The sequence below is a fragment of the Pseudomonas sp. NPDC087690 genome, assembly GCF_044743175.1.
In the GTDB taxonomy this organism is placed as follows: Bacteria; Pseudomonadota; Gammaproteobacteria; order Pseudomonadales; family Pseudomonadaceae; genus Aquipseudomonas.
The window spans coordinates 22,817-80,487 of sequence record NZ_JBIUVX010000023.1 but is presented as its reverse complement, the minus strand read 5'-3'; the positions used below and the strand labels follow the sequence as shown (position 1 = coordinate 80,487).

The window sequence follows — 57,671 nt, the reverse complement described above, 5'->3', positions numbered from 1 at the left end:
TCACTCCTGCATCCCCCATTCAGTCCCCTCTCCCTCACAGAAAGAGGCCGACCGCTGACATCGACCTGAAAGATTCCGTCGATTATGGATTCGGTACAGCACGCTCAGGTCGGCGTATCACTCCTGCATCCCCATTCAGTCCCCTCTCCCTCCGGGAGAGGGCTAGGGTGAGGGGCTTTTGCTCTTCAGTTGACGGTACCGCCCTTAGAGTCGGCCATGATCTGCCGAATCGCCCCGACAAACGTCTCCACTGGCTGCCCGCCCGTCACCGCGTACTGACCGTTGAACACCACTGTCGGCACCGAACTCACCCCGCGCTGCAGCCACAGCTGCTCTTCCTCGCGCACCTCATCGGCGAACTCGTCCGACGCCAGAACTGCCTCGGCCCGCTGGCGATCCAGCCCGACACTTTCAGCGATCTGCACCAGTTGCCGATGTTCCGACGGATTGCCGCCATCACTGAAATAGGCTTTGAACAACGCCTCTTTCAGCGGCAATTGCAGACCTTCAAGCCCCGCCCAATGCAGCAAGCGGTGTGCATCGAAGGTGTTGTAGATGCGGCTGTTGCCATCGGTGCGGAAGGCAAACCCAAGCTCGGCACCCCGGGCGCGGATCGCTTCGCGGTTCTTCTGCGACTGCTCAGGTGTCGAGCCGTATTTCTCTTGAATATGTTCGGCAATGTTCTGCCCGTCGACGCCCATTTTCGGATTCAGCTCGAACGGCTGGAAACGGATCTCGGCCTGCACTTCGTTGCGCAGGATTTCCAGTGCCTGTAACAGGCCATACAAACCAACGACGCACCACGGGCAAGAGACGTCGCTGACAAAATCGATTTTCAAGGCAGAACTCATCACTCACCTCGCGGGGGAAAATCGTGCGGGAAAGTTTGCACGATACACCTGCCCCGGACTTTGTGGCGCACCCTTCGCGAGCAAGCTCGCTCCCACAGGGGGACGCATTCCAAATGTGGGAGCGAGCCTGCTCGCGAAGGGGCAACTACCAACGCCAAAAACCCCTCGGTTACAGCAAATTCCCGCCCACCACCGGCTCAATCTGCGCCCAGTGCGATGTGTCTTCCCGATGCGCCTGCAAGTACGGCAGCACCGCCGCCAGCAACGGCTCCTTGAACGCCTCCTGAAAACGATGGGCCAATCCCGGAATCAGCTTCAACTGACTGCCGCGAATGTGCGCCGCCAGATGCACGCCATGCATCACCGGCAGCAATGGATCCGCCGTGCCATGCACCACCAGCGTCGGCAGCCGCAACTGATTGAGCAGCGCCACCCGGCTCGGTTCGGCGAGGATCGCCATGATCTGCCGCTTCACGCCCTCAGGATTGAACGCGCGGTCGTAGGACGCCGCCGCCTGTTGCAGCAATGCTTGCCGATCGTCACTGACCGCCGGGCTACCCAGTGCTGCCAACAAATCAGCCTGCTGCTCCAGCGCTGCCTGCCGATTCGGTGCGCCGCGTCGCGACAGCAATTGCACCAGCGCCGCGCTCGGTGCCGGCAACCCTTCGGCGCCGGAAGTGGTCATGATCAGCGTCAGACTCTCGACTCGCTGCGGCGCCATCGCGGCCATGTGCTGGGCGATCATCCCGCCCATGCTGGCACCCAGCACATGAAATTGCTCGACGTGCAGCGCATCCATCAAACCCAACGCATCGTCGGCCATGTCGGTCAGGCTGTAGGGCGCCGCCACCGGCAAACCGAGTTTGTAGCGCAGCACTTCAAACGTCAGGTTGGCCTCGGCCGGTGCCTGGCGCCAGGTCGACAGACCGACATCACGGTTGTCGTAGCGGATCACCCGAAAGCCTTGCTGACACAGAGCCGCCACGACTTCATCCGGCCAGTGGATCAACTGCCCGCCCAGCCCCATCACCAACAGCAACGCCGGATCCGATGCACGGCCGATGCTCTGGTAGGCCAGGCTCACTTGCGCCAGGTCGACCCGTTCGGTCGGTACATTGACATCGCAACGCGAAGCCGCCATCGACGGTAGGCCGAACATCAGCGCGGCCAACAGGAAAAATAAACGCATGAAAAACACCGAAACGCAGAACCCCAGTAGAGCGCGAGTCTGATGAAGTTTGTTCAAGCGCGCTGCCACAGTTGCGTGACAGTTTGATGAAGTTTGCCGAATGGTCATGCACGCATGCTCACGACAGCCCCGCGTGACCTCGACACCTCCTGAAACGAACGCGGCAAAAAGCGATAACTATGTACCGCAGATGCCAGTGACGGCTCGCCTCTAATGGCATGAAGACCGGGATTAGCCGGCCTTCATGTTTTCTGGAGCCTGTCGCATGTCCGATACCCATTCTACGGCCGACTTCGGCCTGGACCAGCCTCTACGGTCGAACCTCGATCAAAACCTTTACCTGAGCGCTGGCGCACGTCTGCGCGACTGTCACCGCCAGTGGCTGGACCTCATGGCCCGGTTTCCGACCGGCAGCGACCGCGACTGGAGCCTGCGTGCAACCGGCACACCACTGTCGCGCCGGGATCAGGCCCTGCGCATCTACCGTCAGCACTTCGAGGCGGCCAGCCAGATCGCCTGTGCAGAAGGGATGATCAGCATCGGACAGTTGCAGACATTGTCGGCGGCCGTAGATCCTTCAACAGCGGTCACACCCGAGGTGCATATCGCGCAGCTTCAGCTCAAACGTGCCGATGACAGCCACGTCTCGTTGCCGGGTGCATTGCTATTGCGCATTGGCAACGATTCGCCCGGCTGTCATCTGTTGTATCTGCCTTCATACTCGCCAGCCTTGAGTCTCTTCAGGCAACACGCCGATCTGCACCGCTGGCTGATCGGACATTGCCAGAAACACAGCCGGCCGCCGCAGCTGAAAGCACCGACAGTGGTGGAAGTCGCGCTCGATCACGACCCACTCGGGAGTAACCTTGAAGCACTTTTCAACCTGCCAGCCGATGCGCGCCTTTCACCCGCATCGCCCGACTTGTCGAGCCTGATCGCCGAACCACCCTTGCCAACTCCCGATGAAGCAGTGCCTGTCGACGACCCGGCCCTGTTCGGTCTGCTGAACCCCGACATTCCTTTCAGCCAGCGCAGCCAAGCTTTGGCTCTTGAGCAGAAAGCCCTCGAACAGTTGCTGGGCGATGCCGTGGCAGCCAGCCTGAACACCCCGTTACGGCAGAAACTGACGCAACAGTTCGACGCCTTGAGCGAGGCGCAAAACGCCAGCCATAACGCGGCTTCAGCGTTGCTCGACCACCGCGCGCCACTGAAAATGCTTGAGCTGCGCCACGCCACCAATGCCCATTACCACGTCCTGCATCAGGCCCGGTTACGCGGGTTGCGTGCAGAAGTCGAACTGCAACTGACGCTCAATCAGCTCTCCGTCGATGAACACCGGCGGATCATTGCCTTGCTCGAGGCACCCGAGCGTCCGCTGCTCCATCAGGAAACAGTATTTGCCCGTGTGACTTTGGCGGCAGCGGCAGATGACCAACCGATGGGAGAGGATCTGAACGGTGTGCTGGTCATCGCTGCGCCTTTTGCGCTGGAGCCCGGTGCCACTGAAAGCCTGCTGCTGTATTGGCCCGGGCAGTCCGGCGGATTGCAGCGCTTCAGCTCACGTCAGGCGCTGGAACAAAAGGTGTTCAAGCACTCGGCCAATGATCGGGAGTTGCTGTTGCAACTGACGCCAATCAGCGGCGATCCGCTCGTGTGGGTACTTGAACGGCAGCTGTTCCAATGCGAGCAGCAGGCAGCAACCGTCATCCGTGAAAATCCACTGCCCTCCCGTGCCAGCGAACGTGCGGCAGCAATGGAGCAACTACGCGAACAACATCTCACACGCTTGACCGTGCCCCTGTCACAGGCACGCGAACTGGCGTATGCCTATCGCCTCGAACAGGAACGCACCGCCGCACTCGCCGGCAACCTGCCGTCCTGGCTGGACAACCTCGACAACGCACAGCGCGCGCGTATCAAAACGTTGATCCGTGACTACCTCAACGCCATGCAGCGTTGTCATGCCTTGCTCGAGCGTGATCTGCCCGCTCGCCCCGCCTTCAGCAAAAAGCGCCTTGACGCTCGACTGCGCAAGGATTTCGCGCTCAAGCGAAGCGTGTCCGTGATGCTGGATCTGCCCGATAGCACCGAATGGCGGAAAACCTTGATCGACGGCGCAGCCCCTGGCACACCGCAACGCAACACGCTGATGGCGAGTACCCGGCGCAGCGAACTGGCCCTCGAGGAACTGGCGCAGGACAACATAGACCAGGCGATGTGGTGGCGACTGTCATTCCTGCGGGTCAAGGTCAGCGCCGAAGATGAGCAGGATCGAAAAGCGGTGGAAAGCGGATTGACTCCGGCCTATTTGCGCAGCTCATTAACCGATCTGGACCTGGCCGGAGGTTATGAAACACTTATTCGCCAGACCTTTCTTGGGATGCCCGACGAATCAGCGTTCGACCTGGCGTATCGGCGCGAATGCCTGAGCGAGCCATGGCGGTTGATGCTCATGCTGCAAGGCGAATTCGCCGTACTGCAACGGCATATCGACAGCGCCGGATACGCGCTGCTGAAGATTGCCATCGATGCCTCGACGCGGGAAGCATATAGCGTCAAGGGCCAACGTATCGTGCTGTTGCCTGCACATCTGACCGTCGGCGGCGCGGACACCGCCCACCAGGGGCCGAGCACCCTGGCCGGGGTGACGTTCATCGTCGAACAGGTCAGTGGCCTGACCCTGCTGTATTTACCGGACAGCACCGACGGGATTTTCTTGCGCCAGTACGCCACGCTGGAAGAGGCAAGTCTGGATCTGTTCAAACGCTGCGTAGACGCGCGCATGGTCAACTATCTGGCCGGGCGCACCTTGAGCGGCGATTTTGCCAGCCATGTCAGCCGGATCAATGAGGCGCAACTGCGCAATTTCCACGCGCTGATCGGCACCGGGCTGGCCTGGCCAACCTCGACGTCACTGGCCACGCACTTGCTCAATGTGCACATGGGCCGAATGCTGCAAGCTCATCGCAGCAGTTCTCGCTCCAATGACGCCTTGTATCTGGAAACATGCGCTCTGAAGTCCGGCACGCTGTTCAACTACCTGAAAATGGCCGTGGGCATGCTGCCATTCATTGGTGCCTCGGTCGCCCTGTATGACGCGTGGAACAGCGCCAACCTCGCGGTTGCGGCGTTTCTACGCGGAGACATCGGGCATGGTCTGGCGGAAGTCGAATCGGTGTTGCTGTCCCTGATCGATGCCGCCATGGATATTCTCCCAGCGACGATCTCGGTACCCGCCGCCGCCCGCCTGATACCACGCCAGCGCCGCGGTACAGCATTGACAACAAAGTCCGGTGCCACGCCGACCTCATGGCAATGGGCGCGCCAGTCACTTGATCGCTTCAAGGGCTACGAGTATGAATTCGAGATTTCCCTGACGGGTCTGCGAACCGATAGCCACGGCATTTATCGCAATGTCTATCGCCATCCCGATGGGGATTTCATGGTGCGTCAGGGGCGCATCTACCGCATTGAGTTGCACGACGCCCCACGCGGCTGGAGGCTCTATGGCACGTGGGCGCGCACCTATAAACAGCCGATCGCCCTTGATGAGGCCGGTCAATGGAACACCCATTACGCCGTGCATGGCACGTTGATGGACGGCGGCGGTGCCGGCGGTGGCGCGGCCATCGGGCATTTGGCCAATGGCCTCGACCCGCTCTGGCCCGAATCCATCCGTCAGTGGCTGCCACGTTGGTGGACCGATCGCCAACTGCGCAGGCAACTGACTCTGACCAACACCGTCGATGCCTACACCCGGCGCCTTGATACCCAGACGCGCAGCTCCAACCAACTTCTGGAACGTTACCGGCAACTGCCCATTGCCGAGCGTCAATCTCTGGAAGCGACGGTTGACGCAGCCTGTCTCAACGATATCGAACTGGCCCAGGTGCTATACCAGAATGTTGCCGAACTACTGCCGCTGAGTCACGGTAGAAAACGCCTGTTGCTCGAAGACATTCAGAGTCGCTGCGCATGGGCGCAGGTTGATCGGTCATTACAGCGCGCCGCCATTTCCCGCCAACGCCTGCTGGAACATCTGAACAGTGTCGACGCACTCGTTGCGCAGTCTGACGCGACACCCGTCGATAACACTACAGCCCATATAAGTCTCATGGCCCAACGCAAAGTCGTGCGCAAAAACTTCCTCAAGGAGTTCGATCACCAGCACGGATTTATCGAACAGGCCAATCTCTGGCAAAGCCGCATCACTAACCGGGCGCATAAAGCCAGAATGGCAGCGGAGCTCGCGCCACTCAACCAACGGTTTGGCGAAACCACGCACTATTACCTGAGAACCGCGCACATTCTGGAGATCATTACCCACTACGAGGCGGTCGACGACCTGTCCTGGGTCTACTTTCACGTGCAACTCAAAGACGCCCGGGTCAAGGTCGGACGTGCTCTGCTGACGCAGCATCATTTACCTGAAGTACATGCCAGCCTTGCCCAACGCAACCGTGTGATCGAGGACTGCCTGGAAATCTACGCAAGCTTTCGACGTCAGTTGAACGCGTGGTCACTGGGTTATCCGCAGCACCTGGATCTCGAGCAGGTCAAGGCGTTTCTCGACGGTCTGACCCAGGTTGAACAGCATGCCCGTCAAGCGATCAAGCAACGTCCGCCGATCAAGCCCAAAGAAGCGGGCGGCAAGCAATTGTTTGAAACCGAGGACAACCAATTGCTGATCGGTATCGAAAGTATTGATGCCGGGACCCGGCAAAAGCGTTTCACCATCGCAGGACTCGACGGTTACCGGGAAACCTGGCTGCCGCGTTCGAGCGGCAAGTACCATCTGGACGCGCAACCTGCGGCCTCTGCTCAATCCTTGCCAACCAACGTACAACCCCTGCTGAGCGAAGCCCGCAAGCGTCTCGCCGCCGTACCCGCCTATAACAGCAAAGTCACCGGTTACGCGCGCCAGGACATGCTGCCAATCGATCTGGAACACATGTTCGGCAGTGAATCGACAGAATTGAGTACCCGTGCGAATGCCATCGCGCGGCTCTCGCCAGACGAGCCGCTGGTCGTGCAATTGCAGGACAAGGCTCAGGAGTTGTTAAGCCTCGGCCGTACGTTGCGCATCGACCAGTCACTGCGCAGCAGAACACCTACCGAGGGATATCTGGACTATCTGCTGCAACAGAAAAAGGTCGATATCCGCAAGGAGGGCACACTGCGCGCACTGGGCAAACGACCCGACGGGCGCAAAGACTTTCTCCAGGAGTACGAGGTGCGCGATCTGAGCACCAATCCGCCACGCGCGCTTTGGTATGCGCACTTTCACTACACCTCGGACAAGGTCCCTTTCGAAGACTTCGTCAAAGCTCATTTGAAACTGCCCGAGCAGCGCAACCTTGGTCTGCAATGGCAGCAGGCGCAGGCCGCGAGTGGCGCGCAGGTCGAAGCGATCTGGCGTGGCGATGTCGGTAGAGCGCTGGGCATTCGGCACTTTTCAAAGCTGTAGGTAAAAGCAGCGGAGCATTACCAGTGCTCCGCTGCCATAAACCCCGGACATGCAGAAAGTCATGCTGGTCGACAGCTCCACCAACATGAGACAAACTCACCGCAATCACTATGATCACAAATTTGTTTCATGGAGCCTGCAGTGCTTGAAATCCGTCATCTGAAAACCCTGCACGCCCTGCGCGAAGCCGACAGCCTGGTCGACGCCGCTGACCGCTTGCACCTGACCCAATCGGCGCTGTCTCACCAGTTCAAGGAACTGGAGGAACGTCTGGGCATGCCATTGTTCGTCCGCAAGACCAAACCGGTGCGTTTCACCAGCGCCGGTTTGCGCTTGCTGCAACTGGCTGACGCGACACTGCCGCTGCTGCGCGCCGCCGAACGTGACATCAGCCGTCTGGCGGGTGGCACTGCCGGGCGCCTGCACATGGCCATCGAATGCCACAGCTGCTTTCAGTGGCTGATGCCGACCATCGACCAGTTCCGCGACGCGTGGCCGGAAGTCGAACTCGATCTGGCCTCGGGTTTTTCCTTCGCCCCGCTACCGGCACTGGCCCGTGGCGATCTGGATCTGGTGGTAACCTCCGATCCACTGGAAATCGCCGGCATCACCTACGTGCCGCTGTTCACCTACGAAGCCATGCTCGCGGTAGCCAATCAACACGCATTGGCGAGCAAACCGTACATCGTCCCCGAAGACTTGCTCAGCGAAACCCTGATCACCTACCCGGTGGAGCGCGATCGCCTGGACATCTTCACCCGTTTCCTTGAACCGGCCGACATCGAGCCTGCACAGGTACGCACTTCCGAGCTGACGGTGATGATGATGCAACTGGTTGCCAGCGGTCGTGGCGTCTGCGGCATGCCGCACTGGGCGCTGCATGAGTACAGCTCGCGTGGTTACGTAAAGGCCAAGCGCCTGGGCGAGAAAGGCCTGTTTGCCACGCTGTACGCGGCGATTCGTGCGGACATGCTCGATGCGCCGTACATGCGCGATTTCCTGCTGACAGCCAAGGACACTTCGTTTTCGACCCTGGACGGTGTCAGCGCAGTTCGCTGAAGCCTTTACTGCAGGAGTCAGAGTTGGCGCCACATGTGGATCTTATCGAAGTAATCTTCACCGACCCGCACCGCCAGCGGTTCCAGGCCGAACTGGATGAAGCCGCAGCGCTGATAGAGTTTGCAGGCGGCGCCGTTGCCGGCGGTTACGGTCAGTTGGACAACTTTCAATGCCGGGTGGTTTTGCGCTTCGGCCAGTGCCGCCTGGACCAGTTCGAATCCCAGGCCATGCTCGCGGAAGTCGGCCGAGACGTACATGCCGAACAAAGTGGCTTTATGTCGGGCTTTCTCGCGCGGCTCGAAGGCGAGACCGACAATGCCAGCCAGCCGGCCCCCCTCGAAAGCGCCCAGCACAACGTCAAGCTTGCTGGTCAGGCGCCCTTCCCACCAGCTCAACGGCATCACTGCGCGCTCACGCACACTGGAAGTGAAAGCCTGCGGATGCCGGTCATAAGCCTCAAGCATCAGCTCGCGATAAGCTAGGGCGTGACTGGCGTCCAGCCGTTCTATCCACATGTTCAAGCCGTCCTGCGTTGCTCAAGCATCAGCCGCACAGCGAGGCCGCCGAGGACAAAACCCATGAAGTAACGCTGCATCGCCAGCCACGTCGGATTACGCACGAACCACGACGCAATGCCTGCCGCGAACAACGCAATCAGCAGGTTGACGCTGAAACTGACACTGATCTGGGTCAGGCCGAGGATGATGCTTTGAGTGAACACTGAACCGTGCTCAGGCGTGATGAACTGCGGAAACACCGAGAGGTAGAACACGGCGATTTTCGGGTTCAGCGCGCTGGTGAGGAAACCCATGGTGATCAGTTTGCGCGACGAGTCCGGCGGTAACTGCTGTGCCTCGAACGGGGAACGCGCGCCGGGTTTCACCGCTTGCCAGGCCAGCCACAGCAGGTACAGCGCACCGGCCCACTTCAACACTTCATAAGCCATCGGCACCGCGAGGAACACTGCAGTCAACCCGGCCGCCGCGGCAAACAGATGCACAAAGAAACCCGCCACCACACCCAACAACGACGTGATCCCGGCCCTGCGTCCCTGACAGATCGAACGCGAGATCAGGTAGATCATGTTCGGCCCCGGTGTCAGCACCATCAACAAGGCTGCAGCGGCGAAGATCAGCACGTCTTGAAGCGGGATCATGGCAAAGTCCTTTGCGAGGATGATCAGGCGATGGCCGTCAATGATTGGCGATAAAACGGCAGGATCAGGTCGCGTGTCAATGGCGCCAGCTCGACGGCTGGATCAGTGGCAGGATCGACCCAGATCACCTCTTCGATTTCTGCTGCCGGTGTGACCTCAGCATCGATGGTCAGTTGGAAGATCTCTGCTTGTACAACGAATCCCGGCTCGTTGGCGGCGGGGGCGGAAAACTGGCCGAGAAACGTCGCTTGCGCCGGATCGATCTGCAGACCCAATTCCTCTTCCAGTTCACGTGCCAGCGCATGCACCGGCAACTCGTGCGCTTCGATCTTGCCACCCGGCTGCATGAATGCCGTAGTGCCGCGCTTGCGCACCAACAGTGTCTGGCCGTCAGTGTTAAGCAACAGCGCGGCGGCAATGCGGATCAGGGCAGGCGTTTGTGCGGAAAAAGTCGACATGACAGAGAAAGCCTTGGCGTAAAAACGGCAAGCATCACATGCCTGCCGTTTGTGCGCAAAGCGGTTGCCGACGATCTCAGGTCGCTTCCTGGAAATCCATTTCCGGAGGCTGGCGACGGAAGCCGCCGGTGAGTATCGCCAGATACACCACGCCAATGGCCAGCCAGCTCAGCCCCAGATAGAGCGCCAGATGATCGAGGCTGACCATCAGCCACAAGTCCGCGACCAGACCGATGAACGGGAAGATCAGAAACAGCACCAGCTCACGCGGGCCTTTGTTCTCGCCAGCGATCCAGTAATGGAAGATCACCGACAGGTTGACCAGGCTGAACGCGAGGAACGCGCCGAAATTGATGAATGAGGTAGACGTGGTCACGTCGAGTTTCAGCGCCAGTAGCGCCACCACCGCACAGAGCAGGATGCTGTTGACCGGCGTACCGAAGCGCGCATGCAGGGTGCCGAAAAACGACTTCGGTAACACCCCGTCGCGGCCCATGGCGAACAACAGTCGTGAACCGCTGGCCTGGGCGGAAAGACCGGAGGCGAATTGGCCGACGATCAGACCGATTAGGAAAATCGACACGAACAGATCGCCGCCAATATTACGGGCAATCTCGTAAGCTGCCGAGTCGACACTGTCGAACTGCAACGACGGATGCGCGATCTGCACAAAGTACGACACGCTCACAAAGATCAATCCGCCGATCAAGGTGATCAACATGATCGCCCGGGGAATGGTGCGTCGCGGATCGCGGGTTTCTTCCGTCAGCGTGCTGACCGCGTCAAAACCCAGGAACGAATAACAGGCAATCGCCGCGCCGCTCATGATCAGTGGCATCTGCATGTCGCCGTTGAAGAACGGCTTGCTCGACCACAGCGGCGTGCTCGCATCGCCGCCGATGTAGTGCACGCAGAGCGCGACGAACGCGATCAGTACGAGGAACTGCACCAGCATCAACAAGGCGTTGATGCCGTTGGCCAGTTTCAGGCCGACGATGTTGATCGTACTGGTGATGCCGATGAACGCCAGCACCCAGATCCACTGCGGAATCGAGGGGAACGCCGACGCCAGATAGGCTGCGCCGATCAGCCAGATCGCCATCGGCAGGAACAGGTAGTCGAGCAGCACCGCCCAACCAGCGATGAAGCCGAGTTTCGGGCTGATCGCCTTGCGCACGTAGCTGTAAGCGGAACCGGCGACCGGGAATGCGGCAGCCATGCGCCCGTAGCTCATGGCGGTGAAGAACATCGCCACCAGCGCGGCCAGGTAGGCGGCCGGCACCATGCCAGCGGTGGATTGCGCAAGAATACCGAAGGTGCCGAGGACAATGATCGGCGTCATGTAGGCGATGCCGAACAGCACCACCGACCCTAATGACAGGGTGCGTTGCAAACGAGCCATGAGCGACTTACTCCGAATTTTATTGGATTTATGGCAGAGCCGGGTTCGGCGAATGTTTTCGGGTGTGTTTTATTGTTCTGGTGTCTGATCGTTCCCACGCTCTGCGTGGGAACGCCTCAATGGACGCTCTGCGTCCGCTCTTGGGACGCGGAGCGTCCCGGGCTGCATTCCCACGCAGAGCGTGGGAACGATCGGGTAAAACCTGAGTGCGACTCGGTATTTCAGGTCGGCGTACCTCGGACAATCAACTCGGTCAGCCCCCTCTCCCCTTGGGAGAGGGTTAGGGTGAGGGCATCGGTCAACGGCGTGGAATCAACAACTCACGAACACCATCGCCACGCTCCTCCACCTCCCCCGGCAACTTCAAACGCTGATCATCGAGATAGCGATAATCCCTGCGTGCAATCTCTAACCGGTCGAAATCCAGCTCAACACTGAACTGCCCTTCTTCCCGTCCGGCCTCGAACAGCAACGTCCCCAGCGGATCGACCAGCGCACTGCCACCTGCAAACACCAAACCGTCATCCCCCGCCTCCACGCGGTTGACCATCAACGCAAAGGCCTGATTCTCTTGCGCGCGCGCCATGATCGCGGTGCGGTGCGTCGGCGCGTACGGGTCCATGTTGCCGTTGGTCACGACAAGCAACTCGACGCCCAGTTGCGCCAGGGCACGCGCGGTTTCCGGGAACTCGATGTCGTAGCAGATCAACAGGCCGACACGCACCCCGTTCCACTCGCAGGTGGCGTAGCGGTCGCCGGCCTCGAACACACCGCGATCCGACGCCCACAGATGCGTCTTGCGGTATTTCAGGGCGATGCCTTCAGGCGTGATCAACAACGTGGTGTTGAAGAAGCGCCCGTTGTCGTTCTCGGCCATGCCGATTACCACGGCAATATTGCGTTCGCGCGCTGCGGCCAACACCGCGCTGACGGTCGGGCCATCCAGCGGTTCAGCGGTTTGCGCGACAGTCTCGGCAGTCGGGAAGCCCATCAAGTGGGTTTCCGGGAACACGATCAGTTGCGTATCGGCAGCGCACGCGGCAATCGCCGCCAAGGCGCGTTCGAGGTTGTATGCCGTGGCATTGTCACGGCCCGCCAGTTGGGCGAGTTCGACTTTCATGAGAATTCCTTGTTATGAGCGTCGGGCGCTGAAAGATTGCCCGGTGGCTGTCTGTGGGCCAGTATGCGCAGCAAGCAGCCGGCCAGGGAATCACGCGGCCGGGGTAACCCGATAGGGGTAGTTGCATGACACTTTCGTTTGACGACATCACCTGGCACCGCGCCGTCGGACAACTGATCGACGCGCTCGACAAACCGAATTTCTGGGCGCAACTGGTGCGCCTGCTGGATCAGTACGTGCCGTTCGATAGCTGGGTCGCGCTGCTGTTCAGTGCCGATCAGCACCCGCAGGTCTTTGCCGAATGCCCCGGTGAGGACGGCAGTCCTGATCAGTTGTTTCAGGATTATTTGCGCGGTCTGTATCTGCTCGACCCGTTTTACATTGCCTGCCGCGAGCAATCGCGCACCGGTTTGTATCGCCTGTCGGAGGTCGCCCCGGAGCATTTCGAGCTGACCGAGTATTACCAGCGATACTTTCGTCTGAATGTCGTGGCCGACGAAATCCAGTTCAATTGCCAGCTCGAAGGCGAGCGCACGTTGTGCCTGTCGCTGGGCAGCGAACAGCGTTTTACCTCTGAGCAGATCGCCCTGCTGTCACTGATTCAGCCGTGGGTGCTCGGCCTGCTACGCCAGCGGCTACCCTATGAAATCAACGAAACCGTGGCGCTCGCCGCCGCACCTGCGCAGGCAGACTGGCGCGTGCAACTGGAAGCGTCGGTGCAGCAACTCAAGGGCGCGCAACTGACCGCCCGCGAGCTGGATGTAGGCCGCCTGATGCTCAGCGGTTGCTCCAGTAAAGAAATCGCCCGTAAGCTGGAAATCTCCGTAGAAACCGTGAAAGTTCATAAGAAACACATGTACAGCAAGCTGGGAATCAAATCCCAGTCCGAGCTGTTTTCGATTTTTCTTCAGGCGCAAAACGCCTGATCGTTTGGTGAAGTTTCTCTATGTAGGAGTGAGCCTGCTCGCGATAGCGTCGGGTCAGTCAAATCATTTGTAGCTGATATACCGCTATCGCGAGCAGGCTCACTCCTACAGGGGAATGTGTTTATTCCTCAATCTTCGCTGATTATTCCGAGTCCGAACCAAGGAAACCGTATGAGCCTGTCACTCCTGAGCCGCTACGCCTTCTTTGCCGTCTGCGTGATTTTCACCCTCGCCAGCCTGCCTTTTCTCGAACATGACTGGCTGTGGCCGATCACCGTCGTCACCGGCGTGCTGAGCCTGCTCGGCGTGTTCGACCTGTTGCAAAGCCCCCACGCAGTGCGACGCAACTACCCGATCCTCGGCAACATCCGCTATCTGGTTGAAGGCATCCGCCCCGAGATCCGCCAATACTTGCTCGAATCCGACAGCGACGCCTTGCCCTTCTCCCGAGCCCAGCGCTCGCTGGTCTATTCGCGCGCGAAAAACGAAAGCGCCGACAAGCCCTTCGGCACACTGATCGATGTCTACCAGGCGGGCTTTGAATTCATCGGCCACTCGATGCGCCCGGCGCCGCTGAGCGATCCGAGCAGTTTCCGCGTCACCGTCGGCGGTCCGCAATGCACGCAGCCGTACTCGGCATCGGTGTTCAACATCTCGGCGATGAGCTTCGGCTCGCTGAGTGCCAACGCGATCCGTGCACTCAACCAAGGCGCGAAACTCGGCAATTTCGCCCACGATACCGGCGAAGGCAGCATCAGCCCGTATCACCGCGAACACGGCGGCGACCTGACCTGGGAACTGGGCAGCGGCTACTTCGGTTGCCGCACCAGCGATGGCCGTTTCGACCCGGAACGCTTCGCCACCCAGGCACAGAATCCACAAGTGCGAATGATCGAAATCAAGATGAGCCAGGGTGCCAAACCCGGCCACGGCGGCATCCTGCCCAAGCATAAAGTCACCAGGGAAATCGCCGAGACTCGCGGCATCATGATGGGCGAAGACTGTGTGTCGCCGTCACGCCACAGCGCGTTTTCCACGCCGATCGAGATGATGCATTTCATCCAGGAACTGCGTGAACTGTCTGGCGGCAAACCGGTGGGTTTCAAGTTCTGCCTCGGCCATCCGTGGGAATTCATGGGCATCGCCAAGGCCATGCTGGAAACCGGCATCCTTCCGGATTTCATTGTCGTCGACGGCAAGGAAGGCGGCACCGGCGCCGCCCCGGTGGAGTTCACCGACCACATCGGCGTACCGATGCGCGAAGGCCTGCTGTTCGTGCACAACACCCTGGTCGGCCTGAATCTGCGCGACAAGATCAAGCTCGGCGCCAGCGGCAAGATCGTCAGTGCCTTCGACATCGCCAGCGTGCTGGCCATCGGCGCAGACTGGGCCAACTCTGCACGCGGCTTCATGTTCGCGATCGGCTGCATCCAGTCACAAAGCTGCCACACCAACAAATGCCCGACCGGCGTCGCCACTCAGGACGCTTTGCGCCAGCGTGCGCTGGTGGTTCCGGACAAAGCGCAGCGTGTGTTCAATTTCCATCGCAGCACATTGAAAGCCTTGGCGGAAATGCTGGCCGCCGCAGGTCTTGAACAACCATCGCAACTGTCGGCCAAACATCTGGTGCGGCGCATGTCGGCGACTGAAATCAAACTGTTCTCGCAGTTGCACGTGTTCCTCAAACCGGGGGAGTTGCTCACTGGAGAGGTGAACGGCGAATTTTATTCGCGGATGTGGCAGATGGCGCGGGCGGACAGTTTCGAGCCAAACGAAATCGCCGCAGCATAAGCTGAAAAGCGTCAGTCTGTTCGACAGGCTGGCGCTTCATACCTCACGGTTGCGAAACAGTACAAAGCGAAAAAACAGTACGGCTCGCCCACAAAAAAGCCCCGACCTTGCGACCGGGGCTTTGATTTCAGCGTCTACAACTTACGAAGCCGAGCGCGCCGCAACTTGCGAATCACCGGTCGGTTGCAACTTGAACACATAGAACAACACCGTCAGCAGCACCAGGAACGCCGGGCCGATATACAGCGCCACGCGGGTGTCCGGGAAGTACGCCATCAGGCCGACCACCAGCACCAGAAATGCCAGTGCGAAGTACGAGCTCACCGGGTACAGCCACATCTTGTATTTGAGGCCGGCACGCTCGCTGGCGCTCAGGCCTTTGCGGAATTTCAGCTGAGCCAGCAGGATCATCACCCAGGTCCAGATCGCACCGAAGGTGGCAATCGAAGTCACCCAGACGAAGACTTTTTCCGGCACCAGATAGTTGAGCATTACGCCCAGGAGCAATACCGCGATCGACAACAGCAGCGCACGACGCGGCACACCGTTGTTGGAGGTTTTGGCGAAACCGGCCGGCGCCTGGCCGTTCTGCGCCAGGCTATAGAGCATGCGCCCGGTGCTGAAAATGCCGCCGTTGCACGACGACAGCGCGGCGGTGATCACCACGAAGTTGATGATGCCGGCGGCGGTCTTGATGCCCAGACGTTCGAAGGTCATCACAAACGGGCTGCCCTGGGTGCCGATTTCATTCCACGGATAGATCGAAAGGATCACGAACAACGCACCGACGTAGAACAGCAGAATCCGCCAGAACACCGAGCCGATCGCATCGGGAATGGTCTTCTGCGGGTTCTTGGCTTCACCGGCGGTCAGGCCGATCATCTCGACGCCGAGGTAGGCGAACATGACCATTTGCAAGGACATCAGCACACCGGTCACGCCGTTGGGCATGAAGCCGCCATGGGCCCACAGGTTGGAGATGCCCAGCGCCACGCCGTCATTGCCGAAGCCGAAAGCAATAATGCCGACCCCGCCAATGACCATGGCGATGATCGTGACGATCTTGATCAGGGCAAACCAGAATTCGAACTCACCGAAGGCCTTCACCGCGATCAGGTTGATCGAACCCATGCTGACCAGCGCCGCGAGGGCCCAGATCCAGCGCGGTACATCGGGGAACCAGATGCCCATGTACACCGCCACCGCAGTGATTTCCGCGACGCAGGTCACCAGCCACAGGAACCAGTAGTTCCAGCCAGTGAGGAAGCCGGCCAACGGGCCGAGATAGTCTTGCGCGTAACGGCTGAACGAACCGGCCACCGGGTTGTGCACAGCCATCTCGCCGAGGGCGCGCATGATTACCAGGATCGCCAGGCCACCAAGGATGTAGGAAATCATGATCGCCGGGCCGGCCATTTCGATGGCCTTGGCCGAGCCTAGAAACAGACCGACACCGATACAGGCGCCGAGCGCCATCAAGCGAATATGCCGTTCGCCGAGTTCGCGTTTGAGCGGACCGCCCTGAGCGGTTTCGCCGTGAGGCAGGTGATTGCCGACTGGCATAGGGGTGCAACCTCGTCTTGTTATTGGATATGACCACCGAGTGTCGAAGCCTCGACCGATAAGCCTTGGCTGCTGTGAAACCGCGCTTGCCTCGTGGGCAGACGCGTCTTGTAGGACAAAACCTGCAAGATCAGCGGGGCGTGCAGTATAAAAAGCCTTGGGCAGGATTTTTCACTCTATAAACCACAACATTCAGCGACAACTCTCGGCAAAAGCCCGGTTTACGGAGAGGCATTCCCTGGGTTTCGCAGGAATTTTCACCGCTGAAAAAGGCGGCGAGTATTGCACAGCATTGGTGCACCGTCATGCCCCTGCCTAAGTGCAATTGATCCTGCAAAGGCTCTAACTCAGAACTCTCTGACTCACATTGCCCCTGTGGTGAGGGGATTTATCCCCGATGGGCTGCGAAGCGGTCCCAAAACCAGTCACTGCAGATTGTCTGACACACCGCGGTGACTGGTTTTGCGTCTGCTACGCAGCCGAACGGGGATAAATCCCCTCGCCACAAATCTCCAAACCTCAAAGCCATCTGCTCGACTTCCAGATTTGTTCAGCACTTCCCCTCCCCCAACCCTTCACAATTTTTTCACCAGCGCCAACCACCGTCTAAGCTTCAGACAAGTCCGATCAATCTGTGTGGATGGATCAATCGACTATGGGCGCTTTGTGGCAAACCGATTCGAGTAAAACCGTGGTTCCGACTGAACGTGTGGATCAAGCGCCTGTCCCCGATAAACCACGCCGCCCTCGGCATGGCTGGAAGGCATTCTGGTTGTTGCTGTTGATTATCGCGATCGTGGCAGGACTGGCTGCGTCCAAAGAAATGCGCACCTCGCGCTTCCAGTCCGCTGAAGTCAGCAAGTACGCTTCTTCGCTGACCTACAAGCTGGAACCAGGTCCCAGTGAAGCGATCCGTTACCCCGGCAATGGTCCGTTCGATTTACGTCTGGGCTACAGCTCTCTCGATGAATTCCTGCCGCGCCTGCTCAAGCGCAGTTACGTGATCAGCGAGCAAACGCGTTTTTCTCCGGCCTTGCTCAGCTACACCGACAAAGGTCTGTTCGTGCCGTATTCGGAAAAAATCCAGGCTGGCCTGACCATCACTGATTGCCGCGCTGCGCCGCTGTACAAATACAACTATCCGCAGCAGCTGTATCCCAGCTTCGCGGCGATACCACCCGTGGTCGTCAGCAGTCTGTTGTTCATTGAAAACCGCTTCCTGCTCGACCCCAAACAGCCCCGCGCCAATCCGGCAGTGGATTGGCCCCGCTTCGGCATGGCTGCGTGGTCGCAGGTGGCGAAATTACTACACCTGCCCGGTCAGTCGGCTGGCGGCAGTACGCTGGCGACGCAACTGGAAAAATACCGCCACTCACCGGAGGGTCTGACGGTGTCCGGTGCGGAGAAAATCCGCCAGATGATTTCCGCCAGCGTGCGCGCCTATCAGCCTGGCCCGCAAACCCTCGGCGCACGGCAGAACATCGTCCGCGATTACCTCAACAGCGTGCCATTGTCGGCGGTGCCGGGGCACGGTGAAGTGCACGGCATGGCGGAAGGCTTGCGGGTCTGGTACGGCAGTGATTTCACCAAGGCCAACGAGCAACTGAACAGCCCGGCCACCGATCCGCAATCCATGGCCGACAAAGGCCTGGCCTTGCGCGAAATGCTTTCGCTGATGATCGCCCAGCGGCGCCCTTCACATTACCTGACCAAGGGCCGTGAAGAACTCGCCGACCTCACCGACAGCCACTTGCGCCTGCTCAAGCAGAACGGCGTGATCGATGCCGCAGTGGCCGATGCAGCACTGGCCAGCAAAGTCACCTACCGCGACTGGCAGACCCAACCGACCATCCAGCCTATCGAAACCAATAAAGGCATCAGCGTCGCCCGCAGCCGTCTGGCGAGCATGCTCAACCGACCGCTGTACGACCTGGACCGCCTCGATCTGTCGGCCACCAGTACCTTGCAAGGCGACTTGCAGACCCAGGCCACCGAGTACCTGAAAAAACTTGCCGACCCGGCCTTCGCCGCGCAGATCGGCTTGATGGGCGAGCGCCTGCTCACCCCGACCAGCACGACCCAGGTGCGTTACAGTTTCACCCTGTTCGAGCTGACCCCGGACGGCTCGCGGGTGCGCATCCAGACTGACAGTACCGACCAGCCGTTCGACATCAACGAAGGCAGCAAGCTGGAACTCGGCTCAACGGCGAAGATGCGGGTGCTGACCACTTATCTGCAAATCATCTCCGAACTGCACGACAAATATGGCGGCATGTCGGTACCGGAGCTGAAGAAAGTCGAAATCCCCGATCAGGATCGCCTGAGCCAGTGGGTCATCGATTACCTGGTGCAAAACAAGGATCGCGACCTGTCGAAAATGCTCGGCGCGGCGCTGGATCGCAAATATTCCGCCAGCCCTGGCGAGGCGTTTTTCACCGGTGGCGGTTTGCACGTGTTTCACAACTTTCGCAAGGAGGACAACGGTCGCATACCGACGCTGCGCGATGCGCTTCGTGAATCGATCAACTTGCCGTTCATTCGCCTGATGCGCGATGTGGTGCGCTACGTCACCTACTCCGGCCCCAACAGCAGCGCCGAATTGCTCAAGGATGATCGTGACCCGCGCCGTCAGGAATACCTGGCCAGTTTCGCCGACCGCGAAGGCACCTCGTTCCTGCTCAAATTCTGGAAGAAATACAAAAACAAGGACACCCAGGCACGGCTTGATACTTTCCTCGACAGCATGCGTCCAACGCCGATCCGCATGGCCGCCGTGCACCGTTATCTGTTGCCAGATGCCAGTCAGGAAGACTTCAATACCTTCGTGCGCGCGCACCTCAAAGGCGCCAGGCTCAATGAAAAACTCACCGACGATCGCCTGATCCGCCTCTACGATTCCTATGGCCCCGGCAGCTACGACCTGCCGGATCAAGGCTTCATCGCCAAGGTTCACCCTCTCGACCTGTGGTTGATGGGCTACTTGCTGCACAACCCCGACGCGACGTTCAGCCAAATCGTCAAGGCCAGCCAGTTCGAGCGTCAGGAAGTCTACAGCTGGCTGTTCAAGAGCAAGCACAAAGGCGCCCGCGACAGTCGTATCCGCACCATGCTCGAGATCGAAGCGTTCCTGGAGATTCACCAGCGCTGGCAGAAGGTCGGCTATCCGTTCGACCATCTCGTACCATCGCTGGCGACTGCGATCGGTAGCTCTGGCGATCGCCCTGCGGCATTGGCCGAACTGATCGGCACCATCCTCAACGACGGCGTACGCATGCCGACGCTGCGTATCGACAGCCTGCACTTTGCCGCAGACACCCCGTACGAAACACGCTTGACCAACGACCCCCACGTCGGCAAACGAGTGATGCCATCGGAAGTCGCCACGGCCATGCGCGAGGCGCTCTCGCAAGTGGTGGATTCAGGCACGGCGAAACGTGTTTCCGGCAGTTTCAAAATCGCCGACGGCACGCCACTGGTCATGGGTGGCAAGACCGGGACGGGTGACAACCGCATCGAAGCCATAGGTTCCGGCGGACGCATTCTCAGCTCGAAATCCATCAACCGCACTGCGACCTTTGTGTTCTACATCGGCAACAATCATTTCGGCACGTTGACCGCCTTCGTGCCTGGGCGCTCGGCGGAAAACTTCAAATTCACCTCGGCACTGCCGGTGCAGGTGCTCAAGGGTATGGCGCCGATCCTGTCACCGTACTTGCAACCGGGCACGCACACGATGTGCCAGACGCCGGAGGTCACCGCAGCGCGTTGATGCACAGAACGCTTGCGCCGTGGCGATAACATTGTATTTTTCACACCTTGATTTTCGACGCCAGACATCGAATTCAGTGCAGTTCCAAACAGTTTTTTGCGCTTTTTCAGGTGAGTGTTGTTGCCTAGTCTGATTGTCCCATTCTGATCAAGGACGATCACCTCAATGCCCCTCATTCCCTTGCCTGGGCGACCGCCCGCACCCTCAACGCTGGCGCCTGCCGATGCCAGCGTTCATTACGAGACAATCGAAAAAGCCCTTCCAGCCTGGCTGCTGAGCAGTAATGCGGCGCGCATCAAGCAGTTGAAAAATACCCGCGCGACCCTTGCACAGTGGCATCGAGAGGCTTCGACCCGGGATCACCAGCGCCTGAAAAACGACCTGCAACTGGCCTGGAAAAGCCAGAACGGCGTCGATAGCGCACTGAGCAACCTGCAAGACGTCTACGCCTTTGCCAAACCCTTGTTGCAGGAGGCGCTTAAGCAGCGCTTTGCTGTCGAGGATGACGTCGAGCACACCTGGCTGCGCTTGTATGCGCCAGTGAATACATCATGGTGGACGCATGACTTCGCTGCCGGAACGAAAAGCCGCACCGTCTCTCTGCTGGATGCTGCGCTGCATAATTTTTCCCGTAACGAAGTCTTCAGCAAGGACTCGGAGTTCATTACTCGCCCTGACGCCAATGGGCATTTCAGCGTTAAGCCACTTAAACACAAACTGACGGTCGAACAATTCAAGTCACTGTGTCGGGAACTGGATCTCGGTGCTCGCTACGAAAAGCATTTGCATGCATTTCTACTGCCGTCCGATGGCGTTGCAAAGCAGGTTTTACGACACAAAGTCGTGCTCAGCCAAAAGTCCGCGATGAATGTTGCCGCCCGTATGGCGCTGATTAAAAAAGACCTCAGCGAGGATGCCTACCACGTTGTCAAAGGCATGCTGGATGACCGCCGCAACCTGCAATGGAACGGTCAACCGGTCGATTATTACAACCTTGCCCTGATGGACGTGACGTTGACCGGGATTGTCCTCATCATCCCTGATGCAGGCAGCGCGAAAGCTCCTGTCCCGATAATTGCCTACGTTCCCCACGACCCTGAACATCCGTTCAAGCAATACGCCTCGGCGCTCGAATTCATGAGCGAGCTCACCCGGCAATTGCGCAACAAGTCCTCGCCGGCAAGCTATCAGACGTTCTTCAGCCAGTTCGTCAATCAGCAACAGCGTGGGCATTTCTTTTCACGTTTGAACGACCGCCTGAGCCGGGTTAAATGGCAACCCGCATCGCCAGGTTCCAACGCACCGAGCTGGCGCGATACACCGGTGGACAACCCCAATCTGCAATTCAGCCTGTTGCGGTTCCGGGATGATCGCGAGACTCGTTTCAACGGTGATCTATGGGGTTATCTGTATCGCCAAAAGCTCAACAAAATCCTTGGTGACGCTGCAGAGATTGCGATTTCCACCGCCTACGCCGATCAAATGGCGCGCTGGGCCTGGTGGGACAATCTGGAGAAACTGCTCTCGGACATTTTCAACGTAGCACTGCTGGTGGTAACACCGTTCGTACCCTTTGTGGGCGAGCTGATGCTGGCTTACACCACCTATCAATTGCTTGATGGCGCATTCGAAGGAGTGGTGGATATGGCCGAAGGACACTTTGCCGAGGCGGGTGAGCAAGCGATCGGCATACTCGAAAGCGTTGTTCAGTTGGGTGCGTTCGCCGCCGGAGCCACCCTCGGTCATGTCGCCCGGTTCAAGTTGTCGCCGTTCATCGAGGGCATGAAGCCGGTGCAACTGGCGGACGGCCAGACGCGCTTGTGGAATCCTGACCTGACGCCCTATCGCTTGCCCGATCAGGCCCTGCCGACAACCGTAACGCCCGATGCACAAGGGTTGCATTCGGTGGGCGACAAACAGCTGCTGCGGCTCGATAAGCATCTGTTTGAAGTAAAGCAGGATCGGCTTACCGGCCAGCATCGCATTCGCCACCCGCAGCGGCCCCGCGCCTACTCGCCTGCTCTCGTGCACAACGCCCGTGGCGCCTGGGTCTGCGAAACGGAAAACCCGCGACAGTGGTCCGCTACGCAACTGATGCGCCGGGTCGTCCATGGCACTGAAGGTTCAAGCGATACGCAACTGGAACAGATTCGTCTGTTTACCGGCACCGAAGAGAACACGCTGCGTCGCATGCATGTTGAAAACACTCCACCTCCGCCCTTGTTGCTCGACACCCTGATACACCTGGGTATGGCGCCAGATGAGGTCGCACCAGCACCGTCGCTACCCGCCCGACAAGTGTTGGTGGATTGTCCGCAACTCACGTCCGTCCTTGCAGAACGTGTCATTACCCAGGCGCGGCCGATGGAGTTGCAGCAGATTGCCCTGCGCCGTCGTTTGCCGCTGCGCTTGAGAACATTGGCGCGCGAGGTGCAATTCGAACTGCAATCGGTCAGGGCCGCCCAGGGCTTGCAGCTCGAAACGCTGAGCAACGTCGACAGCGAGCGTCTGATTCTCGGGACCTTGCGCCACTACAGCGACACTTTTGGAGCCCTGCGGATCGAGATCCGTGATGGCGCTTTCGATGGCGAGTTACGCTGCAGCGCCGGTAGCGATTCAGCCGAACAGGTTCGAGTGCTGGTGCGGCTCGCGACAGACCGCTACCAAGTGCGCGATGGCGAAAATCGTCCCATCCACGACACGAGTGGTCTGTATGAATCGATCCTTCACGCCATCGACAAGGACGGCGGCAGTGTCCTGGGTTACCGGCCGAGCGAGATTGAACCCTTCAAACAGTGGATTCTCGCCAAGACCACGGCGCTGAGTGAGCGCCGCACGCTGCTCGCCAGCCCACCGATACGCCCGGTGGCTGAATACGACACATTGTTTCTGGTGCGTGGCGCAGGCTTGACCAAAAATGCCGTCACCCTGCAGGAGCGCATCGAGGATCTGCACCCGCATTTCAGCCCGCATGAAGTCAACGTATTTGCTGAAGCCCTGACCGAGCAAGGCGAACCGCTCAAAGCCATTGAAACTCAGGCAAAGGATCTCGATGAGCTGCGCAATATCGTTCATCGCTGGCGTTACCAGCAACCGGAGACCTGGGGGCCGCATAGTCAGAGCTTTCGCGACGATGGCGGGCTGCATATTTATGAGCGTCTGCTCGACTGTTTCGAACGCAAGAATGAGGACCTCGGCAACCGCGCAGATCCCACGTCTTACACCCTCGACCTCTCGCGGGAAATGCTGCCACTGGACCTGCAGACCTGGTGGGCAAAGCGGCCGGTTTTGAAGAAATTCCTCGACAAAGTCACCGTGCTGAAACTCGACAACACACGGTTTGCCACTGACCCGTCCAGCCTGCTCAAAGACTTCCCGCACCTGATCGAGCTCAGTGCCAAAGGTTGTGGCCTGACACGTTTGCCAGACCAGATAGGTTCTTCGGTGCGTCGGCTCGAGCGCCTTCGCTTGAGCGATAACCAGATCGTCCTGGATCCCGCCGCCGTCGCGCGCCTGCGCAGCCTGACTTATCTGGAAGTGTTGAAACTTGACAACAATCCATTGAATTTGTCGCCCGACCTCACACGCATGCCTCGCCTCAAGGTGATCACACTGAGAAATACCGGGCTGACCGCCTGGCCCGAAGGAACGCTGGCCAAGCCCCGCCCGCGTGGTTTTCTCCTCGACTTGCGCGACAATCCGCTTTCCCGATTGCCTGAAGTCGCGACGGGGTCCGATGCGCAATGGCTGGTGGCACGCACGCGACTCGACGTCGCCGGGTTGTCGGAAATCAACCAGTTGCGCTATCAGGCACACCGTCGCTCGATGGCCCTGCCTCCCGAGCCTCTCATACCGCTTGGTCATGCGGAAAACACCTCGATCGTCTCGACCTACGGCGCCGATTACTGGGGCGACGTTCCAGGCTGGGGCGTAAACCGCGAGACACCTTGGGCCGAACTGGTCGAAGAGCCCGCCGCCCAGCCGTTCATGGCGACCTTGCTCAGTGTTCGGGACTTTGCCGATTACCGCGCCGGAGGGGCCGTTCGCGATCAACTGATGCAACGCGTCTGGCGCATGCTCGACGCCGTGCACGTTGACACTCGTCTGCGGGAAAAACTCTTCACCATGGTGGTCGCACCGGTTGACTGCGCCGATGCCGGAGCGCAGCTGTTCAACCATATGGGCATCAACGTCCTGGCTTTCGAAGCACGTGCCTACTCCATCGGTCCGGCAGAGCTTGAGCTGAAACTGGTGACACTGGCACAAGGTGCGGCGCGACTGGAGCATGTCAACGAGATTGCCCGGGCCGACGTCGCGAGCCGTGGCGGCAACCCCGATGACGTTGAAATCTACCTGGCGTATCAGACGGGACTGGCCAAACGCCTCGGTCTGCCCTGGCAGTCCGAAGGCATGCTTTACCGACAGGTGTCCGGCGTCTCGGACGCGATGATTGATCAGGCGTATGACACCGTACTGGCGCTGGGTGAAGGTGACGGCCTGGTAAACGCGATGCTCGAACTCGATTTCTGGACGCAATACCTGAGCGACAAATACCCGGTGCGCAGCGAAAGCAATAAACGTCTGTATCAAGCCAGATATGAACGGCTTGAAAGCCTGCGCGAAACCCAGCGCCAATGGGTTGAATCAACCTCGGACGACGATCGCGCAACGCTTCGGGAGCAACTCAACGCATTGATCAACGAATTATCGGTGCCGCCGACCGTGGTGTTTGACGAAGCCCCCATCAGCGACGCGGTATTCGACCGTTTACTGATCGATCTGGGCGATGACGAAAAGGAGCTCGCGCGACGTTTGACCCGTGAAGCATTGAAGCGCGCCGGACTTTGATTCCGACGTAAAAGTCCTGGGTCTGTTCATTGAAACCGGACAGACCTGCGAACTCAGGGCGCCGCCGCATTGAATATCAGGTGCACGTTGCCGTAATAATTTCCCGGCTTGTAGCCACCGGCGGGCACGATCGGCTGAATATCCAGCACGTAACGCCCTCCGGCCCTGGCCTGCTCGGCGGAAAGCACCTGACGCGGCGTCGCATGAGTCAGCACGGTACCGGCAAAGCTGACACGCAAATAGATGTTTTGCTCGTCACGGCCATTGGACAGGTAGGGTTCACTGTCCAGCCGGGCCTCGATCGCACTGGTGTCATGCCTGACATCAAAGTGCTTGCGCACGCCGCCCAGGGTTTTCGTACTGACATTCCACGGCAGAATCTGCGCGCGATGAATCCAGTCCGTCTCGGCCGGTATGACGTAAAAACCCAGCGTCGGAATGTCCACCGACACCTGGAACCGGTGCTCCTCGCGCGCCGCAAATAGCCCGGCACTGAACAACGTCAGAACGCCCGCGCACAAGGCAATGAACGATTGCTTGATCATCTCAGGTCATCCCGTGATGAGTTGCCGGCGACGCGCAAAGTCTTTTTGCTGTCGCCCTCGACCAGATTGAAGCGATATTCGCGTCCGGGCTTCTTGTCGAATTCGAAACTGTTACCAGCGCGGATGTGGTGTTTGGTGGTCGGCTCGCAGGCGTTTTCGTCCTTCAGGGCACAATTGCGAAACTCATCGACCACCACCACAGTGTTGCCGTTGTTACGCACTCGATACGTCGTTGGCGCATCTTCGATCACGCTGTCGAATCGGCTGTTTTTCGGGCGCACAAAGAACACCGTACCGAAACCGGTCATGACGTTGACCCCGGCAGACAAGTTGTTTTTGTATTCGTCACGCTCTTCGGCGGAGACTGCGAATTCATCTTCCTTTTCCGGCACCACCGGGATGAAGCGCACACGGAAATAGCGCTCGGTGTCACGCGCGCCCATCAGCAGAAGGCGTGTGCCCTGCATGCCATTGGCCGGCACGATCAGCCGTGCGGGGCTGGCCATCAGGCCATCACGACTGGCCATGTCCGCCTGGTTTCCGACCTCGATTTCCCGCGACGTACCGTCGGCCTCATAGACGATTTCGAGGATGTTGACCTTGACGAATGCAGTGCTGTCACCGCTGTTGAACACCCGTTTCAGGTAGGTGCTTTTATCGCCGTCGAGGTAGTCGTACACCGTACCGACGTTGATCTGCGGCCCGGCATGAAGACCGAGGGAAAACCCGCTCAACCCAATTAATAACAACAAACGTTTCATCACCTTGCTTCCTTGGTCGTTGAACACAGTGCTGGCTCGACTCACCGATACACAGCCCATCAGATATCCGAATCCCAATACACCACGACAACACCGGAATAGCTGCCGCCTCTGCCTTCACCGGGCCTTAGCATGTTTGCCATCGAATGCGGCGGGACTTCGAAATGCAGGGTTCCCGGTGCCCGATCCACATAGAAGCCGGGTTTGAAATACTGCTCATTCCCTGCGCCCGGCTTCAGTCGCACGCGCCTCACAGGTTGGCCGGAAAGATCGGTTATGCCATTGGGCAGGCTGACAAAAACGAACAGTTCGACCCGTCGGTTAACCTCGGAATCTTCCAGTGCGCATTCGCCATTAAATCCGGGCCCGCAACCTATAAACATCTTGAAACGTGACGACGCCCAGATGTTGAAGGTCTGATCGCGGAACAGGCTGACCGGCCGCCGCCCGGCGTGCAGCCAGCTCTGCCAGCCGCCGACGGGCACCAGCTGGATTTTCTCGCCACCGGGGGGGATTTCGACTTTCAGGGTGTGCTGAACCTCAAGATTGAAATCGAGGGTCAATTCAGGGTCATTCGGAATCATGACGTCGCCGAAGTCGAAGTCTGCCCCAGGGCCAAGGCGATAACTCAAGCTCCCGGTGTAATTCCCCGACGACATGTCCAATGGATTTGGCGTACGCAGTTCGTAGGCAAAATCCAGATAGGTGTAGCTCATGGCAGGGATTGGAAAGTTGGCGACTTTCACGCAGGGGCTTTCGTTTGGGGTTAACCAGAAAAAAGCGTAGGTTTTCTCCGAAAAAAAACCGACCCCGGTGGTTTGACAGGGAGGTGCCGGATTCACCCAGCTCGAGCCTTTCCATAACGCAGTGTGCCCATCCTCTGCGTTCGAGGCGCCGGTTAATTTGGCAGCTGTATCACTCAACTCATAATTGGAACTGATGCCAGCAATACGTACTTCGACACGCTTGACGTCTCCGGTATCCACATTCGTGACCAACAACGACCGCCACCCTGCCGGCGCCTTGAACATGGCACTGTTACGTGAATCAGCATTGGCCTGCATGGCTTTGTTCGACTCGACGCGTGTCATCAGGCGGATACTGAAAATATTGCTCCTGGCACATATATCGGGGTAGTACTCACAGTAACCACTGGGCGGCGTCTTGTTGACGAACTCATTACGTTGCGGATTGGAGGAGTCAGGCGTGAACAACGCCTTGATTTCCTGGGTCACCGCTCCCGCCGAAGGTGACGTCAACATCGCCAGCAACCCCAGCAGTGAGCCACGGTACCGCCATCGCGGCGAAAAAATATTCAGGGTCATGATTGCACTCTGTGAAGGATCAATACTGGAGTCATCAGCCGGCCTTCTGCTGACTGATGCTGGCCTCGGCCAACGTGTCCGGCGAGCAGCGCAGATCTCCGATCATCAACACGTTGTTTTCACTACGATGCCTGTCGACATCAAGACGGAATTGACACAACAACTGGTCGGCGTAGCGCACTTGCAGGGTGGGCGAGCCGGCATGCATCTCCATCGAGAAAAACCCGTCGACTTCGCTGACGCCACGGCTGGCGTGATTGATCACGTGATGCCCCTTGAGCGGCCGTCCTTGTGGGTCGACGAGGCGACCAAGTACGGTCAGGGTTTTCATCACGCGCACCTTGCGGTACTCCACGCCGCCCTTGTTCAGGTGATAACGGGTACGCGACGGTTCGATACTCGCCGCCGGGACGTGATTGCCGTCAAAGTCGAAGCTCACCGAACTATTGCGGTAGGCAGTGAGCGGTATGAAGTTGCGTCCGGGGTGCAGAGCCGCGCTGCCGCCACTGAGATCGTCGGCGCGCAGGGATATGCCGGCAATGTCCGACTCGACATCGACGATCATGCCCGCGCCGCGCCCATGGTGCTGGCTGGTCATCACCAGCTGTCGGGCGCCAATCACCACGGTGCTGTCGAGGTTTACCCCACCGGTGAAGTTGCCGTTGTAAGAAGAGCGCTGCAGGAAGCCGTCGCCATTGAGCGTGTCGGTGCGAAAGTTCGCCAGGCTGGCCAGGCCGACACCATAAGTGTCGGTCAGCGCCGTCACCGACACACTTTGCAGTACATGGTCTTGCAGGTCCTTGCGATAACCCACCGAGGCATTGTTGTCACGGCTGCCATCGCGCGCGGTGCGGCTGCCGATGCTGCCGGATATTTGCTGGCCTGCCCCGCCCAACGCCATGCTGACACTAAGGTCGACGCCGCGATTGCGTGCATCGCCACTGCTGTAACTGCCCGGTCGATCAAACAACGACAGCCGCCAATTGGCGTCGCTGCCGAATAGTTCGGTACGCTGCGACCAGCCCAGATCGGCGCCGACCCCTTCAACATTGCCCTCGCTGTGGGACACCCGCGCACTCAGCGAGTTTTTGCGGCTGATCCGGTGACTGAGCGCCAGCGACGAATTGCTGGTCTCGCCGGTGAAGACGTTGCGTTGGCGTACACGCGTACCGTCGGGTAGCGTGTCGTAGGTATTGCGGGTGTCGAGCCAACTGCGATTGTGGCTGATCACCAGACTCCCGGCGCCGTAGTTGTATAACCCCTGCAAATCAACGCCGGTGCCGTGATCCTCGGTCTGATAAAGATTGGCGTAAAAACTGGTGTTGTCCGCGACACTCCAGTCGATCGAGCTGCCGTATTGCAGTTTTGCGCGTACCTGGCGCGCCGACAGTCCGAGAATCACCCGCGGATGCAGCAGATAATTGATCGAGGCGCCGGCGGTCATGTCGCCGCTGTCCTGCTCTTCCCAGTTACTGAGCAGTCTGCTTTCCTGGCCGGCGAACAGGTTGTAGCGCCAGCGGTCGTCGAGGTTGCTCCAGTTGACGGGTTTGTAGATCAGCTCCTGAGTGGTCGAGGTCGTCTGACCGTCTTCGATCAAACGCACTTCCACTTCGTAGATACCGCCAGGCAGGGGCCGGGTATCAAGTGTCTGCAGGCCTGCGGGAACCGCCTGGGTATTGATCAGCAGGCCATCGCGATAGATTTCCACTGACGCCTGCCGGTTGGCCGTGACATAGATCGGATAAACACTTGGCCGGGGACTGTCCACCGCAAGGCTGTCGGAACTGCCGTACATCACGCCCACCGCCGTGTCGGGACTGGTACCGAATGAACGCGGTTGACGGGTCAGGCCTTCGGAATTGGGGGTGAAATAACCCAAGCGGAAAAAACTGCCCTGCAGTTCGCGCTGGGTATAAAGCTCATGTATTGCGTGATAGGTCTTGTCGTCCGGCCCGCCGAGACGCGCCAATTGCATGTTGAAGGTCTGACTCCAGTTACCGAGGCTGCCACTGGCCTCCAAGCCTAGCCGGCCACCCGGATCCTGGTCCTGACCGCCGTTGAAGTTGAGTTGGTTGCGCAGGATCAGTCCACTGCTGCCGCCCTCGGGCTGATCGTGAAAGCGCTGGGTCTGCAGATCGCGCTCGGCATTTTCCGTGGCAATCGAGAGCAAGGAGTTTTCCAGGTTGTAATGCACCGCCAGCAATTGCTCGGGGCATTGTCCGCTACACGCCCCCAAGGCGACTCCGGGTTTGAGAATGCTCGCCCAGGTTTCACGCTCACTGGCGCTGAAACGACTGTCGCTGGTGTCGGTAAAGTCGAGCAAGGTAATACGATCATCGCGCGACAATACAATCATTGCCTCGCCCAACGGCTGTCTATCAAGTTCCACCCGAACCGCCAATGGAACATCAAAAAAGTGCTCTTCAAAGTCTGCCGGCAAACCTTTTGCCTGCGCCAGTAAGCTTCGTGGGGTGTTATCAACTGGTGCGGGCGCCGCCAGTACGCTGGTGCATGACAGCAACGCAAGCGCAGCCGCGATGGGCGTCATCGGAAACATGAACGAATACTCTGGTTACCGGAAAGTAAAAGCCCGACCGGACAACAGACAAGTTGCCGGCCGGTTACGTTACTTGGACAAGTAAGCGTTAGTTGCTGCCTGTAGCGATCAAACCGAAGGTTCTACGACCAGCATGACCACGCCGGTGTAATCGCCAGCGGTTGGCTTGGCGCCTGGCGCACTGATTTTGAACGGTGCGCGGTAGCGTGTATTGGACTCTGCATCACCGACCACTTCCTGGGACGTGGTGGTCAGCGTCTTGCCATTGAGTTCGACCTTGAGATCGATGCTCTGGCTGCCGGCGATAAGCTTCGGCACGCTTTCCAAGCGAGCGTGGACCTTGCCGGCCGTGTGCAGCACGTCGAAATGACCATTGACCTCACGCATCGAAGCAGTCGACGGGTTGTAGCTCATGTCCTGATCCTTGTTGACCAGATCGGCATCGACCGGTACCGCATAGAAATCGTCGGCAGGCACATGCGCAACCAGACTGATCGAATGTTTTGCTTCGGTGGCGGCGAACGCGATGGAAGCACTCATGGCCAGTACGGTCAGAGGAGCGGCAAAAGCGAGTTTCTTGAGCATCATTCAATACCTGTCATATATAAATTGGTTTATTCATTGAAAGTGTCTGGCGAACGAAACGTCCACGAACGAGGTGTGTCCACCCTCAACTTGCAACGCCAGACAATCATCAAGCAATTCATATTTAAAGTAAGCAGGCAACTTCCGAGGAACTTGTAGCCTGGCGGCCATCACCCCAGAAAGAAAAAACCGTTAATTTCTGAAAAATTCAAGTTCAACTGTAAGAGAGAGACTACAGCGCGCCAGCAACCTGTCTTGGCGCGCCAACTTTTAAAGCAACTTCCGTAAGACCGATACCACACTCTCCTGATAATAAAGGCCGTCATCGGCTATTAGAGAGTTAGCACTAAACTGCACTTTTAGCGGGCGATTTAATACCGCTTTTTTTTGATCATTCGCGCGCAGGGATGCCTGAAAATTCGATTGATGGAAGGCAGCCGTCGGTCAGAAAGCCTTGCGCAGGCCTAAAGATATATCTTAAGTTGTATCTAAGAACGACGAGAGAGAAGGAAAAAATGAGAGACCATCATGCCCCCCACCGCGAACACAGCGACGCTCGTGACGGCTTCGAGAAACGCCCCGGCCGCGAACGCGGCGGTCGCGGCCCCCGCGTGTTCGCTCCAGGCGACCTGAAATTATTACTGCTGGCGCTGATTGCCGAACAGCCGTGCCACGGCTATGACCTGATCCGCCAGATTGAAGGCATGTTCGATGGCGCCTACAGCCCGAGCCCCGGTGTGATTTACCCGACCCTGACCTTTCTGGAAGAAAGCGACCTGGTTGCCGGTGACGCCGAAGGCGGTAAAAAACGCTACAGCGTCACCGACGCCGGGCGTCTGTCTTTAACTGAACAAGCCGTGGCACTGGACGGTGTGCGCATGCGCATCGAAGTCAGTAAACGCTCGCTGCGAGGCCATGATCGCCCACCAGAAATCCATGAAGCCGTGCATAACCTGCGCCATGCCTTGCAAATGCACCACGGGCGCTGGAGCGCCGACGAAATCCTGCGCGTGCGTGACCTGCTCAACGACACCGCCAAAGCCATTGTCGACGGCCCTGCCGTTCAATTTGCCCAGGAGAAAGCCGAATGACCGCAGTCGATACCCAAACCATTCACCGCGTGATGCACGAAATCAAACGCCGCAAGCTTGAAGTCTTGCGCGTGGTCGACCTGACCCCGCGCATGCGCCGTATCACCCTCGGCGGGCCGGAGCTGGCCGGGTTCGTCAGCCTGGGCACGGACGATCACGTCAAGCTGCTGTTCCCGCAGAACGCCGAACAAACGGCCGCGCTGGAGACCATGGTGCTCGGCGCTGGCAAGGACAACGGGCCGATGCCGGAAATGCGCGACTACACCCCGCGTCGTTACGACCTCGATGCGCTGGAACTGGACATCGATTTTGTTCTGCACGGTGACGGCCCGGCGTCGACCTGGGCCGAGCAAGCGCAACCCGGGCAATTCCTGCACATCGGTGGCCCGCGCGGCTCGATGATCGTGCCGGACATCTTCGACAGCTATTTGCTGATCGGCGATGAAACTGCCCTGCCCGCCATCGCCCGCCGCCTCGAAGGCCTGGCGGCCAATCGCAAGGCGCTGGTGGTGATCGAAGTGGAGAACGGCGCCGAGCAGCAAGTGCTGGAGAGTCCGGCGCAGGTCAATGTGATCTGGGTGTTGCGCGAAGGCAGCAAGGACAACCTGCTGGCGACGGTGAAGCAATTGCAGGTGCCCAAGGGCAATCTGTATGCGTGGGTGGCGACCGAAACGAAAGTCTCGCGGCAGATTCGCCGGGTGCTGATTGATGAGCATGGGCTCGATGAGCAGCTCATCAAAGCGGTCGGTTACTGGCGCGCCGAAGGCACTCCTGAAAAAGAGTGATATCCCTTGTAGGAGTGAGCCTGCTCGCGATAGCGGAGTGTCAGTCAATAAATTTGTAACTGTTCCACCGCCATCGCGAGCAGGCTCACTCCTACAAGTGCTTTAACTTCGTGCAAATCTCCAGCGGTCGAGACCAATGACCACCAAGCCAATCCCCACAAACCCCAGCAATATCCCCCCGGCATTGATCAGCACCTGTGGATAACCCAACACCGCCACGTCAATAAACGGATATGCATACGCGCCGAGCAAATGCCCGCGCAACAACGCGTAGATGAAATACGCCAGCGGATAAATCAGCCACACCGGCAGATGCCACCAGCGCAAAGTGCCCTTGGGCACGCACGCCCACCAATAGCCCAGAAACAGCAGCGGCATCACGTCGTGCAGCAGTTCATCGGCGACAAATTGCCAACCTTCGGGATGCCACAAATGCCGCAGCAGAATGCTGTAGGCCAGTCCGACCACAGCAATGCTCACGGCAATCCCGCTACTCACCCACGGCTGCAAAAACCAGCGGCGCGCAGCGGATTCGCGCGCGGTCACGGCACAGGTCAGCACCGTCGCCACCAGCGTATTGGTCAAAATCGTGAAGTAACTGAAAAAGCTCACCAGCCCGCCCAACAGGCTGGCGCCAACACTCAAGCGCGCGAAGAAAATCAGATACAGCTGAATGCCCAACCCCGCCCAGCCCAATACGGCCGCGCAGGTGATCAGGCGATGGCGCCACACGGCGTCCATCTCAAAGCGGTCGCTTGGTGCGCATCAGCTTCACGTACAGGCGCTCGACCTTCTCCCGCGCCCACGGGGTTTTACGCAGGAACGTCAGGCTCGACTTGATGCTCGGGTCGCTCTTGAAGCAGCGAATATCGATGCGCTCGGCCAGCCCCGACCATTCGTAATGGGTCACCAGTGCGTTGAGGATCTGTTCGAGGGTGACGCCGTGCAGCGGATCGGGGGTTTGGTCGTTCATGCCAGGCCTTTGGGCGAAGTGAAAATGCAGAAGCCGCGCACCTTAGCCGAGGGGGTGGTTCGGTGGAAGGGCTTCCTTCAAATGTAGGTCAAGGTCAAAAGATCGCAGCCTTCGGCAGCTCCTACAGGGACTGTTACCGATTGCGAAATGCTGCATGTCTGCAAAAGGCCTTTGTCTTTTTGTTACAGATCATTATCCTGCCGCCCTTCCGCTGAATCGCTTCACTGCCTGCGACATATTGAAGCGCACGAATTGCACCCCCGAAAACACCAAAAAAAGACTTATCCATGCCCGATTTTTCCTTCTCCCGAGACAGCGCTATCTCAGCCCTGCGCACCCTTGGCAGCTGCACTGCGCTAGGTCTCGCCACCTGCGCACAAGCGGCGCCCGCGTTCGACAGTGAATCACCGTACATGCTCGGTGACTGGAACGGCACGCGCACCGAACTCTCGGAAAAAGGCTACGACTTCAAGCTCGATTACACCGGCGAAATGGGCAGCAACCTGCACGGTGGCTATGACCATGACCGCACCGCGCGTTACAGCGATCAGTTCGGTCTGGGCACGCACCTGGACCTGCAAAAGATCCTCGGCTGGGACGACGCCGAGTTTCAACTGACCATCACCAAGCGCAGCGGCAACAACATCAGCAACGACCGCATCAACGATCCGCGTGTCGGTGGTTTCACCTCGGCCCAGGAAGTCTGGGGCCGTGGCCAGACCACACGCCTGACGCAGATGTGGTACCAGCAGAAGTTCTTCGATCAGAAACTCGACATCAAGGTCGGCCGTTTCGGCGAAGGCGAAGATTTCAACAGCTTCCCGTGCGACTTCCAGAACCTGGCGTTCTGCGGCTCGCAGGTCGGCAACTGGGTCGGCGGCATCTGGTACAACTGGCCGGTCAGCCAATGGGCGCTGCGCGTCAAATATCACCTGACCCCCGAGTTGTACGCACAGGTCGGCGCCTACGAGCAGAACCCGTCGAACCTCGATCGCGGCAATGGCTTCAAGCTAAGCGGCAGCGGCACTCAGGGCGCGATCCTGCCGATCGAACTGGTGTGGACACCGAAGCTCAACGGCCTGCCGGGTGAATATCGCGCCGGTTACTACTACAGCAACGCCAAAGCCACTGACGCTTATAAAGATCAGAACGGCCAACCGGCGGCCCTCAGCGGCGAAGCCTACCGCAGCGCGTCGAGCAAACACGGGGTGTGGCTGGGCATTCAGCAGCAAATCACCAGCGTCGCCAGCGACAACAGTCGCGGCTTGAGCGTGTTTGCCAATGGCACGATGCACGACAAGAAAACCAACGCGATCGACAACTACGTGCAGGCCGGCATCACCTACAAAGGCCCGTTCGATGCGCGCGCCAAGGACGACATCGGCTTCGCCCTCGCCCGCGTGCACGTCAACCCGGCCTACCGCAAAAACGCCGAAGCCCATAACCGCGCCAACGCCGTGTATGACTACGACGACCCGTCGTTCCTGCCGCCACAAGACACCGAATACAGCGCCGAGCTGTATTACGGCGTGCATGTGACCAACTGGCTGACCGTACGCCCGAACCTGCAATACATCCGCCACCCCGGTGGCGTGAACGACGTCGACGACGCCCTGATCGGCGGGATCAAGATCCAGTCCTCGTTCTAAAGCACACCACGGATCAAATGTAGGAGTGAGCCTGCTCGCGATGGCGGTGTTTCAGGCGACATCTCCAGAGACTGACACACCGCTATCGCGAGCAGGCTCACTCCTACAAATGAATTTCGTTAGCTAGACAAGTTTTTATCTGAACCATGCCTGTGCCAAATCGTCATCTAAAGTGACTACAGCGCGGGACTACATAAACGTCACGGAGAATCACACTATGAGCACCGAAAGTGCTTCGAGTCGGGGCCGTTTGCTACCGAGCCTGCTCGGCATTCTGCTTCTACTGATGGGCCTGGCCATGTTGGCCGGAGGGGTCAAGCTGAGCATGCTCGGCGGCTCGTTGTATTACCTGCTGGCCGGTATCGGCATTGCGCTGAGCGGCATCCTGTTGCTGATGCGCCGTCGCGCGGCACTGGGCCTGTACGCCATCGTTCTGTTCGCCAGCACCGTTTGGGCGCTGTGGGAAGTCGGTCTGGACTGGTGGCAACTGGTGCCACGTCTGGCCCTGTGGTTCGTCCTCGGCTTCGTGATGTTGCTGCCGTGGTTCCGTCGTCCGCTGCTGCTTAACGGCCCTGCGCCGATGGGCACTCGCGGTCTGACCGTGGCCGTGGTTCTGGCCGGCCTCACCGCGCTGATCAGCCTGTTCACCCACCCGGGCGAAACCTTCGGCGAACTGGGCCGCGACACCGCCGACACCAGCAGCACCGCACCAGCGATGCCCGATGGCGACTGGCAGGCCTACGGCCGCACCGAATTCGGTGACCGTTATTCGCCGCTGAAACAGATCACCCCGGCCAACGTCGGCAAGCTGCAAGAAGCCTGGCGCATCCAGACCGGCGACCTGCCAACGGCGGATGACCCGGTCGAGCTGACCAACGAAAACACCCCGCTGAAAGCCAACGGCATGGTCTACGCCTGCACCGCGCACAGCAAAGTGTTGGCCCTGGATCCGGACACCGGCAAAGAACTGTGGCGCTTCGACCCGCAGATCAAGAGCCCGGTCGGCTTCAAAGGCTTCGCCCACATGACCTGCCGTGGCGTGTCGTACTACGACGAAGCCGCGTACGCCAAAACTGAAAACGCAGCCTCCGCGGTGATTTCCGAAGCCGGCAAAGCCGTTGCTCAGGCCTGCCCGCGTCGTCTGTACCTGCCAACCGCTGATGCCCGTCTGATCGCGCTGAACGCCGACACCGGCAAAATCTGCGAAGGCTTCGGCAAAAACGGCGTGGTTGACCTGACCCAAGGCATCGGCCCGTTCACCGCTGGTGGCTACTACTCCACCTCGCCGGCCGCGATTACTCGTGATCTGGTGATCATGGGCGGTCACGTCACCGACAACGAATCGACCAACGAGCCATCGGGCGTGATCCGCGCTTTCGACGTGCGCGACGGTCACCTCGTATGGAACTGGGACAGCGACAAGCCAGACGCTACCGAGCCTCTGGCGCCGGGCGAAACCTACAGCCGCAACTCGGCGAACATGTGGTCGCTGGCCAGTGTCGACGAAAAACTCGGCATGGTTTACCTGCCACTGGGCAACCAGACTCCAGACCAGTGGGGCGCAGACCGCACCCCGGGCGCCGAGAAATTCAGCGCCGGCGTCGTAGCCCTGGACCTGGCCACCGGTAAAGTGCGCTGGAACTACCAGTTCACCCACCACGACCTGTGGGACATGGACGTTGGCAGCCAGCCAACCCTGCTCGACATGAAAACCGCCGACGGCGTGAAACCGGCGCTGATCGCCCCGACCAAACAGGGCAGCCTGTACGTCCTCGACCGTCGTGACGGCACGCCGATCATTCCGATCAAGGAAATCCCGGTTCCGCAGGGCGCCGTGAAAGGCGACCACACCGCACCGACCCAGGCCCGTTCGGACCTCAACCTGCTGGCGCCGGAACTGACCGAAAAAGCCATGTGGGGCGCGAGCCCGTTCGACCAGATGCTGTGCCGCATCCAGTTCAAAGAACTGCGTTATGAAGGCCAGTACACCCCGCCGTCGGAACAGGGCAGCCTGATCTACCCGGGTAACGTGGGCGTGTTCAACTGGGGCGGCGTCTCGGTCGATCCGGTTCGCCAAATGCTGTTCACCAGCCCGAACTACATGGCCTTCGTTTCGAAAATGGTGCCACGCGAGCAAGTCGCCGCCGACAGCAAACGCGAAAGCGAAACCGCTGGCGTGCAACCGAACACTGGCGCGCCATACGCCGTGATCATGCACCCGTTCATGTCGCCACTCGGCGTACCGTGCCAGGCCCCGTCCTGGGGCTACGTTGCCGGTATCGACCTGACCACCGGCAAAGTCGTGTGGAAACGCAAAAACGGCACCAGCCGCGACAGCTCGCCAATCCCGATCGGCTTCACCCTGGGCGTGCCTAGCATGGGCGGCTCGATGGTCACGGCTGGCGGCGTCGGCTTCCTCAGCGGCACCCTCGACCAATACCTGCGCGCGTACGACGTGAACAGCGGTAAAGAGCTGTGGAAATCGCGTCTGCCGGCGGGTGGTCAAGCGACGCCGATGACCTACACCGGCAAGGACGGCAAGCAATACGTGCTGCTGGTTGTCGGCGGTCACGGCTCGCTGGGCACTAAAATGGGCGACTACATCATTGCCTACAAACTGCCGGAATAAGTTTCAACGGCGGTAAAACAAAGGCGATGCCCCGCAAGGGACATCGCCTTTTTTGTGCACCACATATCCATGTAGGAGCTGCCGAAGGCTGCGATCTTTTGACTTTGACTTTTAAAAGCCAGATCAAAAGATCGCAGCCTTCGGCAGCTCCTACAGGGTGGAATGGGTTGGCTGTGGGAAGTGTGCTCGTCCTACAAATGCTGGTGATTGAACGGAGTTTTTCCCACAAGTCGCGTCGGTTGTGCCTCGGAAATTGGGTGGATAGGCTCTGAGGGTCGCTGCAAATTCAGCGAACGGGCGTCGCGGCCCGAGCAGTTCATTCGATTTGATGCATAATCGCCGACCCAAACGGGAGCGCTCAGGTGCTTGTTGTTTGGTTTGATGGTGGCTGTGCGCGGGATACCTTCGGGTATGCCGAGATTGCCGAATGGCTCGGTCCGCGAACCTGCGTACAGCTGCCACCCTTTGTCGCGTCGCGGCGATTGAGAGTGACAGCACCACTCATCATTCGGAGCTTCACCATGATCAAACCAACCCCCAATCCGCCCGCAGCGGACGACACCACCCCCTACGAATTCCCCGGTTCAAAAAGATTCCACGAGGCCGCCGAACGCGCCCTCGACCACTACCTCAAACCCAACGCCCTAACCCTGCGCTTCCACAAACCCAGCACCATGTTCCAGGTCGCCCCCGACCAAGACAACGAAAGCCTGCTGGTCCACGCCTGTGAATCCCTGGCCCAAGCCAGCCTCATGACCAGCGACATCGCCGCGTACATCGAACTGCCGCAGCGACGCACCATCCTGGCGACCCAGCAAATCATCATGCTCGCCGAACTGGCCGTGAATCGCGCACTGGATAACCACGAAATATCCCCCCCCACTCACAACTGAAAAGCCCCTCACCCTAACCCTCTCCCGGAGGGAGAGGGGACTGACCGAGGTGTTTGGGCGAGATACGCCGACGTGCAATACCGAGCCGAACTTGAGCTTCAAAGCGTGAATCAACAGCCCCCCACCCTAACCCTCTCCCGGAGGGAGAGAGGACTGACCGAGGTGTTTGGGCGAGATACGCCGACGTGCAATACCGAGCCGAACTTAAGCTTCAAAGCGGGAATCAACAGCCCCTCACCCTAACCCTCTCCCGGAGGGAGAGGGGACTGACCGAGGTGTTTGGGATAGACACGCCGACGTGCAATACCGAGCCGAACTCACATTCTGAAAAGCCCAAAAACCGGCCCCCTCTCCCTCGGGAGAGGGCTGGGGTGAGGGGCGAACCCACCAAAAAACCAAAGCCAAACACCCGCTCTTCACCACTCAATAGGCCGAGTGTCAGCTCGCCTGCTCTTGATCTTGATCTTGATCTTGATCCACGAGCGACGTCGGAAGGCTGAGTGGAGGGATTGATCCGGGCGTGGGAGCGCAGCGACCGTTTGGCGCAGCCAAACACAGCGAGAGGAGGTGCAGCGAAGCAAACCGTAGGCGCTGCGCCCGGATCGATCCCGCAGCGAAGGAACCCCGAGCCTCAGCGAGCGGGCCGCACGTAGGAGCAAGCCTTTTCGGTTACCTTTTCGGCGTTTGGAAAAGGTGACTCGCCGTAAGGGCGAAACCTTAATCCGCCATCACCCAAAAAACGGATATACACACAAACCCCAAGAACATGGTCGGCCCAAAGGCCGCCAAGCCCAAAGCGTGACCCCTGTCAAAACCCTGAACACACAAGCAGAAACATCGCCCACCATTGAAACCACCCAAACCCTGCCCCATCTAAGACCCATACCCCATTGCGCAGGTGCCCCATGAGCGACCAGCAAGAATTCCCGGAAAACCCCGACGACTACACCGAAGCCGAACACATCGAACACACCTCCTCCGGCAAAGGCCTCGCCCTGCCAGGCCAGAACCTGCCGGACAAGGTCTACATCATCCCGATCCACAACCGCCCGTTCTTCCCGGCCCAAGTCCTGCCGGTCATCGTCAATGAAGAACCCTGGGCCGAAACCCTCGACCTCGTCAGCAAATCCGACCACCACTCCCTGGCCCTGTTCTTCATGGACACGCCCCAGGAAGACCCGCGCCACTTCAACACCGGCGCCCTGCCCGAATACGGCACTCTGGTCAAAGTCCACCACGCCAGCCGCGAGAACGGCAAACTACAATTCGTCGCCCAGGGCCTGAGCCGCGTACGCATCAAAACCTGGCTCAAACACCACCGCCCACCGTACCTGGTCGAAGTCGAATACCCGCACCAGCCGACCGAGCCGACCGACGAGGTCAAGGCCTACGGCATGGCGCTGATCAACGCGATCAAGGAACTGCTGCCGCTCAACCCGCTGTACAGCGAAGAGCTGAAAAACTACCTCAACCGCTTCAGCCCCAACGACCCGTCGCCGCTGACCGACTTCGCCGCCGCGCTGACCTCCGCCACCGGCCCTGAGCTGCAAGAAGTGCTCGACTGTGTGCCGATGCTCAAGCGCATGGAAAAAGTCCTGCCGATGCTGCGCAAGGAAGTCGAAGTCGCGCGCCTGCAAAAAGAGATCTCGGCGGAAGTTAACCGCAAGATCGGCGAGCATCAGCGCGAGTTTTTCCTCAAGGAACAACTCAAGGTCATCCAGCAGGAACTCGGCCTGACCAAAGACGACCGCAGCGCCGACCTCGAACAGTTCGAACAACGCCTCGAAGGCAAAGTCCTGCCGGCGCAGGTACAAAAACGCCTTGAAGAGGAAATGAACAAACTGTCGATCCTCGAAACCGGCTCGCCGGAGTACGCGGTCACCCGCAACTACCTCGACTGGGCGACCTCGGTGCCGTGGGGCGTGTATGGCGAGGACAAACTCGACCTCAAGCACGCGCGCAAAGTGCTCGACAAACACCACGCCGGTCTCGACGACATCAAGGATCGCATCCTCGAATTCCTCGCCGTCGGTGCTTATAAAGGTGAGATCAGCGGCTCCATCGTGCTGCTGGTCGGCCCGCCGGGCGTGGGTAAAACCAGCGTCGGCAAATCCATCGCCGAATCCCTTGGCCGACCGTTCTACCGCTTCAGCCTCGGCGGCATGCGCGACGAAGCCGAGATCAAGGGCCATCGCCGCACCTACATCGGCGCGCAACCGGGCAAACTGGTGCAGGCGTTGAAAGACGTCGAAGTGATGAACCCGGTGATCATGCTCGACGAGATCGACAAGATGGGCCAGAGCTACCAGGGCGACCCGGCCTCGGCACTGCTGGAAACCCTCGACCCGGAACAGAACGTCGAATTCCTCGACCATTACCTCGACCTGCGCATGGACTTGTCGAAAGTCCTGTTCGTCTGCACCGCCAACACCCTCGATTCGATCCCAGGCCCACTGCTGGACCGCATGGAAGTGATTCGCCTGTCGGGCTACATCACTGAAGAAAAAGTCGCCATCGCCAAGCGTCACCTGTGGCCGAAATTGCTGGAAAAGGCCGGCGTGTCCAAGGGCAGCCTGAGCATCAGCGACAGCGCGCTCAAGTCCCTGATCGACGGTTACGCCCGTGAAGCCGGCGTGCGTCAGCTGGAAAAACAGATGGGCAAACTGGTGCGCAAAGCGGTGATGAAGCTGATCGACGACCCGAAAGCGGTGATCAAACTCGGGCCGAAAGACCTCGAAGCGTCACTGGGTCATCCAGTGTTCCGCAACGAACAAGTGCTGTCCGGCACCGGTGTGATTACCGGTCTGGCGTGGACCAGCATGGGTGGCGCGACGTTGCCGATCGAAGCGACGCGCATTCATACGCTCAACCGTGGCTTCAAACTCACCGGGCAACTGGGTGATGTGATGAAGGAGTCGGCGGAGATCGCCTACAGCTACGTCAGCTCGCACTTGAAACAGTTCGGCGGCGATGCGAAGTTCTTCGACGAAGCCTTCGTCCACTTGCATGTGCCGGAAGGCGCGACACCGAAGGACGGCCCGAGCGCCGGTGTGACCATGGCCAGCGCCCTGCTCTCCCTCGCGCGCAACCAGCCACCGAAAAAAGGCGTGGCAATGACCGGCGAACTGACGCTGACCGGGCATGTGCTGCCGATTGGCGGGGTGCGTGAGAAGGTGATTGCGGCGCGGCGGCAGAAGATCTTTGAGCTGATTTTGCCGGAGCCGAACCGCGGTAACTTCGAGGAATTGCCGGATTATCTGAAGGAAGGGATTACTGTGCATTTCGCTAAGAAATTTGCCGATGTGGCGAAGATCCTGTTCTGACAGTTCTGCGGTGACATGACTACCGCTATCGCGAGCAGGCTCACTCCTACAGGGTTCTATGGTGAACAGTTGATTTGTGAACGCCACAACCCACTGTAGGAGTGAGCCTGCTCGCGATGGCGTCAACCCGGTCACCTTCACCCCCAGACTGTCACACTTTGTCTCATCTTCAGTTATGCTCGCCGTTCGTCGTGAACGCCCGGAGCCGCTGACCCTATGTCCCCCACTCGCCTGTTTCTCCCCCTCGCCCTCTCGCTGCTGGCCGCCTGCGCCACGCAACCGAAACACAACGTGACCGTGGAAAAACAAAGCGAATGCCCCGTACGGCTCACCAACGGGCAAAACCTCATCGTCATGCTGCCAAGCAATCCAACCACCGGTTATCGCTGGGCCATTCAGGACTCGGCTGGCGGTGTGCTGCGCGCGCTCAGCCCCGAGGTCTACAGCAATCCGGAAGATGCCGGCGTGGTCGGTGCAGCGGGTCTGTCGACCTGGCGCTTTCAGGCGTTTGCCCCCGGTACCGGGCGTCTGCGCCTGACCTCGCAACAGCCATGGGCGCCGGAAGTGCTGCCGGTGGAAACCTTTGACTGCGCCATCTCGGTGAACTGATTGTGGGCTGGCTGATTCTGGCGCTGATGGGCGCGGTGACCTTTCTTTACGGCGTCAGTACGCATGCGGCGCTGCTTTGTCTGTTGGTCAAACCGTTGCCGGTACTGGCGTTGCTCGGCTGGTTGCATGATGCACCGCCCAGCGACTATCGGCGCTGGATCAGCCTCGGCCTGATTTTTTCGTTGCTGGGTGATGTGTTGTTGGCGTGGCCGGGGGATTTGTTTGTGTTTGGGCTGGGCGCGTTTCTGGTTGCGCACCTGGCTTATCTGAAGGCTTATCTGAGTGACTGCAAGCGTCTGGCGGTGTTGCCGCTGGTCTTGGCACTCGCGGTGGGTGCGGTGTTGCTCGGACTGCTGATTTCCAGTGGTCTGGGGCCGTTGCTGGTGCCAGTGATTGTCTATGGCACGGCAATCAGCGCGATGCTCTGGCGCGCCCTCGCCCGCCTTGACACCGATGTGCCGAAACGTTCGGCGTTGCTGGCGGCGGGCGGTGCGCTGGCGTTTGTGTTCTCGGACAGCGTGATCGGCATTGATCGCTTTGTATCGCCATTCCACGCCGCGCCGTACGTCATCATCCTCAGCTACTGGCTGGGCCAATGGGGCATCGCCGCCTCCGCTTTCTCCCTGACTAAACGGATCTGATCGTTCCCACGCTCCGCGTGGGAATGCATCCTGTGACGCTCTGCGTCATTTGTGCAGGGACGCGGAGCGTCCGGGGCGGCATTCCCACGCAGATCGTGGGAACGATCACCGGCAAAAAAACGCTTTATCAGACAACCCGCGCATCCCCGCGCCCTTTTGGCTAAAATGCCGGCCTTTCCATTTACACCGCCGGAACCGCCGTGAGCAAAGAACCCGATCGCATTTTCGCCAAGCCTCTGGCCCAGGTACCCGACTTCGCCTTCAACGAAGACGTCGTGCGGGTGTTCCCGGACATGATCAAGCGCTCGGTGCCGGGTTATCCGACCATCGTCGAAAACCTCGGCGTGCTCGCCGCGCAGTTCGCTCAGTCGAACAGCGTGCTCTACGATCTCGGCTCATCCTTGGGCGCCGTGACCCAGGCCCTGCGTCGCCACGTGCGCACCGACGGTTGCCGCGTTATCGCTGTGGATAACTCGGCCGCCATGGTCGAACGCTGCCGCGAGTACCTCAACGGTCAGGATTCGATGTTCCAGGAGTTGCTGCCGGTCGAAGTGATCGAGGGCGACATCCTTGCCCTCGACTTCCAGCCCGCCTCGGTGGTCGCGCTGAACTTCACCCTGCAATTCATCGCCCCCGAGCAGCGCACCGCGTTGCTCTCGCGCATCCGCCAATCGTTGTTGCCCGGTGGCGCGCTGATTCTCTCGGAGAAGCTGCGATTCAATGATGCCGAGGAGCACGCGCTGCTCACCGATCTGCACGTCGCCTTCAAACGCGCCAACGGCTACAGCGAACTGGAAATTGCCCAGAAGCGCAGCGCCATCGAAAACGTCATGAAGCCCGACAGCCTCGAAGAACACCGCGAACGCCTGCTGGCCGCCGGGTTCTCGAAAGTCGTGCCGTGGTTCCAGTGTCTTAACTTTGCCTCGTTGATTGCCTTGCCATGATTGATCTGTCCCCCCTCGCCCGCCGTCTGGCCGGCACGCCGCTGGCCGAATGGGCCAACACCCTGCAGCGTCAACTCGACAAGAAAATGGACAAGGGCCATGGCGATCTGGAGCGCTGGCAGAGTGCGCTCGATGCCTTGCCGAAGATTCAGCCGAGCGAAGTCGATCTGCTCAACGGCCTGAAACTCGACACCGATTGCGACGACGAAACCCGCGCGCAGATGCGCACTGCGCTGATGGGCCTGTCGCCGTGGCGCAAAGGGCCGTTCGATCTGTTTGGTGTGCACGTCGACACTGAATGGCGTTCGGACTGGAAATGGTCGCGCGTAGCTCCACATCTCGACCTGAAGGGCAAACGCATCCTCGACGTCGGTTGCGGCAACGGCTATTACATGTGGCGCATGCTCGGTGCGGGTGCAGACAGTGTGATTGGTGTTGACCCGAACTGGCTGTTCTTCTGCCAGTTCCAGGCCGTGCAGCGTTACCTGTCCGAACCAAATGCCTGGCATTTGCCGTTCCCGTTCGAAGACCTGCCGGCGAATCTGGAAGGTTTCGACACGGTGTTTTCCATGGGCGTGTTCTACCACCGCCGCTCGCCGATCGAGCATTTGCTGGCGCTGAAGGATTGCCTGGTCAAGGGCGGCGAACTGGTGCTGGAAACACTGGTGGTGGAAGGCGACAAGCATCAGGTGCTGATGCCGGAAGACCGTTATGCGCAGATGCGTAACGTGTGGTTTCTGCCGTCGGTGCCGGCGCTGGAATTGTGGCTGCGTCGTGCGGGGTTTACCGACATTCGTTGCGTGGATGTGAGCACGACAACGGTTGAAGAGCAGCGCGGTACGGAGTGGATGAAGTATCAGTCGTTGAGCGACTTCCTTGATCCCGAAGACCACAGCAAAACCATCGAAGGTCTGCCGGCGCCAATGCGTGCGGTGATCGTCGCGAAGAAGTAACCCAACCTCTCAAACACCGCGGTGAATTCACCCCTCACCCCAGCCCTCTCCCCAAGGAGAGGGAGCCGATCTTTGGGCTTTTCGAAACTTGAGTTCGACTCGATAACTCAGGTCGGCGGAGATCGCCCATTCAACTCGGTCAGTCCCCTCTCCCTCTGGGAGAGGGAGCCGATATTTGGGCTTTTCAAAACTTGAGTTCGACTCGATAACTCAGGTCGGCGGGGATCGCCCATCCAATCCGGTCAGTTCCCTCTCCCTCTGGGAGAGGGAGCCGATCTTTGGGCTTTTCAAAACTTGAGTTCGACCCGATAACTCAGGTCGGCGGGGATCGCCCATTCAACTCGGTCAGTCCCCTCTCCCTCTGGGAGAGGGGGCCGATCTTTGGGCTTTTCGAAACTTGAGTTCGACTCGATAACTCAGGTCGGCGGGGATCGCCCATCCAATCCGGTCAGTCCCCTCTCCTTCTGGGAGAGGGAGCCGATCTTTGGGCTTTTCAAAACTTGAGTTCGACTCGATAACTCAGGTCGGCGGAGATCGCCCATTCAACTCGGTCAGTCCCCTCTCCCTCTGCGAGAGGGAGCCGATCTTTGGGCTTTTCAAAACTTGAGTTCGACTCGATAACTCAGGTCGGCGGGGATCGCCCATTCAACTCGGTCAGTCCCCTCTCCCTCTGGGAGAGGGAGCCGATATTTGGGCTTTTCAAAACTCGAGTTCGACTCGATAACTCAGGTCGGCGGAGATCACCCATTCAACTCGGTCGGTCCCCTCTCCCTCTGGGAGAGGGAGCCGATCTTTGGGCTTTCGAAACTTGAGTTCGACTCGATAACTCAGGTCGGCGGAGATCGCCCATTCAACTCGGTCAGTCCCCTCTCCCTCTGGGAGAGGGTTAGGGTGAGGGGCTTTTTGCTCGGCGGGCGCGGAAGAATTCAGTCAGCACCGCCCCACACTCCTCCGCCAACACCCCGCCTTCATACAACACTCGGTGATTCAAAAAGCCCTGGGTAAAAAACTGCCCCTGGCTCTGCACAATCCCCGCCTTCGGCTCCAGCGCCCCGTAAACCACCCGAGCCACCCGCGAATGCACGATCAATCCGGCGCACATGCTGCACGGTTCCAGCGTCACATACAGCGTGCTGCCTGGCAGACGATAGTTATCCACGGCCTGTGCGGCAGCACGAATAGCGACCATTTCCGCGTGGGCACTCGGGTCGCTGGCGCTGATCGGGCAATTGAAGCCGCGACCGATAATCTCGCCATCCTGCACCAGCACCGCGCCCACCGGTACTTCGCCGAGGGCTGCGCCTTGTGCGGCAAGCGCCAACGCTTCACGCATGAAATCGCGGTCACGGCTGCGGTCGATGATCGCCGCTGGGCGAATCTGGCGCATCACTTCACCTCGATGGCGGCCATCAGGCCGGTTTCCATGTGGTCGATCACATGGCAGTGGAACATCCATACCCCCGGGTTATCGGCCACCAGCGCCACTTGCGCGCGCTCGTTCTTGCCCAACAGGTACGTGTCGGTGAAGTACGGAATGATCTTGTGCCGATTCGACGCAATCACTTTGAAGCTCATCCCGTGCAAGTGGATCGGGTGCTGGTACTGGGTCATGTTCTTCAATTCGAAAATATAGCTCTGACCCAGCTTCAGGCTGGCAATCGGCCGATCCGCACACGTCTTGTCGGTGATGTCCCAGGCCTTGCCGTTGATCTGCCACAGACTCGGCGGCCGGCCGTTATCGACGTTCACCGATACCGAACCGACCCATTCGAAATTGAAGTTGAGTTTCTCGGCATTGGCCAGGTCCGGCTCAGCCACCGGGTTGGCCGGCAGCGCCTTCGGCCAGTCAGTCGGCGCGTCGGTATTGGCCACCGAACGCAGCGTGCCCAGACGCACCGGGCCGTTGCGCAGCGATAATTCTTCGCCAGCCGCTGGCGCTTTGATCGCCAGGCAAATGCGCATGCCGGGGCCCAGCCAGTATTCCTTGCCCAGCGGGCGTGGCTCGACCGGGTTGCCGTCCAGCGCATAAATCCGTGCTTCGACCCCGGGAATATTGATGCGGTAAGTCAGGGTGTTGTCGAGGTTGAGCAAACGCACTCGCGTGATCTGCCCGGCCGGCAATTCGATCACCGGCGATGGCACGCCATTAATTGTCGAAAGGCGCCCCGCCGTTCCGCCCCGCGCCGCTTCACGCGGAATGCTGAACTCGACGAAATTGCCTACGTCATCGATGTGCCAGTTCTTCAGGCTCAAGGTCTTTTCATACACGAAACCGGTCGGCTCGCGCTCTTCGATGATCAGCGGCCCGACCAGCCCGCGACCGAGCTCTTCGCTGCTGCTGACGTGCGGGTGATACCAATAGCTGCCAGCATCCGGCACGCGGAATTTGTAATCGAAGTACTCGCCTGGTAGCACCGGTAGCTGCGAAACGTACGGCACACCGTCCATTTCCAGCGGCAGGCGAATGCCATGCCAGTGAATGGTGGTCGCCACCGGCAAATGGTTGATGAAACGTACGCGCAGCCATTCACCCTGACGCACACGCAGCTCGGTTCCTGGCGCCGAGGGGCCGAACGCCCAGGCTGCGGTTTTATGCCCCGGCACCAGTTCAACATCCAGCGGCGCGGCGATCAGTTCGTAATCGTGGCCCGCTTCAGCATCAGCCATTTTGCCCAGCCAGTAACGCGACGCGCCACCGGCCCCCACGCCAACCACTACAAGACCGGCCAGACCACCGAGTATTTGTCGACGGGTAAAAGACATGAACTCAACCACCTCACGTATCAGCCACGGGCGCCAGGCCCGCAAAAGGCAAATACGATACACCTGCAATTGCGAAACAGTAAGGGCGGCGCGGCGGATGGACGCAGTCGCGCCCGCGCCATACAGCATTTTGATCGTACCCATAACATAACTATGTAGTGCACAGTCCTTGAGTGAACAGGTCATCCTGCGACACCCGTTTCTCAAGGATAGAGAGCATGAACGCACCACCCCCCCTGCCCAATGCTGCCGACAAGGCCGCGCTTGAGGCCATTGCCGCCACCGTCATCCAGAACTGCCCCAGCCTGCAGGATGAGGCGCATCAGGTCGCCAGCGACTTACTAAAAAAACATGAGATCAACGGACTGGATCCGGATCAGGTCTACTTTCATCGCTTCGATGCTTCGCAAAGCAGCGCCAAAGCCTTTACTGGCTGGGAGCATGTGCACGCGACGCCCACCTCGACCATGACCCTGACCGAACTGGTGATCCACCGATTTCGTGTCGCCGATCAGGACAATGCCGATCTACTTGACGTGTACGGTGGTTTTTATACCGCAGGCCCGGGTGCCGGCACCTTCAATGAATCCAATGAAGTGCGCCTGCACGGAAGCGCGGTGCTAAAGGAATTCTGGAGCGTCGACTTCAGCGCGTTGTACAGCGAAAAATTGACAGCATTCTGGAGCACCTCGAACAGCCATTTCCGCACATTGGCCAAATGCAACTTCCTCGTCAAAGCCCTACAGGCACGAGACCAACGGCAATTGAGCGACGAAGACTTCCAGTTCGTCACGCAAGCCGTCATAGGCCCGATCACCTGGCCTGTCAGCCTGCAAATGCTGCAGGCCGCTCACCCTTGCAGCGCTGAGGTCACCACGTTCGATATCGCCGGTTACTGCGCCATCAGTGCGTTTCGATTCATCACGACGAAGGGACGACAGGTCGTTTATCTGCCAAGCGATACCGAGCCTTTCCAGGTACTGGAAAGCGTTACAGACATGCACTATTGGGTGCTGCTGCGGATGAACAACAGCGCTACCCGGCAGACATTGATGACACATTTTTCCCTCGCTGACCGCCAGCAGGTCAGCGATAACCTCAGCGATCTGATGAACCGCCTGGTGAAAACCTGGGGCGTCTACGACCACTCAATGATCAATGGGCAGAGCCGCGCGATCAAGGGTGACGCCTTTACCTGGTTGAGCGATTCGACCCGTGATGCCATGTTCGCGGAAGCCACGCTTTCCCTGACCTCCAACGGCGATCTGCGCAAGCAACTGTGGATCGGTTATCTCAGCGCAGGTGTCAAAGTATTTGGCCCGATGGCAGTGGTCGGATGGCCGATAGCGCTTCCAGTGATCGGCGCCAGCATTGCTGGCATGGGTTTGAACATCGATCAGGCGGTCAACGGAAAAACCACCGCGCAACGCAAGGCCGGGATCCTCGGTGCAGTGCTCAACGGCATCGACATGCTGTTCAATCTCATGGTGCTCAAAGGGCCGGGGGCATTGCTGGAGACCGGCCCTGAGGTCGATGCCGCAGAAGCTCGGGAAATGGCCGACTTGACCGTAGAGAACAGCGACGAGCTGAAACGGGCACTGCCCGAAAAAACCTTGAAGCCAGTGGGTTCGCCACCGATCGGTGTTCAAACGCCGACTGCCACATCATTACTCGAAGACATCCCGCGACCGCCGATACCGCAACACTGGCAAGCCAATGAATTACTGGAAGGACTGACGCCTGGCAGTGAGCCCGGCAAGCTTCAGGGGATTTACCTGCTCGACTCCACGCCCTCCACAGCCATCATGATCGACGACTGCGCCTACTACGTGCGTTACGAAACCGACCTCAACGGTGGCGGCCACTGGGCCATCATCGACCCCGCGAAACCCGACAGTTTTACTGGTTCCATCGCCATACGCCTGAACGCTGAGGGCGAGTGGGAAACCATGCCACGCGGCGGTCTCAAGGGGGGCGGCAAGCCATCTGCGCTGGCAGGATCCCGCGGTCAACGCCAACCTGTCCCAGCACCGATAACCACCCTGCCGGCATCCGAATACGACGTGCCTGCCCCCCTCAAATCGCATCTTGAGCAAGGCGCGGCGGGGCTCGACGATGAGGCACTACGGGATGTCTACGACAGCCTCAACGCGTTCGATGCCTACCGCGATTTCAAGGTCATCAGAAAACGTCTCTACCACGACGCCTTGGAGTTCTTTGCCACACTGCAATTGCCTGGGCGCCCTCCCATGCCGGTACTGGCGACAGACGCGACTGCCGAGGAGATCATCGACAGGATTCTGCAACATGCCCGAGGGCTGGTCATCGGTGAAAGTCATACCGCTATCGGCAGTAAACAATGGCTGATCGAAAACATGGAGTTACTCGCCAGCAAACAAGTGAAGACCCTGTACATGGAACACCTGCTGACCGACTTTCACCAGGCGGCCCTGGACGAGTTCTTCCGCACCGGCGTCATGCCCAAGGATCTCGAGACTTACCTGAAAGCGCTTGATGTCGGCAACATGACTGATCCATTGGAGCGTTACACGTTTCTTGAACTGGTCAGGGAAGCCAGAAAACAAGGCATCCATATACAGGCCATTGATTGCATGGCGAGCTACCGGCTCTACGGCATGGAGATCATGACTGCCCAGGCGCTCACGGTCGACGAGACTGCACGGCAGAAAATGATGAACTACTTCGCCAGATCGGTCATTCGTGCCGATCAGGCAGCGCGGGGCGCACACAAGTGGGTCGCTCTGATGGGCAACTCCCACTCGAACACCTTCGACGGCGTTGCCGGCGTCAGCGAGCTGGAAGAGGCCATCGGTATCCGTGTCGAGGATGTCGCCGAAGGAGTATCACGTGGCATCGAAGTCGACCCGGGGAAAATCCTCCCGCTGGGCGGTACCGCGTTTGACCGCTCCGCACTGGTGCGAGGCGACCTGCGGCTGCAAATGGAAACACCGTGGATCGCACAAACCATGGCGGAATTCGAAACGCTGCTGCCGCGTTACGGTATGTACTCCTTGAAACAACAACCCAACATGACATTTATCGTGCATCGCAGTCGCAGCAAAGAACTGGTGCGCACCATTATTGAAAATGACGGGAGACGCTTCTACATCGAACGCCCGAGCTGGCCTTCGGTCAGCGGTAAACGCTATGACAGCATCAAGACGTTGCTACAGGCACTGGATGAGATGGGCATGAGCCTCGCTGGCTGGTCGAAACCGCTGTAACGCAGACACAAAAAAGCCGTGTGAAATCGAATTTCACACGGCTTTCGGTGACAGCGCTCAAGCCATCAAGGCTTGTGCGGGATCACTCCCACTCTATTTATGAATAGGGGGCAAGAACTGTCTATTAACGACACCTGCCTTACAAATACCATGAAAACTATCAATGCATGAGCAGGCTTAGCGGTGCGCACGCACACACCTAATGCCTTCATTCAAGGTGGGAATACTCACGTCATTTTCCGTGCTGACTGTGATGTGCTGCGGGAATTTCCGTTGAATCAGCGGTTACCCTGACTGATCAGTTTGCCGATCAGCATTTTTTTGTCCTTTGTGAGAATTTCCAAAGTCCAGACTTGGTCTCCGTCAATCCACACACCGTTGAAAAACAACAGCGTGAACGAGTTGTTCTCATTGCTTTGAGCGCTTGCTTGGCGCAGCTCCCCTTTTTCATCAACAAGTGCAAATGCTTTGTTGTCCGGGGTGAGCAAAATAGCTTTCACCAAAAATTCAAGGGTCTGACCGCCCTGGGCTTCAACCACTACTTTTTGTATTGCGCGACTCTCCAAACCGTTCATATCAGTACCTTACTTGCACATCCGTTCCAAAGCGCGAAAACCGCGCCTTTCTTACTGACGTTGCCCAGCGTTTGACGGCTGGGCTTGTGTGTACCTGGTGCAAGCTTCCTAGGACATTCTTGAAGACGCTCAACGGTAATCTGGACTCGACCGGGTCATGGATATGCGAGTAGTTGAGCCATACCAGCAACACATAAGCTCAGTCCTACGAGGAGCGCAACTCTGAAACGCTTCTGGTAAGGCCGGTAATGGGAACTTTCGATCTTCTCGAACTCGGCTTCTCCGATGCCAGCGTCGTTCCTCGCGTACGAGGCGATTTGCAGATTACGCTTTGATCTGTCCGGGTCACGCTTCGCCTCAACGTAGCGCGAATAGTTCCAGTACGAAATGCCAAGCTCTGCTGCGCACAGCGTCCATAAAACTGTCTGGATGACCAATACCGATGTCGACACTTTGTGCCTTCCTGCTTAGACGAGCTGCCAATGGCGACGCGAAAAACGCCCCTCTATTACGGCCTTGGCCCCGCGCTTGACGGCGGGGCCTGGGCTTACCTAGGCGCAGTGTTAGACCTTCACTGGGGATGTCAGAATGTTCGGATCGATAACGATCAAGATCGGATAGGTCACCCCATACTGCTGTTCGTTGCCGGCAACAGCTTGATAGCCAGCTGCAATTGAAGCATCGACGATGTCTTCGATGCAGTCCCGCGTGGTCCTCTGAAGTAGATTCCAAGCAAGCTGGCCAGCAGCGGTTTGACGCTGATTAAGAGCGAGTTCTGCCATCTGGGCCATCTGCTCATCTCCAGGCCTAACTGCATACTTCATGATCTCACCTGTCCTCCAGCCCTTTTCCCAGTAGAACTGGTACTCGGATAAGATATTGCCCTTGCCCGGACGGCGGCTTACAACGAGCTGACGCAGATGCTCCGACTCCTGATGTGTACACGTCACTCCTGGGTCAGAAATATCAAGCACATGTGCCTCAGGTTTAAGATTTGCCTGATACACGTTGGGACTAGCATTGGGTCCTCCAGCACTCCCCACAGCGAACGCGCGACTCGTCGTGAAAAATAAGCCCTTGTGGAGCGGCGCGCTCCCCTTCAGGACGCCACGTCCAGTCAACTTCCACTGAGTGATGGTAGAGGGTGTGCCGTGTAGCCAGTCTGTGAATATGTTCACTGCTCTTTCCTTAATGGCGCTGCCGCCAACTGAGTTTCTTCATAGCGATCTCTCTTCCCGATGATTCTAGGGATTTAGCCCCGACTGGCGGGGCTGTGATGCGGCGGGATTTTCCTACTTGGCTGCGGTTCGTTTTGGTCTGACAGAAAAATACCAAACCAGACCGATTACCCAAATGGCGAGAATCGATGCTAGTGCATGAATTGGTGAAGCAAACCAGTAGATTGGCGCGCCATTACTACGCCAATCTGAAATAGGAAGCTCCTTGGTCACGTAGTCATCTGAGCAAGCCTGAATAGCTTTGTTGAACTCTTCTGCGTCAAGCTCTCTCAACCTCTGTTTCAGGTCACCCTGAGGGCAGGTGGTGAACGATGGTACGGTGTATCTGTACTCGCTTACGTAACCGTCGAATGGGAAATGAAGCAGCAGAACCAAGATCGACATCGTGAACGTTGTAAGTACGACCCACCCCGGGCCAGAGCCCTTTTGAATTGCATCTTCCATGACTTCCTCTTAGGCCAATCAAGGGCTCTTGGTGTAGCGAATTGTCCTTTGTACTGGAAATCACACTCGGATCTTCACAGGTTCCAGTGTTCCTCAATCTGGTAGAGCGGGCGACCAACCATCAGCGTCTGAATGGCCGCGATGTGGGCCGTATAATCTTCCTCGGTGAAGCTGGTCCAACTCGAGTTCGCCTTTTGGGCTTTGGAGAATGCTGCCGCCGCTGCCGGATAGGAAGCCTTGTTCCGGCGCAAATACGCTTTCAGCCCAAGGAAAAGCTGCCTGTCCAAGGGTGGGTGCAGCTGCTCCACCTGGGGGTGGCTGTAATGCTCACCGCAAACGAATACCGACTTGAGGTAGATATTTACGATCTTCTGGGCGTGGCCAAAACTGAAACCTTCAATACCCCGGAGCTGAGCTTCATCAAAGATTTTACGCATGAAGCCGAGAAGCCAAACATCAACATCAGGGCCAATTTGAGCAGGTGTAGTAATAGCTTGCAGTCCGCTTGAATCGATCAGTTCGAAAGCAATCTGGTTACCGCCGCCTTTGAGGCCACGTGTGTAAGCTCGAGCTGCGCACCAGCGAGCAAAGTTGTGGCGATGCAACTCGATGGTGTAGGGCTGTGCTGGTGTGGTCATTCTATGTCCCTAGAAAAGATCGAAGTCGCTGGCTGGCTCTGCGGCCTCTGCCTTGGTTTCCTTTTCAGCCAACTCAGCCAGCTTCTCCAACGCCTCATCCCAGAGGCGCTTGACCCTTGGCAACAGGCCGTACAACTCGACGCCGAACTCAGGCGTCAGCAGCTCGGAAACGAGCTGGATGTTATCGTCTTCTCGAATCAGGCCGACTGAAGAGATGAGGTAGAAAGAGGCCTCCCCGAGCTGCTGGCGAGGCGGTAGGTCAGCTGTTCTCGCCTCGGCAGCAGCGATGTTCGACTCAAGCACACCTTCAGCCGCAAACCAGCACTTCTCCATGCTCTTTGCGTCCTGGGGTTGTCGCAGCATCAGGCCTTGCATCTGCTCGATAGCACGTTCCTTTTGAGCCTTCGAGAGCTTCATAACTGGCCCTGCGTTTCATGGCGACTCATGTTGATATCCATCTCAATGAAGACTCCCAAGAAGGATTACTGATATCACTATGCCAGCGCAAGCTCAAATGCATGCCGAATAGTAGCGGGATCGACAAGCGTGATGCCGCCTACGCCATAACGGCCAAACGTGATCGTTTCTTGTCGGCCGTTGATGGAGTAGTTGTAGCGAAACGAGATTGACCCCACCGCCGTCACAGCCACATGGAGCCCGTCTCGGTCATTCACCTTGTAGAGTTCTTCTTTCGGTTTGAGATTACGCAGCTTGGTATCGGTCAGCATGGGGTCCGCGGATTCCGTTCAAAAAATACCATGCTAAAAAACGAACCCAAAATCGTAGGGAAACCCAATGAAAACGGGCGAATAATGGGATTTATACCATGCTCTCCTCAACAGAGATGACATGGCATTTTGCTCAGTCAATACCCCTTACCATGCCACATAAACATGGTGCTTGGCGATGCACAAAGCTGCCGGAAAGTGCCAGACCCAAAAAGCCAAAAGCCCGCAACTACGCGGGCTTCATGGCATTTCTTGCTAGAGGATGCCGGTCAATGCCGGACGTCCAATCACTCCCACTCAATGGTCGCTGGCGGCTTGCTCGACACGTCGTAAGTGACGCGGGAGATGCCTTCGATTTCATTGATGATGCGGCCGGAGACGGTTTCCAGCAGTTCGTAAGGCAGGTGCGCCCAACGTGCGGTCATGAAGTCGATGGTTTCTACGGCACGCAGGGCTACAACCCAAGCGTAACGACGGCCATCGCCTACAACGCCAACCGATTTGACTGGCTGGAACACGACGAAGGCCTGGCTGACTTTGTGGTACCAGTCGGCTTTGCGCAGTTCTTCGATGAAGATGTGGTCGGCACGACGCAGCAGATCGGCGTATTCCTTCTTCACTTCACCGAGGATGCGCACGCCCAGGCCCGGGCCCGGGAACGGATGACGGTAGACCATGTCGTACGGCAGGCCCAGCTCCAGACCCAAACGACGGACTTCGTCCTTGAACAGTTCGCGCAGTGGCTCGACCAGTTTCAGGTTCATTTCTTCCGGCAGGCCGCCCACGTTGTGGTGCGACTTGATCACGTGGGCCTTGCCGCTTTTCGCGCCAGCCGACTCGATCACGTCCGGGTAGATAGTGCCCTGAGCGAGGTATTTGATGTTTTCCAGTTTGTTCGACTGGGCATCGAATACGTCGATGAAAGTGCGACCGATGATCTTGCGCTTCTTCTCCGGGTCGGCTTCGCCGGCCAGGTTGTCGAGGAACTGGTCTTCAGCGTTGGCGCGGATCACTTTGACGCCCATGTTCTCGGCGAACATGGCCATCACTTGCTCGCCTTCGTGCAGACGCAGCAGGCCGTTGTCGACAAAGACGCAGGTCAGTTGGTCGCCAATGGCTTTGTGCAGCAGCGCGGCAACCACCGAGGAGTCAACGCCGCCGGACAGACCCAGCAGCACGTTGTCGGTGCCGACTTGTGCTCGGATGTTGGCGATGGCGTCTTCAGCGATCTTCGACGGCGTCCACAATGCTTCACAGCCGCAGATGTCGAGAACGAAACGCGACAGGATGCGACCGCCCTGCTTGGTGTGGGTCACTTCCGGGTGGAACTGCACGCCGTAGTAGCCACGGTCGTCGTTGAACATACCGGCGATCGGGCAGCTTGGGGTGCTGGCGAGGATGTGGAAGTCTTCCGGCATCCTGGTGACCTTGTCACCGTGGCTCATCCATACGTCGAGGCCGAACAGGCCGTCGGCGTCGATGTGGTCTTCGATGCCATCGAGCAGGCGGCTCTTGCCGACTACATCAACGCGGGCGTAACCGAACTCACGCAGTTCGGAACCTTCAACCTTGCCGCCCAGTTGCTCGGCCATGGTTTGCATGCCGTAGCAGATACCGAAGACCGGTACGCCCAGATCGAACACTGCCTGTGGGCAGCGCGGGCTGTCGGCGACGTGTACGGACTCGGGGCCGCCGGCGAGGATGACGCCTTTAGGAGCGAATTCGCGGATCGCATCTTCGTCCATATCGAACGGGTGCAGTTCGCAGTACACACCGATCTCGCGCACGCGGCGGGCGATCAGTTGGGTGTATTGCGAACCGAAGTCGAGGATCAGGATGCGGTGAGCGTGAATATCGAGGGCCATGATTCAGTCTCGTCTAAGTCGTTCAGAAACAGTCGTGATTCAGAAACAACTCGGGGCTGAATCAAACAGCCCCGGTTGCTTACTTTATTGCTTGAAGGCTCAACCTACGCGGTAGTTTGGCGCTTCTTTGGTGATCTGCACGTCGTGCACGTGGGATTCGGCCATGCCAGCACCGGTGATCCGCACGAACTCAGGCTTGGTGCGCATTTCTTCGATGTTGGCGCTACCGGTGTAGCTCCCCCAGCAATGAATCAATTTTCGGGTCTTGCGTATCAGCAGGTTTCAGCTGGTTCATCGGGACTTCCGCGTCATT

The 57,671-nt window shown here is 58.8% G+C and carries 40 protein-coding genes and 2 pseudogenes; 17 read left to right on the top strand and 25 right to left on the bottom strand.

The annotated features are described in order from the left end of the window. Positions 1-185 precede the first annotated feature (185 nt). Complete coding sequence (locus tag ACIPIZ_RS19995) at positions 186-851, bottom strand: DsbA family oxidoreductase (protein ID WP_105707139.1); 666 nt, start codon at positions 849-851, stop codon at positions 186-188. Positions 852-1,020: 169 nt separating this feature from the next. Continuing rightward, positions 1,021-2,040 carry an alpha/beta fold hydrolase gene (locus ACIPIZ_RS19990; RefSeq protein WP_105707141.1) on the bottom strand — a complete coding sequence of 340 codons (1,020 nt, stop codon included), beginning with the start codon at positions 2,038-2,040 and terminating at the stop codon, positions 1,021-1,023. Between the two features lie 265 nt (positions 2,041-2,305). Between ACIPIZ_RS19990 and ACIPIZ_RS19985 the strand changes: the two genes are divergently transcribed. Beyond that, positions 2,306-7,507: a dermonecrotic toxin domain-containing protein gene (locus tag ACIPIZ_RS19985; protein WP_401166927.1), complete on the top strand. Its 5,202-nt coding sequence runs from the start codon at positions 2,306-2,308 to the stop codon at positions 7,505-7,507. Between the two features lie 141 nt (positions 7,508-7,648). Further along, positions 7,649-8,566 carry a transcriptional regulator MetR gene (gene metR / locus ACIPIZ_RS19980; protein WP_064391992.1) on the top strand — a complete coding sequence of 306 codons (918 nt, stop codon included), beginning with the start codon at positions 7,649-7,651 and terminating at the stop codon, positions 8,564-8,566. 17 nt (positions 8,567-8,583) lie between these two features. Here metR and ACIPIZ_RS19975 read toward each other — a convergent pair whose 3' ends face one another. From ACIPIZ_RS19975 to ACIPIZ_RS19955, 5 genes are all read right to left on the bottom strand, one after another. Continuing rightward, the gene (locus tag ACIPIZ_RS19975; RefSeq protein WP_064391994.1) at positions 8,584-9,081 is read right to left on the bottom strand and encodes a GNAT family N-acetyltransferase; all 498 of its coding nucleotides are present in this window, start codon (positions 9,079-9,081) and stop codon (positions 8,584-8,586) included. Positions 9,082-9,083: 2 nt separating this feature from the next. Continuing rightward, complete coding sequence (locus tag ACIPIZ_RS19970; protein ID WP_064391996.1) at positions 9,084-9,722, bottom strand: LysE family translocator; 639 nt, start codon at positions 9,720-9,722, stop codon at positions 9,084-9,086. Between the two features lie 23 nt (positions 9,723-9,745). After that, entirely contained in the window at positions 9,746-10,180 is a 435-nt protein-coding gene (locus ACIPIZ_RS19965; RefSeq protein WP_236429913.1) for an NUDIX domain-containing protein, read from the bottom strand. 76 nt (positions 10,181-10,256) lie between these two features. Next, positions 10,257-11,582 (bottom strand): APC family permease, encoded by a 1,326-nt coding sequence (locus ACIPIZ_RS19960; protein WP_105707149.1) that lies wholly within the window; start codon positions 11,580-11,582, stop codon positions 10,257-10,259. A gap of 298 nt (positions 11,583-11,880) precedes the next feature. Beyond that, the gene (locus ACIPIZ_RS19955; RefSeq protein WP_105707151.1) at positions 11,881-12,702 is read right to left on the bottom strand and encodes a carbon-nitrogen hydrolase family protein; all 822 of its coding nucleotides are present in this window, start codon (positions 12,700-12,702) and stop codon (positions 11,881-11,883) included. A gap of 125 nt (positions 12,703-12,827) precedes the next feature. Here ACIPIZ_RS19955 and ACIPIZ_RS19950 point away from each other — a divergent pair, with 125 nt between their 5' ends. Together ACIPIZ_RS19950 and ACIPIZ_RS19945 are read left to right on the top strand one after the other, a co-directional pair. Then, positions 12,828-13,628 (top strand): LuxR C-terminal-related transcriptional regulator, encoded by an 801-nt coding sequence (locus ACIPIZ_RS19950; RefSeq protein WP_105707153.1) that lies wholly within the window; start codon positions 12,828-12,830, stop codon positions 13,626-13,628. A 171-nt stretch (positions 13,629-13,799) separates the two neighbouring features. Further along, positions 13,800-15,419, top strand: coding sequence for an FMN-binding glutamate synthase family protein (locus ACIPIZ_RS19945; RefSeq protein WP_401166922.1), 1,620 nt, complete (start codon positions 13,800-13,802; stop codon positions 15,417-15,419). A gap of 141 nt (positions 15,420-15,560) precedes the next feature. On the opposite strand, the gene ACIPIZ_RS19940 is transcribed toward ACIPIZ_RS19945, so the two are convergent. After that, on the bottom strand, positions 15,561-16,982 hold the full coding sequence (locus tag ACIPIZ_RS19940; RefSeq protein WP_105707158.1) for an amino acid permease: 1,422 nt from the start codon (positions 16,980-16,982) through the stop codon (positions 15,561-15,563). 655 nt (positions 16,983-17,637) lie between these two features. Between ACIPIZ_RS19940 and ACIPIZ_RS19935 the strand changes: the two genes are divergently transcribed. Next, positions 17,638-20,751 carry a transglycosylase domain-containing protein gene (locus ACIPIZ_RS19935; protein ID WP_122662956.1) on the top strand — a complete coding sequence of 1,038 codons (3,114 nt, stop codon included), beginning with the start codon at positions 17,638-17,640 and terminating at the stop codon, positions 20,749-20,751. A gap of 165 nt (positions 20,752-20,916) precedes the next feature. Beyond that, positions 20,917-25,599, top strand: a complete 4,683-nt coding sequence (locus ACIPIZ_RS19930) for a dermonecrotic toxin domain-containing protein (RefSeq protein WP_401166918.1) — start codon at positions 20,917-20,919, stop codon at positions 25,597-25,599. A 53-nt stretch (positions 25,600-25,652) separates the two neighbouring features. Here ACIPIZ_RS19930 and ACIPIZ_RS19925 read toward each other — a convergent pair whose 3' ends face one another. From ACIPIZ_RS19925 to ACIPIZ_RS19905, 5 genes are all read right to left on the bottom strand, one after another. Beyond that, positions 25,653-26,144 (bottom strand): CS1 type fimbrial major subunit, encoded by a 492-nt coding sequence (locus ACIPIZ_RS19925; RefSeq protein WP_122662960.1) that lies wholly within the window; start codon positions 26,142-26,144, stop codon positions 25,653-25,655. After that, positions 26,141-26,905, bottom strand: a complete 765-nt coding sequence (locus ACIPIZ_RS19920) for a molecular chaperone (RefSeq protein ID WP_401166915.1) — start codon at positions 26,903-26,905, stop codon at positions 26,141-26,143. The genes ACIPIZ_RS19925 and ACIPIZ_RS19920 overlap by 4 nt, the downstream gene beginning before the upstream one ends. A 59-nt stretch (positions 26,906-26,964) precedes the next feature. After that, positions 26,965-28,230, bottom strand: a complete 1,266-nt coding sequence (locus ACIPIZ_RS19915; protein WP_401166912.1) for a hypothetical protein — start codon at positions 28,228-28,230, stop codon at positions 26,965-26,967. Between the two features lie 34 nt (positions 28,231-28,264). Beyond that, positions 28,265-30,787 (bottom strand): CS1-pili formation C-terminal domain-containing protein, encoded by a 2,523-nt coding sequence (locus tag ACIPIZ_RS19910; RefSeq protein WP_401166910.1) that lies wholly within the window; start codon positions 30,785-30,787, stop codon positions 28,265-28,267. Positions 30,788-30,895: 108 nt separating this feature from the next. After that, a complete protein-coding gene (locus ACIPIZ_RS19905) occupies positions 30,896-31,372 on the bottom strand; it encodes a CS1 type fimbrial major subunit (protein WP_177430993.1) in 477 nt (158 codons plus the stop codon). A 515-nt stretch (positions 31,373-31,887) separates the two neighbouring features. Here ACIPIZ_RS19905 and ACIPIZ_RS19900 point away from each other — a divergent pair. Next, positions 31,888-32,463 (top strand): PadR family transcriptional regulator, encoded by a 576-nt coding sequence (locus ACIPIZ_RS19900; protein ID WP_401166907.1) that lies wholly within the window; start codon positions 31,888-31,890, stop codon positions 32,461-32,463. Further along, complete coding sequence (locus ACIPIZ_RS19895) at positions 32,460-33,248, top strand: siderophore-interacting protein (protein WP_401166905.1); 789 nt, start codon at positions 32,460-32,462, stop codon at positions 33,246-33,248. Before ACIPIZ_RS19900 ends, ACIPIZ_RS19895 begins: the two co-directional genes overlap by 4 nt. 102 nt (positions 33,249-33,350) lie before the next feature. Here the strand turns inward: ACIPIZ_RS19895 and ACIPIZ_RS19890 are convergent, their stop codons facing one another. Beyond that, positions 33,351-33,989, bottom strand: coding sequence for a Pr6Pr family membrane protein (locus ACIPIZ_RS19890; protein WP_122854051.1), 639 nt, complete (start codon positions 33,987-33,989; stop codon positions 33,351-33,353). A gap of 1 nt (position 33,990) precedes the next feature. Next, on the bottom strand, positions 33,991-34,221 hold the full coding sequence (locus ACIPIZ_RS19885; RefSeq protein WP_008088485.1) for a VF530 family DNA-binding protein: 231 nt from the start codon (positions 34,219-34,221) through the stop codon (positions 33,991-33,993). Positions 34,222-34,508: 287 nt separating this feature from the next. Between ACIPIZ_RS19885 and ACIPIZ_RS19880 the strand changes: the two genes are divergently transcribed. From ACIPIZ_RS19880 to cmoB, 8 genes are all read left to right on the top strand, one after another. Beyond that, complete coding sequence (locus ACIPIZ_RS19880; protein WP_401166902.1) at positions 34,509-35,870, top strand: carbohydrate porin; 1,362 nt, start codon at positions 34,509-34,511, stop codon at positions 35,868-35,870. Between the two features lie 217 nt (positions 35,871-36,087). Further along, on the top strand, positions 36,088-38,499 hold the full coding sequence (locus ACIPIZ_RS19875) for a glucose/quinate/shikimate family membrane-bound PQQ-dependent dehydrogenase (protein ID WP_401166899.1): 2,412 nt from the start codon (positions 36,088-36,090) through the stop codon (positions 38,497-38,499). Between the two features lie 521 nt (positions 38,500-39,020). Next, positions 39,021-39,392, top strand: a complete 372-nt coding sequence (locus ACIPIZ_RS19870; RefSeq protein WP_401166897.1) for a DUF6124 family protein — start codon at positions 39,021-39,023, stop codon at positions 39,390-39,392. 905 nt (positions 39,393-40,297) lie between these two features. Then, entirely contained in the window at positions 40,298-42,715 is a 2,418-nt protein-coding gene (gene lon / locus ACIPIZ_RS19865; protein ID WP_401166894.1) for an endopeptidase La, read from the top strand. A 216-nt stretch (positions 42,716-42,931) separates the two neighbouring features. Next, entirely contained in the window at positions 42,932-43,324 is a 393-nt protein-coding gene (locus ACIPIZ_RS19860) for a protease inhibitor I42 family protein (RefSeq protein ID WP_064392034.1), read from the top strand. Positions 43,325-43,326: 2 nt separating this feature from the next. Further along, positions 43,327-43,965, top strand: coding sequence for a lysoplasmalogenase (locus ACIPIZ_RS19855; protein WP_205903316.1), 639 nt, complete (start codon positions 43,327-43,329; stop codon positions 43,963-43,965). A gap of 200 nt (positions 43,966-44,165) precedes the next feature. After that, the gene (gene cmoA, locus ACIPIZ_RS19850; RefSeq protein WP_401166890.1) at positions 44,166-44,909 is read left to right on the top strand and encodes a carboxy-S-adenosyl-L-methionine synthase CmoA; all 744 of its coding nucleotides are present in this window, start codon (positions 44,166-44,168) and stop codon (positions 44,907-44,909) included. Beyond that, on the top strand, positions 44,906-45,862 hold the full coding sequence (gene cmoB / locus ACIPIZ_RS19845; RefSeq protein ID WP_064392040.1) for a tRNA 5-methoxyuridine(34)/uridine 5-oxyacetic acid(34) synthase CmoB: 957 nt from the start codon (positions 44,906-44,908) through the stop codon (positions 45,860-45,862). Before cmoA ends, cmoB begins: the two co-directional genes overlap by 4 nt. Positions 45,863-46,748: 886 nt before the next feature. Here the strand turns inward: cmoB and tadA are convergent. Continuing rightward, positions 46,749-47,249 (bottom strand): tRNA adenosine(34) deaminase TadA, encoded by a 501-nt coding sequence (gene tadA, locus ACIPIZ_RS19840; RefSeq protein WP_053123497.1) that lies wholly within the window; start codon positions 47,247-47,249, stop codon positions 46,749-46,751. Further along, positions 47,249-48,625 (bottom strand): multicopper oxidase family protein, encoded by a 1,377-nt coding sequence (locus ACIPIZ_RS19835; RefSeq protein WP_064392154.1) that lies wholly within the window; start codon positions 48,623-48,625, stop codon positions 47,249-47,251. The genes tadA and ACIPIZ_RS19835 overlap by 1 nt, the downstream gene beginning before the upstream one ends. Positions 48,626-48,843: 218 nt before the next feature. Between ACIPIZ_RS19835 and ACIPIZ_RS19830 the strand changes: the two genes are divergently transcribed. Beyond that, on the top strand, positions 48,844-51,870 hold the full coding sequence (locus tag ACIPIZ_RS19830; RefSeq protein WP_401166885.1) for a dermonecrotic toxin domain-containing protein: 3,027 nt from the start codon (positions 48,844-48,846) through the stop codon (positions 51,868-51,870). A gap of 278 nt (positions 51,871-52,148) precedes the next feature. Here the strand turns inward: ACIPIZ_RS19830 and ACIPIZ_RS19825 are convergent, their stop codons facing one another. From ACIPIZ_RS19825 to ACIPIZ_RS19790, 8 genes and pseudogenes are all read right to left on the bottom strand, one after another. Next, on the bottom strand, positions 52,149-52,445 hold the full coding sequence (locus tag ACIPIZ_RS19825) for a hypothetical protein (RefSeq protein ID WP_401166882.1): 297 nt from the start codon (positions 52,443-52,445) through the stop codon (positions 52,149-52,151). Between the two features lie 563 nt (positions 52,446-53,008). Continuing rightward, on the bottom strand, positions 53,009-53,623 hold the full coding sequence (locus ACIPIZ_RS19820) for a hypothetical protein (protein ID WP_401166879.1): 615 nt from the start codon (positions 53,621-53,623) through the stop codon (positions 53,009-53,011). 114 nt (positions 53,624-53,737) lie between these two features. After that, positions 53,738-54,127, bottom strand: coding sequence for a hypothetical protein (locus tag ACIPIZ_RS19815; RefSeq protein WP_401166876.1), 390 nt, complete (start codon positions 54,125-54,127; stop codon positions 53,738-53,740). Positions 54,128-54,201: 74 nt separating this feature from the next. Next, a complete protein-coding gene (locus ACIPIZ_RS19810; protein ID WP_401166873.1) occupies positions 54,202-54,765 on the bottom strand; it encodes a hypothetical protein in 564 nt (187 codons plus the stop codon). A gap of 9 nt (positions 54,766-54,774) precedes the next feature. After that, the gene (locus ACIPIZ_RS19805; protein WP_401166870.1) at positions 54,775-55,182 is read right to left on the bottom strand and encodes a hypothetical protein; all 408 of its coding nucleotides are present in this window, start codon (positions 55,180-55,182) and stop codon (positions 54,775-54,777) included. A 119-nt stretch (positions 55,183-55,301) separates the two neighbouring features. After that, a pseudogene (locus ACIPIZ_RS19800) lies at positions 55,302-55,493 on the bottom strand (Arm DNA-binding domain-containing protein); the annotation flags it as partial. Between the two features lie 287 nt (positions 55,494-55,780). Then, entirely contained in the window at positions 55,781-57,358 is a 1,578-nt protein-coding gene (gene guaA / locus ACIPIZ_RS19795; RefSeq protein ID WP_034156271.1) for a glutamine-hydrolyzing GMP synthase, read from the bottom strand. 99 nt (positions 57,359-57,457) lie between these two features. Then, a pseudogene (locus tag ACIPIZ_RS19790) lies at positions 57,458-57,595 on the bottom strand (IMP dehydrogenase); the annotation flags it as partial. Positions 57,596-57,671 lie beyond the last annotated feature (76 nt).

Coding starts and splice junctions, on each gene's coding strand:
- ACIPIZ_RS19915 (WP_401166912.1), bottom strand. CDS start 28,230: ATGACCCTGAATATTTTTTCGCCGCGATGGCGGTACCGTGGCTCACTG.
- ACIPIZ_RS19910 (WP_401166910.1), bottom strand. CDS start 30,787: ATGTTTCCGATGACGCCCATCGCGGCTGCGCTTGCGTTGCTGTCATGC.
- ACIPIZ_RS19945 (WP_401166922.1), top strand. CDS start 13,800: ATGAGCCTGTCACTCCTGAGCCGCTACGCCTTCTTTGCCGTCTGCGTG.
- ACIPIZ_RS19960 (WP_105707149.1), bottom strand. CDS start 11,582: ATGGCTCGTTTGCAACGCACCCTGTCATTAGGGTCGGTGGTGCTGTTC.
- ACIPIZ_RS19885 (WP_008088485.1), bottom strand. CDS start 34,221: ATGAACGACCAAACCCCCGATCCGCTGCACGGCGTCACCCTCGAACAG.
- ACIPIZ_RS19875 (WP_401166899.1), top strand. CDS start 36,088: ATGAGCACCGAAAGTGCTTCGAGTCGGGGCCGTTTGCTACCGAGCCTG.
- ACIPIZ_RS19925 (WP_122662960.1), bottom strand. CDS start 26,144: ATGATCAAGCAATCGTTCATTGCCTTGTGCGCGGGCGTTCTGACGTTG.
- ACIPIZ_RS19935 (WP_122662956.1), top strand. CDS start 17,638: ATGGGCGCTTTGTGGCAAACCGATTCGAGTAAAACCGTGGTTCCGACT.
- ACIPIZ_RS19825 (WP_401166882.1), bottom strand. CDS start 52,445: ATGAACGGTTTGGAGAGTCGCGCAATACAAAAAGTAGTGGTTGAAGCC.
- tadA (WP_053123497.1), bottom strand. CDS start 47,249: ATGCGCCAGATTCGCCCAGCGGCGATCATCGACCGCAGCCGTGACCGC.
- ACIPIZ_RS19920 (WP_401166915.1), bottom strand. CDS start 26,905: ATGAAACGTTTGTTGTTATTAATTGGGTTGAGCGGGTTTTCCCTCGGT.
- ACIPIZ_RS19830 (WP_401166885.1), top strand. CDS start 48,844: ATGAACGCACCACCCCCCCTGCCCAATGCTGCCGACAAGGCCGCGCTT.
- ACIPIZ_RS19965 (WP_236429913.1), bottom strand. CDS start 10,180: ATGTCGACTTTTTCCGCACAAACGCCTGCCCTGATCCGCATTGCCGCC.
- ACIPIZ_RS19835 (WP_064392154.1), bottom strand. CDS start 48,625: ATGTCTTTTACCCGTCGACAAATACTCGGTGGTCTGGCCGGTCTTGTA.
- lon (WP_401166894.1), top strand. CDS start 40,298: ATGAGCGACCAGCAAGAATTCCCGGAAAACCCCGACGACTACACCGAA.
- ACIPIZ_RS19895 (WP_401166905.1), top strand. CDS start 32,460: ATGACCGCAGTCGATACCCAAACCATTCACCGCGTGATGCACGAAATC.
- ACIPIZ_RS19970 (WP_064391996.1), bottom strand. CDS start 9,722: ATGATCCCGCTTCAAGACGTGCTGATCTTCGCCGCTGCAGCCTTGTTG.
- cmoB (WP_064392040.1), top strand. CDS start 44,906: ATGATTGATCTGTCCCCCCTCGCCCGCCGTCTGGCCGGCACGCCGCTG.
- ACIPIZ_RS19870 (WP_401166897.1), top strand. CDS start 39,021: ATGATCAAACCAACCCCCAATCCGCCCGCAGCGGACGACACCACCCCC.
- ACIPIZ_RS19940 (WP_105707158.1), bottom strand. CDS start 16,982: ATGCCAGTCGGCAATCACCTGCCTCACGGCGAAACCGCTCAGGGCGGT.
- ACIPIZ_RS19930 (WP_401166918.1), top strand. CDS start 20,917: ATGCCCCTCATTCCCTTGCCTGGGCGACCGCCCGCACCCTCAACGCTG.
- ACIPIZ_RS19890 (WP_122854051.1), bottom strand. CDS start 33,989: ATGGACGCCGTGTGGCGCCATCGCCTGATCACCTGCGCGGCCGTATTG.
- ACIPIZ_RS19990 (WP_105707141.1), bottom strand. CDS start 2,040: ATGCGTTTATTTTTCCTGTTGGCCGCGCTGATGTTCGGCCTACCGTCG.
- ACIPIZ_RS19810 (WP_401166873.1), bottom strand. CDS start 54,765: ATGACCACACCAGCACAGCCCTACACCATCGAGTTGCATCGCCACAAC.
- ACIPIZ_RS19860 (WP_064392034.1), top strand. CDS start 42,932: ATGTCCCCCACTCGCCTGTTTCTCCCCCTCGCCCTCTCGCTGCTGGCC.
- ACIPIZ_RS19905 (WP_177430993.1), bottom strand. CDS start 31,372: ATGCTCAAGAAACTCGCTTTTGCCGCTCCTCTGACCGTACTGGCCATG.
- ACIPIZ_RS19900 (WP_401166907.1), top strand. CDS start 31,888: ATGAGAGACCATCATGCCCCCCACCGCGAACACAGCGACGCTCGTGAC.
- ACIPIZ_RS19815 (WP_401166876.1), bottom strand. CDS start 54,127: ATGGAAGATGCAATTCAAAAGGGCTCTGGCCCGGGGTGGGTCGTACTT.
- ACIPIZ_RS19950 (WP_105707153.1), top strand. CDS start 12,828: ATGACACTTTCGTTTGACGACATCACCTGGCACCGCGCCGTCGGACAA.
- ACIPIZ_RS19975 (WP_064391994.1), bottom strand. CDS start 9,081: ATGTGGATAGAACGGCTGGACGCCAGTCACGCCCTAGCTTATCGCGAG.
- guaA (WP_034156271.1), bottom strand. CDS start 57,358: ATGGCCCTCGATATTCACGCTCACCGCATCCTGATCCTCGACTTCGGT.
- ACIPIZ_RS19985 (WP_401166927.1), top strand. CDS start 2,306: ATGTCCGATACCCATTCTACGGCCGACTTCGGCCTGGACCAGCCTCTA.
- ACIPIZ_RS19880 (WP_401166902.1), top strand. CDS start 34,509: ATGCCCGATTTTTCCTTCTCCCGAGACAGCGCTATCTCAGCCCTGCGC.
- ACIPIZ_RS19995 (WP_105707139.1), bottom strand. CDS start 851: ATGAGTTCTGCCTTGAAAATCGATTTTGTCAGCGACGTCTCTTGCCCG.
- ACIPIZ_RS19955 (WP_105707151.1), bottom strand. CDS start 12,702: ATGAAAGTCGAACTCGCCCAACTGGCGGGCCGTGACAATGCCACGGCA.
- ACIPIZ_RS19805 (WP_401166870.1), bottom strand. CDS start 55,182: ATGAAGCTCTCGAAGGCTCAAAAGGAACGTGCTATCGAGCAGATGCAA.